Raw genomic sequence first — 57,671 nt, forward strand, 5'->3', positions numbered from 1 at the left:
AAAGAAAGACTCAGACCTATTCATTGCCATGCTGGAGAAGCTAAAGTGGCACTACCGCCGAGCCAAAAGTGTCACCTTGATACTGGATAACTACATCATCCACAAAAGTAAAAAAACGAAGGCTTGGCTCAAGAAGAACCCAAAGTTCAGGCTGCTGTTCCAGCCCGTTTATTGCCCTTGGGTCAACGTCATAGAACGATTGTGGAATGCTCTCCATGAGACAATTACTCGGAATCACAGGTGTAAACATATGTGGCAATTGCTCAGGAAGGTGAAGCACTTTATGGATAACGTATCGCCGTACCCGGGAGGTTGCCACGGCACGGCGAAAATGTAGCACTATTCGGATCAGTTATTTAGTATTAGCACCTATTAACTTAAAAACTTTGCGCGAAAAATGTTGCATGTTTTTGCCCGCTATATGGCCTGCAACTCCTATAATGCCAAAAACCCCACTTAGTAATGTAACCACAAACGAGTACATTGCAAAACCACCAATTAAGCCCAGATTGAGTGTGTACTTAGGCAGTGTTACACCTATACCGTAAGATGCTGGAGAGGTAAATTCCATCAACCCGAGGTCTCTTAGAGATTCAAAGCTGGCCATTGATAAATAAGTAATGAATGCGCTTAAGAAACAAATACCAAATGCCTGGAAGTCATTTTCATCCTTAAAAACCAAAGATATTGAGATACCGAAGAAAAGCCCCAATCCAGCGTATCCAATCAAATACATCCCTTTTACTTCTGTATGCGAGATATAGGCTAAAATAATTAATACAAATGGAACCATAAACAAAAAGGATCGAATGAACTCTTGTTTTGATGAAAATATGGAAACAGCAACACCTGCCCAAGCCCTAATTGCCAGCCCTCCAAGAAAAACCAAAATGGCTCCTGCAACAAAAAGAACAATTAGCAATATAAAGATGGTTCCCATTTTCTCTCCATATCAATTGTGTCTGAGCTTTGAAAGCTAACAGTGTATTGGACACTAAAGTGGTGTATTTACCCCCTTCCAAAAAAAAGGTGTACCTCGGTATTATGGTCAACACCATTCAACACTGTGTGCGAAAGCAGTGTCAATGTTGATAATTGCCCGCTTATTACCCATTCAGCATAGTGAAAACGATTCGTTTCCAGTCATAGAAAACCTAATCCGCAAACTTCGGCTTGATGCTTTCATCAATCACCATGCGCTTTCGGTCTGCTTCAACCGTTTTCATCGGCTCTACCTGCTGCATGGTCGCGAGACAGCGTTCGGTGAGTTCGATATAGCCATCCGTGCCTAGACTCTTCCAGGTCACTTCTTCCTCTCGAAGTTCACGAATGACTTTGGCTGGGCTGCCAAGGGCGAGCATTTTTGAGGGAATTTTCTGTTGAGAGGCAACAAGGGAGTGAGCGGCGACGATGCTATGGGCACCAACCACCGCACCATCCATCACCACGGTATTCATGCCAATTAGTGCGCCTTCTTCGATAATACAGCCGTGTAATATGGCGCTGTGTCCGATATGTCCGCGTTCATGAACTACGACATCGATACCAGGGAAGGCGTGAATCACACAGTTATCCTGCACATTGGCATTGGTTTTGATGTGTATCCTGCCAAAATCGCCCCGCAAGCTGGCAAAAGGCGCAATATAACTGCCCCGCTCTACAATAACATCACCGATTAAAACCGCTTCTGGGTGAACATATGCACCCTCTTCAACCACAGGCGAAATACCGTCCAATGCATAACAGGGCATGACTACTCCTTAGTCTGTTTAGTGTCAGTTCAGTGTGATGCCTCCGAAGCGTTCACAGAACTGTTTATCTGCTTTTGGAAGAGGCCCATCCGCCGCGCGGGCAACAGCATCAACGTGTTGCTCGGCCGGATACGCCACCAGATTGTAGATATTGTGTGTCAATGTCCGTGCCGCTTTACCTGGCCAGTTTCCCGGCAATAACTCTTCGGGTAATGGCGGGTATTTCAACAGTGCACGACGATAGATATGGATCAGCAGTATGCGCACCTGAAAAGCTTGTGCAGGCTCCAGTTGCTCACCGTTTTCCAGCAACGACAGAACTGGCCTGAACTGGCTTAGTAGGGTATGAAACCTGCCTTCCACTTCTTCCAGTTGCCACAGCTTTGCCACCAGCGATTTCAAGTTGGCTTCGTTACCTTCCGAAAGGTCACAAGAGGAGGCTTCGAACACCAGCGCTTTATCGTTCAGCTCATGTTTGCTCAACAGCTGCCGTGTCGCATCTTTGTCTGCGCGAGGATACAACATAACGGAGGTCGAAAGAATCGCGTAACCTGCCGACTCCAGTTGCTTTCTTGCCTCCATCAACTCACTGCCACTGAGTGAGGGCAAGGCGATCATCTGCCACTGGCGGTTCCACTCAGCATCATGTGCGCTGTATATCCGCTCTTCCGCTGCGGTGAATCGGTCCATCGCTTCTTCCGTGACGTGATAGAAACTGTATCGACCACTGCGTTCAGCCGTCAGCCAGCCATCTTTGACCAAACGAAACACCGAAGTTCTGACAAACCGGTCAGAGACATTGAACACACTTAACAGCTCAATCAGGCTGGAAAGACTGATTGAGCCACCACGACGGGCAAGGATGTCACCAAAGACCGTCATGATGAGCGAGGTGCCGCTGACCGAGTCAGCGGCGAGAATGTCAGAAAGCAGCTTCCCTAATTTTTGGTTCATACGTTGTTATCCATAAACATAGCGCTTTGTTATTTTGTACCTTAACGGCAATTGTCTTCATGTTACACAATCACAACAAAACAGCAAAAATATGAATCTGTTAATTAGGGTCTGTCGCGTTCTTGCATCGATTCTCTGTTACCGCTTCTATCGCTTATCGATCACTCGCTTGGCTTTACCTTCTGAACGCGGCAACACGCCGGCTGGCACGACTTCCACTTTGGATGAAATGCCAATAAAGGTTTTCACTTTGCCTGCCAGCTCATTCGCCAAACCATTTAGCTGAGAACCATGAACTTCAGGTTGCTGTTCCACCCTTATTGTCACGCAGTCCATATTGCCCTGCTTAAACAGCTCAATCAGGTAATGGGGCGCCAGGCCACGGGTATTACAAATTTGTTCTTCTATCTGGGTGGGGAAAACATTCACACCTCTAATAATCAGCATGTCGTCGCTGCGACCGGTGATTTTCCCCATTCGGCGCATGGTGCGCGATGTGCCGGGCAGAAGGCGGGTCAAATCACGGGTACGGTAGCGGATAATTGGCATCGCTTCTTTGGTGAGACTGGTAAAGACCAACTCCCCTTCCTCGCCATCTGGCAATACTTCCCCCGTTAGTGGGTCGATAATTTCCGGATAGAAATGGTCTTCCCAAATGGTTGGGCCATCTTTGGATTCCACGCATTCCTGAGCGACACCTGGGCCAATCACTTCAGATAAACCATAAATGTCTACCGCATCCATCGACAAGCGACGTTGCATCTCTTCGCGCATGGCTTCTGTCCAGGGCTCTGCACCAAAAATACCTACCCGCAGGGCAAGTTTTTCTGGGTCCATACCCTGCCTCGCCATTTCATCGGCGATGTTAAGCATGTACGAAGGCGTCACCATAATGATGTCTGGGTCAAAATCCCGAATCAGCTGAACTTGCTTCTGGGTTTGGCCGCCACTCATTGGAATCACAGTACAACCTAACCTTTCCGCGCCATAGTGGGCACCTAGACCACCCGTAAAAAGTCCATAGCCGTATGAAATATGCACTTTGTCTTTAGGTCTGCCACCCGCTGCGTATATAGAACGGGCTACCACGTCCGCCCACATATTTACGTCGTTTTGTGTGTATCCCACCACCGTCGGTTTGCCCGTCGTACCACTCGAAGCGTGAACGCGAACCACCTGCTCCATTGGCGTACAGAACATGCCGAATGGGTAGTTATCGCGAAGGTCAGCTTTTGTGGTCATAGGAAACTTACTGAGGTCAGACAGTGTTTTCAAATCGTCTGGATGGACACCATGGGCCTTGAATTTCTCGCGATAAACCGGCGAGTTTTCATAGACGTGATTCAACGTGTTTTTAAGACGTGATAGCTGAAGTCCGCGTAACTCATCAATGCTGGCATTTTCAATCGCGTGCATCCCTACCTTACTGCTCATCTTGCTCTCTCCTTTCAAGGCTTTACTTCCAGCTCCATCGCTTTTCAAGGTTCGCCTCTTAAAGCGTAGTCGCCAATTCGATTATTTATTCATGTTACACATAATTGATCATTTACATTTATTGTGTATCATAAAATTTAACCATTCATAAACATTTTTATTAAACCTCGACAACAATTGACCGCTTTCGCAGGGATTGATTTGGGTCGAACGCGAATGCGACCACGTAGAAGGACACGTGACATGAAGGCAAAAAGTTTTGTTTACGGCGCATGGCATGAAGGAGCTGCAGAAGGGGTTTCTGTTGCCAATGCCATCACGGGAGAACCGATTTGTTCTGTCAGCTCTGACGGCATTGATTTTGCGAAAGTAGTGCGATTTGGCCGTGAAGTAGGTGGCCCTGCGCTGCGCGCAATGACCATTCATGAACGCGCAGAAATGCTAAAGGCTTTGGGTTTGAAGCTACTGGATAACAAGAAGCGCTTTTACGATATCTCTCAATGGACGGGGGCGACCAAAGCGGATAGCTGGGTTGATATTGAAGGTGGTCTTGGCACCATGCTGAGCTACTCAAGTATTGCCCGCCGTGAACTGGGCAATGAGCCTTTCATCGTTGAGGACAAAGCCCAACCACTTTCTGCAGATGGTTCCTTTGTTGGCCGGCACATTCTCACGCCAAAGCCCGGCGTTTCAGTTCACATCAATGCCTTTAACTTCCCTTGCTGGGGCATGCTGGAAAAAATTGCTCCTAGCTTGATCGCAGGCGTGCCCGTGATTGTTAAACCCGCCACACAATCGGCTTACCTGACGCAAGCGATGGTCGAGGATATGGTCGAAAGCGGTCTCCTTCCTGACGGCTCTCTCCAGCTTATTTGCGGAAGCGTGGGCGATCTGTTGGATCAATTGGGCGAACAGGACAGCGTCACTTTTACTGGCTCGGCATCAACTGGTCAAAAACTCAAAGTACATCCCAACATCGTTGCCCATAGCATTCCATTCAACATGGAAGCAGACTCGCTGAACTGCAGCATTCTTGGTGAAACGGTGAGTGAAGACGATCCAGAGTTCGATCTTTTCATCAAAGAAGTCGCAAGGGAAATGACGGTCAAGGCGGGCCAGAAATGTACGGCCATCCGTCGCGCACTGGTGCCACGCACCAAAGTCAACGCAGTGAGTGAAGCGCTTAAAGCGCGCCTTGCCCGCGTGTCGATGGGCGACCCTTCTATTGAAGGCGTCAAAATGGGTCCTCTGATTGGTAAAGGCCAGCGGGATGATGTGGCGACTCAGGTCAGCAAGCTTTGCGAGCAAAGCGATGTGCTGTTGGGCGGGAACGACGCGGCAATGGAACTTGTCGGTGACCATTGTTCTCACGACGCTTTTTATCCGCCGACCGTGCTGCTCTCCAAAGCACCAACCGAAGAGGGCTCTGTACACAGCGTTGAAGCGTTTGGTCCGGTTTGTACGCTATTGCCTTATGACAACGTCTCCCAAGCAGTTGCCATTGCTTCACTGGGTAAAGGCAGTCTGGTGGGTTCAGTGGTTACCAACGATGCATCAGAAGCATCAGAGCTTGTGCTGAAAGCAGCCGCCTACCATGGCCGTATGCTGATCCTGAACCGTGACAATGCCAAATCCTCAACCGGACATGGTTCGCCGCTCGCGCCGCTTGTTCATGGTGGCCCCGGACGCGCCGGTGGCGGTGAAGAGTTGGGTGGCGTCCGTGCCATCAAACACTATATGCAGCGCACCGCGTTGCAGGGTTCACCCACCATGCTGACCGCAATTACCCGCGAGTACACCGCAGGCGCTGAGAAAACCCAAACGCCGGTACACCCTTTCCGTAAGTACTTTGATGAACTGCAAATTGGTGAAAGTCTGACCACGCACAGACGCACGGTCACTGAAGCTGACATCGTGAATTTTGGCTGTCTCTCGGGCGATCATTTCTATGCCCACTTCGATGAGATTGCCGCGAAAGATTCACTGTTTGGTCAGCGCGTGGCTCACGGTTACTTCGTGCTTTCAGCAGCCGCAGGCTTGTTTGTCCACCCCGCGCCAGGTCCGGTACTTGCCAACTACGGCCTAGAGAATCTGCGCTTTATTGCTCCGGTCGCGATTGGCGACACCATTCAGGCGGACATTACCGTGAAGCAGAAGATCAAGAAAAACCGCCGCCCGGATGAGGAACGCGCAACGGGTGTGGTGGTGTGGGACGTATTGGTACGCAACCAGAATGACGAGACCGTCGCGGTGTACGACATCATGACTCTGGTCGAGCGTCAGGAGGGTTAAATATGAAGAAGCCAATAAACTTCATCACCATACTTTTCACCGTCCACAATGGTGTCGCGACCTTGGTGCTGAACCGACCGGACTCGCTCAATAGCTTCAATGCGCAAATGCATGAAGAAGTAAAAGCCGCCATCCGAGAAGTGCGTGAAAACAGTGAGATCCGCTGTTTGCTCATTACGGGTAATGGTCGGGGCTTTTGTGCCGGACAAGATCTGAATGATCGCGCCGTGAATGACGCTAGCGCCCGCGTTGATTTGGGCGAATCTGTCGAGCGCAATTACAACCCATTGATTCGCGCCATCAGCACGCTCAATGTTCCCGTAATCTGCGCCGTTAACGGCGTAGCCGCTGGCGCTGGTGCCAATATCGCCATGGCTTGTGACATTGTCTTTGCTGCCCGCTCTGCAAGCTTTATTCAGTCTTTCGCCAAAATCGGACTGATCCCGGATTCCGGCGGCACCTGGAACCTTACCCGCGCACTTGGCTTGCCCAGAGCAAAAGCCTTGGCGTTGCTGGGTGAAAAGCTTCCGGCAGAGCAAGCCGAGGCTTGGGGAATGATTTGGCGCTGTGTTGACGATGAAGCCTTGATGGAAGAAGCCAATGCGGTAGCAGAAAAACTCGCCAGCCAGCCGACCCTTGCTCTCGCCAATATCAAACGTCTGTTGAATGCATCGTTTGCCAACACGCTCGACCACCAGCTTGAGCTGGAAAAAGAGACCATGCGTAACCTTGGCTATTCAAAGGATTACGCCGAAGGCGTGGCTTCATTTCTTGAAAAGCGTGCACCGCAGTTTAAGGGGGAATGAGCATGGATGCGGACCAAATAGCGCAAGCCTGCGCGCAGCAAATGTTCAGTCATGACAGTGTATCCCGCACCATGGGCATGGAAATCGTGCACATGGCCTGTCGGCAGAGTGAAGTCACCATGCGCGTCACCCAAGAGATGTTGAACGGTCACCAAACCTGTCATGGCGGCCAGATTTTTAGCTTGGCGGATTCAGCATTTGCTTTTGCCTGCAATTCAGAAAACGAATCTGCCGTGGCCTCTGCCTGCTCTATCGATTTTCTACGCCCCGCCAAAGAAAACGATGTGCTGACTGCAAGGGCGCATGTCATGCATCAAGGCAGAAGAGCTGGCATCTACATCGTCAATATTACTAACCAGAACCAGGAGCTTGTCGCCATTTTCAAGGGCAACTCAGCACGCCTGAACCAAGCCGTACTCCCACCAGATCAAAGGAGTGATTCATGAAGCATGCTTATATCTGCGATGGCATTCGCACCGCATTTGGCCGCTACGGCGGCACACTCTCCGCAGTGAGAGCCGATGACCTGGGCGCAGTACCTATTCGCGCTCTGATGGAGCGTAACCCGCAAATTGATTGGTCCCAGATCGAAGAAGTCTTCTATGGCTGTGCCAATCAGGCCGGTGAAGATAACCGCAATGTGGGCCGCATGAGTGCCCTTCTGGCAGGCATGCCAGATTCTGTCCCCGCCACCACCATCAACCGCCTTTGCGGTTCAGGTATGGACGCCGTCGGCACAGCAGCCCGCGCCATTGACTGTGGAGAGATTGAACTGGCGATTGCCGGCGGCGTGGAATCCATGTCCCGCGCTCCCTTTGTGATGGGCAAAGCGCAGACCGCTTTTTCCCGTCAGGCGGAAATCTTCGATACCACCATTGGCTGGCGTTTTATCAACGACAAAATGAAGAAGCAATACGGCGTCGATTCTATGCCTGAAACAGCAGAAAACGTCGCGGAAGATTTTAAGGTTAACCGCCAAGATCAAGATGCCTTTGCCCTTCGAAGCCAACAACGTGCCGCCAAAGCACAGGAAACGGGTGTATTCGACGCTGAAATCACACCCGTGATGATCCCACGCCGTAAGCAAGAACCGCTTTGTTTCGAGAAAGACGAACACCTTCGCGCTACCACTGCTGAAGCACTGGCGGGATTGCCCACGCCTTTTCGTGAATTTGGCAGCGTCACCGCTGGCAACGCATCAGGTGTGAACGATGGTGCGGTAGCCCTGCTGCTCGCATCAGAAAGTGCCATTGAGAAACATGGTCTCAAACCCCGAGCCCGCATTCTTGCTATGGCAACCGCTGGCGTACCACCTCGCATCATGGGTTTTGGCCCCTCTCCAGCAGCCAAGAAAGTGCTGAAACTGGCGGGTCTGACCCTCGATGATATCGACACCATCGAGCTCAACGAGGCGTTTGCCGCACAGGCGTTAGCGGTAACCCGCGACCTTGGCCTGCCGGATGATTCACAGAAAGTGAACCCCAATGGCGGTGCTATCGCGTTGGGTCATCCTTTGGGTGCCAGTGGTGCACGACTTGTGCTTACCGCCCTAAACCAACTTGAACGCACGCAAGGCAGATATGCCCTTTGCACCATGTGTATTGGTGTCGGTCAGGGCATCGCCCTCGTGATTGAACGTGTTTGACTTTCTGCACCTGAAAACGGAGCAATGACAATGAAAAAACTAAGACAGGAAGCCCAGGAAAAAGCACTGATGGAAGCCTTTCAGCAGAAGATTGATCGTGAAGAAAAGATCGAACCAAAGGATTGGATGCCGGAGGCCTATCGCCAGAACCTGATCCGCCAGATCTCGCAACATGCGCATTCTGAAGTGATTGGTGAGCAACCGGAAGGTAACTGGATCACCCGCGCGCCGTCGCTGCGTCGCAAAGCCGTGCTGCTCGCCAAGGTACAGGATGAAGCGGGCCATGGCTTGTATCTCTACAGCTCTGCCGAAACGCTCGGAATCAGCCGCGCAGAAATGATCGAAGCACTACAAACCGGAAAAGCGAAATACGCCTCTATCTTCAATTATCCCACCCAGACCTGGGGCGATATCGGGGCGATTGGCTGGCTGGTTGATGGCGCGGCTATCTGTAATCAGGTTTCCTTACAGCGCACCTCATACGGCCCTTACTCACGCGCCATGATCCGCATCTGTAAGGAAGAAAGTTTCCACCAGCGTCAGGGCTATCAAATCATGCTGGCACTCGCCAATGGAAGCGAAGAGCAGCGCCAGATGGCACAAGATTCACTCAATCGATTTTACTGGCCATCACTGATGATGTTCGGCCCGCATGATGCAGAGTCTGCGCACTCAGCACGTTCAATGCAATGGAAAATAAAACGCGAAACCAATGACAGTCTTCGTCAGAAGTTCATTGACCAGACCGTGCAGCAAATTGAGTTTCTTGGGTTGGAACACCCAGACAAAGCCATTAAATGGAACGAAGAACGCGGCCATTACGACAGCGGCGAAATCGATTGGGAAGAATTCTACAACGTGATTAATGGCAACGGACACTGTAATCGCCAGCGTATTCAGCACCATGTGAACGCTCACGAAGAAGGCGCCTGGGTGCGTGACGCGCAGAATGCGCATGCGGAGAAAGTCAAACAACGTCAACAACATGCTGTGGCTTAAGGAGAAGCGCTATGACTCTGGTAAATCTCGAACTGTTTGAAGTCTTTGTTCGCGGTAAGCGCGGCCTTGACCATAAGCACGTTGGTAGTCTTCACGCGGAAGATGCCGCCCACGCTCTGCAATATGCACGAGACTGTTACACGCGCCGAAGTGAAGGTGTGAGCATATGGGTGGTTCGCTCGGCCGATATTTCTGCTTCACAGGAAGATGATAACGAAGCTTTCTTCGACCCGTCAGACGACAAACCTTACCGCCATGCCACCTATTACCCACTTCCGAAAGAAGTCGGCAACATGTAAGGAGGCATGAAAATGGAACAACAACAAGATTTGCTCCGCTACGTGTTGAGCCTTGGCGATGACGCATTAACGCTCGGACACCGTTTGTCCGAGTGGGCGAGCAATGGGCCTTTTCTGGAAGAAGACATTGCACTGGGTAATGTTGCGCTCGACTACATTGGCCGTGCCCGCATGTTTTATGGCTATGCCTCAGAACTGACCAACGGTGAGAAAAGCGAAGATGATTTTGCCTTTCTTCGCGGAGAGCGTGATTACATCAATCACCTCATCAATGAGCTTCCCCGCGGGGATTTTGCGTTCACCATGGCAAGGCAACTTATCGTCGACATCTACAGCCAACTGTTTATGACCCAGTTGCTGGAATCGAACGATCCTGTGTTATCAGCCATTGCCCATAAGTCGATTAAAGAAACCCGTTACCACCTGATGCGCAGCAAAGATTGGGTCATCAAACTCGGGGACGGCACTGAAGAAAGCCACCAGCGCATGCAGACCGCCTTCAACGATTTGTGGGGTTATATCCCAGAGATATTTGAGCCGGATGACACAGAACAGCGATTGGTTGCCGCCGGCATAGCCGTGGATACTTCTGCTCTTAAAGCCAGTTTTGACGCCCAGTTAAGCCGCGTTTTGGAAGAAGCCACGCTTGAGGTTCCAGCTGATGAATGGGCAGTGCGTGGAGGCCGAAAAGGCTATCACACGGAACATCTCGGTCATTTGTTAGGCGTGATGCAAAGCGTACACCGCGCTTATCCCGGTTGTGAGTGGTGAGGTATGGAAACCATCCCAGTAACACCACATGCCCGGTTTGAGCGGGTGAAGATGCGGGCAGAGTCTACGCTGCCAGACGTTTGGCAGTTGCTGGACGAAATTGCTGACCCTGAGATCCCGGTGCTTTCTATTTGGGATATCGGGATCCTACGTAATGTCAGCGAACAGGACGGTAAGCTCCTTGTCACCATCACCCCCACGTATTCCGGCTGTCCGGCGGTGGAGACGATCAAGGAAGATATCCTGACTCTCCTGTCTGAAGCCGGTTATGGCAGCGTTGAAGTCAAAACCGTGCTTTTCCCTCCTTGGTCAACCGACGACATGTCCGAGTCTGGCCAACGAAAGCTGAGGGAATACGGTATTGCGCCGCCCTCAGATTCACCTGATAACTGCCTTCGACTGACGCCCGAGCAAGGAGTGCGCTGCCCTCACTGCGGTTCATCAAACACAACAAGGATCAGCGAGTTCGGCTCAACAGCCTGTAAAGCGCTATTCCGTTGCGAAAGCTGTCATGAGCCTTTCGATTTCTTTAAATGCTTGTAGTAAAGGGAATTGACCATGAGCGAAACCAATTTCTATTCATTAAAAATAAAACATACCCAGCCCCAGACTGACTCTGCTTTGTGCGTCACTTTCGATATTCCTGACACGCTGACTGAGACATTCCGCTTTGTTCAAGGGCAGTTTCTCACATTGCGCGCCAACATAGATGGGGAAGAAGTACGACGTGCTTACTCGATTTGTTCCGGCGCCGATGAAGGCCTGTTACAAGTCGCGATCAAACGCGTGGATGGCGGTAAGTTTTCCAACTTCGCCAATGACACGTTTGAGGCAGGTCTTACGGTTGATGTCATGCCGCCACAAGGCAGCTTCTATACAGAGCTGAATGCATCTAACCAGCATCATTACATGTGCATCGCCGTCGGAAGCGGGATCACGCCGATTTTGTCGATCATCAAAACCGTACTTTCTCAGGAGCCCAATAGCCGTATCACATTGATTTACGGCAATCGTCAGAGCAACACCATGATGTTCGCTGACACCCTGGGTTATCTGAAAAACCGCTACATGACCCGATTCAGTTGGATAAACATCATGAGCCAGGAAGATCAGGGCTCAGACCTGTTATCCGGCCACATTGACGTGAAGAAAGGTGCCGCACTGCAAAAACATCGCTTGATTGATATCAACAGCACCGACCATGCCTTTATCTGTGGCCCTGAATCCATGATGGCGGAAGTCTCCAGAGGGTTCCGTATTGAGGGGCTTTCTGATGATCAAATTCACTATGAGCTTTTCTCTTCATCGTCTGAAGATGCGCAAGTAGCGCTGGAAAAAGCCAAACAGCGTGTCGCCAACTATGGCGAAGAAAAGATGAGCAAAGTGACCGTCACCGCTGATGGGCGCTCTATCACCTTCAAGCTGGCGACTGTGGGTGAAAACATTCTCGATGCAGGCATCGAGAATGGCATGTCACTCCCCTATTCATGCAAAGGCGGTGTCTGCTCCACCTGCAAAGCCAAGCTGGTTAAAGGAGAAGTCGAGATGGATATCAGCCACGGGCTTGAACAACACGAAATCGATGCGGGCTACATCCTGACCTGTCAGGCGCACCCTCTTACTGATGATGTGACCGTTGACTTCGATCAGCGATGATTTCGACCAAGGATAGGAAAAATTATGCTTCTTTCTGACACCGTGAGTCTTCTCATTGAGGATGGGGTTGGGGTAATCCGGGTAAACAACCCACCGGTCAATGCCCTCTCCCATTCAGTACGGTCTGGCATTTTGGCCGGACTGGAACAGGCAAATGCCAATCCAGATATTTCCGCTATTGTGATTGGCTGTGACGGCAACACCTTTATTGCCGGCGCTGATATCAAAGAGTTCGGCCAAATGCCCAAAACACCTCACCTTCCTGATGTGTTGCAGGCGATTCGAAACAGTGTGAAACCCGTGACGGCTGCACTTCATGGCACCGTGCTTGGCGGCGGTTTCGAATTGGCGCTGTCCTGCCACTACCGGGTTGCCATGATAGGCACAAAGGTTGGCTTGCCCGAAGTGAACCTCGGTCTGATACCGGGTGCCAGCGGCACTCAGCTTTTACCCCGTTATGTAGGTGTGGAGAAGGCCCTTTCCATGATCACATCCGGTAAAATGGTATCGACAGATTCCCTAACGGGTCTTATCGATATGAAGGTTGATGACGGCAGTTTAGGACAAGCATCTTCACCGCTACCCGAGCACGCCTCTCTGGTTAACCAAGCATCGATTCTTTTCTCCCAAAGCACAGCTAACGATGTCTTTGTTGCTCCGGACAAGCGGGATATTCCGGATTCTTTCGAAGAGAATATCTTCGAAAGCTGGCGTAAAAAGCTCGCAAAAAAGGCCAAAGGTCAGCTCGCTCCTCAAAGAGCCATTGATGCCATTGAAGCCGCGACTAAGCTCCCCTTTGACGAAGCCTTGGCCCTGGAAAGAACCCTGTTTCTGGCCTGCCGGGATTCCGAACAATCCAGTGCCATGCGCTATGCCTTTTTTGCTGAAAAACAGGCAGCTTCCGGCTATGCCAAATCGACGTCTGACGACGATATTCAATCGGTCGCCGTCATTGGTGCAGGCACAATGGGCGCCGGTATTGCCATCGCTTTTGCAAATAGTGGTTACAGCGTCACTTTAGTGGAAACCAATGAAGATCTGTGCGTCTTGGGTTTAGAGCGAATTCGTCACCAATATCAGAAAATGTATGATCAAGGCCGGGTATCAGAAGCGCAAAAAGAACATGCCCTCTCGCTGATTTCTGGCACCAGTGATTATGGCAACCTTGCCAATATTGATTTGGTTGTCGAAGCAGCATTTGAAAAAATGTCGGTGAAGAAGATCATTTTCTCTTCTTTAGATGCAGTCTGTAAGCCGTCGACCATCTTCGCGACCAATACCTCTTATCTGGACATTGACGAGATAGCCACCTCTACCACCCGCCCCGAGCAAGTCATCGGCATGCACTTTTTCAGCCCCGCTAACGTGATGAAACTGGTTGAGGTGGTCAAAACCCGTTCGACATCCGAACAAGCTGTCAGTGCAGTCATGAAGACCGCTAAGCGACTGGGCAAAGTACCGGTTTGTGTTGGGGTAGGCTTTGGATTTGTTGGCAACCGGATGTATGCCGCTTACGGCCGGGAAGCCAATATGCTATTGCTGGAAGGTGCAAGCCCGGAACAAATAGATTCGGCGATGGAATCCTGGGGCATGGCGATGGGACCGTTGGCAGTGAACGATATGTCCGGTATCGATATCGCCTACAAAGCGCGCCGCGAGTACCCTCCGATTTACGATGATCCCGCCTACTTTCTCGCAGCCGACACCATGGTTGAACATGGACGACTCGGCCGAAAAACGGGTGTGGGCTTTTACCGTTATGAAAATGGTAAGAAAACCAATGACCCAACGACAATGGCACTGATTGCTATTGAAGCAGAACGTTTAGGCATTGAAGCCAGAAGAATCAGTGATGAGGAAATTCAGAACAGACTGGTGCTTGCATTGGTCAACGAAGGAGCAAATTTACTAGAAAAAGGAATTGCCAGAAACAGTGAAGATATAGATACCATTTGGTTAAATGGCTACGGATTCCCCCGTTTTCGAGGTGGTCCAATGTATTACGCCAAAGCAGCAGGAATAAGTAACACGATTGAAAGTATCAATTATCTTTACCGTGAAACAAATAAAGCATGGTGGCAACCTTCTGAGAAATTAGAAACTATTTAAATTCATCTTACGCACTAGCAACTCCATTTTTCCCGCATTAATTTGCGGGCTTTTTTATGCCTAAAAAAAGACCTTAACTAACGTTAAGGCCAAATACTAGGCGTGTACTAAATGGTAAGTACCAATTGCTAGGGATTAATCAGTAGAGCTTTCCTATATTTTTAAATGGAAGACTTAGAAATAAGCAACTGCATTGAGCAGTGCGATAAATTGATCGTCTGATGTACCACCAGCAAACAGCCCCGCACCATTGCCTTTATAGGTGTCATAGCGAAGTTCAGGACGGATCTTGAAGTGTTGATTCACACTCCAGTCGAGGTTAGTAGTAAGGGAGTAAACATCACCACCTGTTGCCCCTACTGAACTCCACAGCACATTCGCTGCATTCTCATCATCAAACCATTCGGCACGGGCTGCGAAGAAGAGGTTATCGTCCAGTTTATATCTCGCGCCCAGATTCAACCCCATCCAGTCACTGTCTTTAGTGATAAATACAGGTGCCGCTGCTACATCGCCACCTTCCTGAAAGCCATAAACAAACTCTGCGGCCAACTGCAGGTCTGGATTGACAGTTTGGATCAGCGTGGTAGATGAGTGAAAACGGTCGAGCTTCTCATCGGTAGAGCTAACAGCAATGTAGGGTGAACCGCCTTTGGCAGCACCAAATGCATCGCCTTCGCCATCACCGTAGATAAACTCGAAATCTAACCAGGTTGCTAAATCCGGGCTACGCCAGCGCGCTGCACCGATAAAGGTTGGACGCTTTTCATCCCAGTTATTCCAGCCCGCCACCAGACCGGCATCAAAGCTCAAAAGCCCAAAGTCTTCATCCGTCGGTACTTTGATGCTGGCAAGCGCACCAACGTGTTTTGAAGGGCCATGTTGCGTGGCGTAAGTGTGCGTGACAAACCAGTTAGGCGGCGTAAAAGGAGCACCGACTTCATTGCCGATGAAAGTGAAGAAGCTACCTACCATCAATGTCATACCATCTAATACTGGCAGGTACGCATCAATGTAAAACTGGGGTATGGCGAGTTTGTTGTCGTCATCGTCATCAAAGGTGTAGTCGTCAATGCCTGCAGTACGGAAAAACTGAATATCCTGGCCGTACATAGCTGTCACGTTGAAATCAATACGCGCTTCACCAACCGGACCTGGGAATGGTCCTACCCGACTCAAGACGTTCTGAGCCGGTGCAAAAGCACCAGTCGGCAAACAACCCATGCCCTTACACAACATTAAGCCGATTTGGTTTAGGCCTACGCCGTCTTTCTGGTTCAAAAAGGCACCGTTGCTGATATTGCCATCGCCAATCGTGTCTGAAGCATGAAGTGCCGTCGCTTCTGCCCAGCCCGCGACAGTGATTTCATATTCATCTAGCGCGTTGTTTGTCGCTGCACGAAACAGCGAGCCGCCAGCAGGTTCAGCATTCGCTAACCCCACTGTAGGTACCATTAATGCCAAAGAGACTGAAAGTCCCAATATATTCCTTGTTAATCTCATACTGCTTTCCTTTGATGGTTTAATTATCACATCTAGCGGTGATAACTTTCCTTGATTTTTAAATTCATTTATTAGCCAACTAAAAGAACAAATAGACGAAACCAGTCCCCGTAAAAACGGAGATTCATGGGATTTTTTGTTATTTAAATAGAGTGGACACTGGAGCCTAGTTGGACAATCCTCAAAATTAAGGAGAATTGTCCAACTTATACATCTATGACAATTTAACGCCTGCTAATAAACCCGTTCCTTCAGTACAATTAATATATTCCCCATACTGAGAGCCAGCTGGTAATACAGATACTTCGTGCCATAGTTGTAGCTGAAGGTCAGGTCCATACTTGGGGGCAATTTCAAGGAAAGTATTAAATATCGCCACATGAGTAGGATGGCTTTCAGACCATGCCTCTAAGTCTGACATCGTGCGGAAGAAGGCAAGGCCAAACGTGCACTCCTGCTTGCCTTTAAAGGGCAAAAACTGCGTCATATAACGGCAGCTATAACAATTGACCTCATCACCTTCATCACGCAGGAAATTCATGCCCGCTTTAAGCACTGGTTCAATTTGATTTAGGTACTCTTCCCTTTGGGTTCCTGTAGTGTGACTCCAATCCTGACCAGATCGGATAATGCAAAGGTTCTCATGTGCACGAACCACAACACGATTTCCCTGTTGCTCAATCACTTCCAAAGTCTGATGCGCTTCAAAAGGGTTTTCAGCCGAGAGCGGAATACGATCCCGCATCCCTCCCCAATAGCCATGACGTTGAATAGGGCCTTCGATGTCCTTGCGTATCTGACTAAAGCCATGATTGTGTACCGGGCCAGAGAACAGGGTCTCAAGACGTTCAAAAGGTACATTGAACACCTCCCTGAAAATCCCAAACCCCCACTTGTCATCCGAATATAACTCCCAGAATAAGGTAACAACATCGCTGTGCAGCCAATCTGCGCAGGCTTGCGCATCCATCCAATAGATAATCGCAATGGTTTGGCTGAGCCCATCTTTGTCTTCGCAGGTTGCAAAATCGCAAACATCCGCGTTTTTAGCGAGGCCATTCAGTGCACCAACAAACTCGCTGATGTAAGCATCAGATTTGTGCTGACACCCTATTATGCACATGCTGACGTCTTGTTGGTTTTCGGCAAATACCGAACTCCATGCTGGTACGGGTGGCTCCCAATCCGGTGGCATCTTCAGAGGCAGTTTTCTGTTGGTTGTATTATTCGCCATGGTGAGTACTCCTTGTGCTTATGGCTTCAAATTGGTGACATCGGTTTTCTAGGCCTTACCAAGGTTTAAGTCGGTGCAACAATGAAGAACGTTCACTCACAACTTCAACCGCTTCCTCCTGCCCCGTTGTTGCCAGCTCTGACATTGCCGTTTTTGACGCATTAAGGTCTGTTACTTCTACAACTGCACGTCGTTTTTCACGATCTATCAGTAAACGTGTAGCATCTTTCTTCGCATAGTGGCCCGCAGGGTCAGCGACAGCTTTGGCATAAGGGATCATGCTGAGGTCAATATCTGCAATCACTAAGCCCTCTTCCGTCTCTCCAATTTCAGAACCAATAGACTGCCCATCCGGCGCGTAGATTTTGGTGTAACCACCCCCGATCTGGCACATAGCCTCTTTTTCGGGATCACCCTGACAAAGCATTTCCTGCTGCGCTTTGCTCACCGTGGCACATGGCGCAATAACGTAACAGCCACCTTCCACGGCATATATCATGCTGGCTGCGTTGTTCACTACGTCGCCAAGGGCATAGGCCATTCCACGATAGAGGGAAAAATTCGGCCATGCCGCGCAATGGATCTGTTCATTCTGAGCGTACATCGCATACTTAGAGAGTGGCTGAAGATGCTCCCAACAGGAAAGCTGTCCAATGCGGCCAATTGACGTTTCCTTTACTGCCAGGTCACTGCCATCACCTTCACCAAACACTGTGCGTTCTACATGGGTAGGTTTGAGTTTTCTTCTACGGCTGATAATTTCGCCATCTTCGCCATAGTGCCACTGCGAGATATACAGGCTGCCGCCGTCACGCTCACTCACACCGATCGAAACCTGAATATTGTTTCGACGAGCCGCTTCAGCAATGGCTTTGTCTTCCTCACTGCCCACTTCAATGCTGCTGTCAAAATAGCGCCCTACAAATTGCATCTGCCATGCAACTGGGCCTAACCAGATATGATTGGGATAACCTGGAAGCCAGGTTTCCGGGAAGACCACCAACTTGCACCCTTTGGAAGCGGCTTCATCGATATACGCTTCGGCTCGCTGTATCCCTTCTGCGAGATTTAAAAAAGATGGTGCTGCCTGTACCGCAGCCACTTTAAATACTTCCGACATCGCGCGTTCTCCTTCTTCGCGTGTAGTAATGTGGTTTTAGCCACCCACTCATAAGTGATGTCTGGCAAATGATGAAAACCAGAGCCTTACGGCGGGCTTCTAAAACACTAAGAGGCGAACGGGAGGATTGCTTGCGTAAGAAGGCGGCCTTAGTTGTCGTAAAAGGCAGCGGCCAAACCGACTCACATTTGAGACAGTGTCAATTTTGCATTTGGTGTTACAACATAAAGGTAGGGTTTAAAAGAGAGCACACGGATGAGTAGTACCGTCAAAAGGTTTACCTATGACACAAGCCATTGCCAACCTAGCGAAAAGTTCGCTTTTTGGCGGGAGTCGGTGTGCGATGCTTATGTCAACTTAGGGTGTGAAGCTCTCTCTCGAAAAGACTTTAAAGGAAGAATTGAACTCTCCAAACATGGCGTTATTGACCTTTCCTTTGTGTCTGGGTCGAAACACAAGGTCATCAGGCGTGCGGAAGACATTGGGCGCACATCAGAAGCCGAATTCCTGTTAAGTATTCAACTTAATAACCGTTCTGTTATCGAACAATGTGGCCGTGCGGCTCCACTATCCCGCTACGATTTTACTCTGTATAGCAGTACAGAAACTTACTCCATTGACCTCGAAGAAGACTTCAAACAGTTAGTCATCAAGTTTCCAAAGAAGGCGCTATTAAGCCGGCTCCCTGACGCCAATATGCTCACGGCAATTCCCGTCAACGGGACATCTCAACTAGGCAGTTTAGTGGCGACGACGGCGTTAAATATTTCTTCGCTTATCGACAGCCAAACCACGGACTGTAAACTCCTGTTGCAAGAGACATTGATAGATTTGATTGCCACGTCATTAGCACCACTCCGAGGCTCTCGTCTCGAGTTGTCTCAGCCAGAGCAGCAACTGCTGATTCGCGCCAAGTCTTTTATTCTCGCAAATCTGCAAGATGCCAGCCTTAACCGTGAAGACATTGCGAAAAGCCTTGGGTTGTCAGTACGTCGCCTTAGCGAAGTGTTTACGAAAAATGGAGAAACGGTATGTGGCTTTATCCGAGAGAGCAGAATGCAGAAAATCGCCAGTGATCTAGTGGATGAGCGCTTTCAAAAAACGGGGATCAGTGAAATCGCATTCAAGTGGGGGCAGAACAACCTTCAACATTTCTCTCGCACCTTCCGAGACCAATTCGGTTGTTCACCCAGAGATTACAGACAAAGCAAATTATAACTAGGCGCAACAGCATTCGTGCCTCATTCCCACTTAAAAAATGTATGCCGCACCCGCGTTACTTGCTCCCTCATCAGGTGTGCTTCCAACGCCAGTGGTACTTGAATCCTCAAGAAATGCGCCCACTGCAAGCATGCCTCCGTCTTTTCCAAGACTCACCGACACGCCAAAATTATCTCCAGCCCCAGTATTAGGTGATTTTAAATACGCGTGATGGGCCCAAATAGCGTTCTCGTAACGGTATATGTAGGCTGCACCGGAATCTACAGCCCCATCATCAGGCGTGCTGTTAATACTCAAGGTACCAGAGTCTTCTTCCCGAGCTCCTACTGCAAGTGTGTTACCGCTAGAAGATAAATCAACAGACCAACCGAAATAGTCACCTGCACCGGTATTCGATGCTTTAATGTAGGCATCTTGACCCCAGTTTCCGCCCGAATAGCGGAAGATATAGACCGCGCCTGCGTCTGTCGCACCTTCGTCGGGTACGCTGTCAACACCGATTGTACTCGAGTCTTCATATCTTGAGGACACTGCCATTACATTGCCATCGCCTGACAAGGAGACCGACCAACCGAATCGATCACCAATCCCTGTGTTGGATGCTTTCACATAGGCTTGCTGCGACCAGACACCGCCAGAGTAGCGAAAAACATAGGCAGCCCCAGCGGCACTCAGCAAATCGTTGGGGGTACTGTTAATCCCTGTTGTATCTGAATCCTCCCAAGTAGCCCCCACTGCAAGGGTGTTGCCATCCCCTGACAAAGATACCGAATAGCCAAAATAGTCAGACGCGTCAGGGTTTGAGGCTTTGATGTAAGCTTCCTGCGCCCAGCTGCCTCCGGTAAAACGATAGACATACGTAGCCCCTGAATTATATAACGAATTGTTTTCTGCGTTGTTAACGCCAGTGGCTGACGAGTCTTCCGCATATGCCCCCACCGCAAGGGTGTTGCCATCAGATGAAAGGGTCACAAACCAGCCGAAGTAGTCGCTAGCACCCGGGTTAGAAGCCTTTATGTATGCCTCTTCACTCCAGCTCCCCCCAGCATTACGGAAAATGTAAGCAGCGCCCGATAATGTTGCTGCCTCATTCGGAATACTGTTAACACCACTGGAGGAAGAGTCCTCTGCGTAGGCGCCAACTGCAATTGTATTACCATCTGCTGACAATGCGAGAGCCCAACCAAATCTGTCCCCCTCCTGACTGTTTGACGCTTTCAAATAGGCTTGCTCTGCCCAGTGCCCATCCAAATATCGGAAAACATATACCGCTCCTGCTATTGCTGCCAGATTGTCAGGTGGGCTGTTTATGCCTGACGAGCTAGAGGCTTCTGAATACGCACCCACTGCCAGTGTCGACCCATCAGATGATAGGGACACAGGCCTACCAAAACTGTCGTCAATATCCGTATTAGATGCTTTGATGTAAGTGATTAACGCGGTAATGTCTGAAGGTGACAAAGATAACTCGTTAGACAGTGTACTCCCAACTTCATTACTGGCTTTTACGAAAAATTCAGAGAGGTGATCTTTGAGAGCGCCAGTGACATTGATAGTTGCCGTTGTTCCGGATACAACCCCCATCGATTCGCAGTTATCAGGTTGCGTTTCGTCTTTTCGACAAACCGTATATCTCGAAGCACCTTCAGCAGCATCCCAAGAGAAAGTAATCGGGCAAGAACCTCCCCCCGAGGAAACAGAAGCAGACAATGACTGAAGGTTAAATGCTGATGGCGGTGACATTGTCGGCGACGTTATCGACTCCGAAGCTCCACTTCCTGAATCAAATACATAGTCTATATTGCACCCGTTCAGAAAGACTAATGTACTCCACAGAAAAATACCTTTTAAATACTTCATCTCCGCCTCCAAACTTACTACCCATACAAGTATTCAGAGGAACCAATAATCAATGCAAATAAAACCATACAAGAAAAAAGAATACTCATACAACAAATAATTAACTGACAGAAAAATATCCAACACCTTTATACTAGACTAAATAAAATTAATTTTTTCATTGAAATAAAATAAATAAATAGTTATGACTAATATTCTCTACAAAAAATGAAAAACAGATTCAAAACAAAAAAATGAAGAACGAAGTACCATTTACAGAAAAAACATAACAAATAAAATAAAAATAACAACTTAGATAAAACGATAGATAAAAGACTATTCGTACTTAATCTCACATTGATATTACGGAACGAAAGACTGTATAAAATAAAGACAAATTAAAATGATCAGTGAAAAGGTAAGAACGACGGATGGGTATACTTAGGCGACCTAAGGATACGCGAATTCAGAGGTCATCAATGCGTTCAATTCGAGGCAAATTTCACGAGGAAAAGTCGTTCTATTTCCGTGGGATTTAACGATTAAGTGGGCGCATTGAAGGCCTACCTTCGGGCGAGTTGACTGACGCCGTGCTCTTTGTTGTTCCTTTTTGATGGAAATGACTACATCTGCAAAGGAACGCCGCAATCACAACGCCAGTCAACCTTGCGATTCCTTCACCCCAAAGTTGTTTGGGTATATACACAAATAGCAGGCTCAGGAAACGCCACCAACACGGTTAGAACGGCTTAATGTATGCAACTCACTTGAGTCCTCTGAAGATTTTGCGAGTGGCTCCATTTTTACCTGAACATTGTGTGTCTTAATTCCAGCTGCTTGGAAACGTATAGCAATCCCCGTGCGAATATCACTGGCAAGGTTCCAAGCCCTTGTCGCGGAATTTGTCCAACCTGCAACCCAACATTGGTAGGCATCTTTATCAAGGTTCATCACCCAAAAATCTGGCGGGTCTTCAGAGATAAAATGCTTGCTGCTCTGAACGGACTCAATGGCCATTTGCCGCACAAGCTCTAAATCATTTTCGTAAGAAGTGTAAAACTCCACATGCACCCAGATGTAAGTGTCGTTATAGGTGAGACTCTCCAGCTCCAAAGACAGCATTTTGCTGCTCGGAATAATTAGTCGCTTCCAGTTCCAGAGCTTAATAATCGTGTGGTTAAGGCTAATGTCTTCCACCGTTCCATATTGATCTTCAATCACGACCGTATCTCCGACACGGATCGCTTTGGAAAGCGAAAGTACGACGCCCGCGATGATATTTTCAATCACAGGTTTTGCGGCAAAGCCCAGAACGGTGGTAGAAACAGCAACCATAAGCGAAACCATTGCTGCTGGCATCGAATTCAGAAATGGCAGCGATAATGCGAGACCTAACACGATAAAGATGAAGAAAAAGGTGATCTTGCGGATAATTGAAAAACGGTTTTCGATTTTTTCAACTGCCGCATCAATCTCCCCAATCTGACCTTCTGCTTTGGGTAAAGATGTCTGAACACTGTTAAAGTTCTTCAGGCGTCTTAGTCGTTTTTCTCTGTTAGACTTTGACTTCAATAAGGCCGATGTCGCCCACCAGACAACAGCAACCCCTACCACACCGACTGTGCCGAGGTAGATATAAAGATTATCTAACACCATGTCACTCCAATCCCTTTTTACCGTTAATTTAAACTAGCCGCATGTATTGCTTCGCTGTCTATCTAATACTGCCAACCCTGTTTTTGAAAAAGCACATCCCATCTACCATTGCTATCATTTTCGCAGCTTTCTTCCGTATCAAAATGTACGTGCTTGCCAATATCTTTCAGCTTGATATCGATGGAAGCCAGCACATCTTTGATGAGACGGCGAATGTGTTCCTGGTTGGCTTGGGCCAAGCTAGATTGAGTGTCAAAAATACATACAATAGAAAGCGAACTCGGGAATCGATCATAGTTAACAAAATGGGTCAGCCACTCGAATCCTTGATGTTCCGATTGGGCAATATCACAGACTTGTGTTAGCGCATGTCTAAGCGAATCATCTATTTTTTTGTCCGTCTTTCTCACTTTCCTCACCTTTCAAATCTTGAACTGCACTTGTTGATTTACTGCATGTTAGGCGTGAAGAAAGGCTAACACCAGTGCAGTGTCGGACTGCACTAGTTAGATATCGATATCGCGACATTTTATATACCCAAACAACCTGAAGATGCAGGAAGCAGCGAGATTGACTAGCGTTGTGATCGCAGCGTTTTTTTGTAGGTGTAGCCATCTCCATCAATAAGGAACAACAATGAGCACTGCGTCAGCCAACTCATCCGAAGGGAGGGCCTCAATGCGCCCGCTTCTTGGTTAAATCATGGGTAAATAGAACCACTATTCCACGTGAAATTTGCCTCGAATTGAAATACATTGATGATCTCTGAATACAAGCTTTTTCAGGTTGTTTGGATATAAAGATGGCTGCCTCTAGCCCTGGACTGTCATCAGCGACTAGAGGGTTATTCTGAGGAGAGAAAACGAGACTGAAGTCTTTCAGTCGAAATCAAAATCAGACACGTACTTTTTCTTAAATTGCTGCAAATTCTCAGCTGCCTCGCCCTGCATCTCAGCGCCAGCGAAACGGTTATCCATAGGCATCCAACCGTATGGGTTGTTGTCGTACATTAAGTTCACATGGCGACACAGACCGAACAGGTTGTTGTATATAGAGTGTTCATTGACCCCAAACTCATTAAGCTCTTGAATAATTTTAACTTTGAGATCTGGCATGATCGGAAGCTCAGTCAACGCAGCATGCATTCCTTCTTCCTCCTCCAACGCCGTGAATTGAGGACGGCCCTGAATAAGGGTGGAAGCATGCACAGTTAGCCGTTTGTTTTTGTCTGCGGCTTTTCCGTAAACAGGCATGATGTGTGTTTGTGTAATCGCAAAGGGATCATCGTCCATACCCAGTTGTGGAATACTCTCCGTGTTCAGTACATAAACAAGAGGCTGAGATCCTGAACTATGACAGGCGTACCATAGCGCCTCGTAAGGATTAATCGTCCAGTCCAACAAACGGGTTTCCAAGCCTGCGTTGTGCGCTTTCATCAGTAAGTGGCATATCGAAGGGTTATCAACATCGATATAGTCCCGGCCGTACTCCGCGATATGCGCGAGCATCTTGGCTTCCGTTTCTGAGGCTTTGGTATGACCGCGAGCCACTTGGGGAAGCAATTTACAGCGGATATTTGGCTGACCTCGAAACAGCATGGTTTTGTTAGTTTCGGTGATATTTTCAACCGCTGCCGTAAAGGCAGACAGTGAGTCTATATAGTTAATATGATTCATAATTCCCTCGCATTGGAGTAGCCAACTGAGCTGTTTATCTCTTTTTGCACGACCGTCACCGCGATAACGTTAACAATGTCATCCACGCTGCAACCCCTCGATAAGTCATTCGCTGGTTTTGCTAAGCCTTGCAACAAAGGACCAATCGCAACCGCTCCTCCAACACGCTCTGCCAGCTTGTAGCAAATGTTGCCCGCCTCCAGGTTAGGGAAAATAAGGACATTCGATTTCCCTTTTACGTTGGAATTAGGCAGTTTCTTCTTCGCGATATCCGCGACAATCGCCGCATCCAATTGGATATCTTCATCGATAGCAATGTCCGGCAACTGCTGCTTTACCCGTTGAGATGCCCTGACGACCTTGCTAACCGATTCGTGCTGTGCACTGCCGCTGGTTGAAAAAGACAACATCGCGACTTTCGGTTCTTCCATGAGTAAGGTTTCTGCATTCTTCGCTGCTGCAATAGCAATGCTCGCCAGCTCTTCGTCGGAGGGATCAATCACCAGCCCACAGTCTGAAAAAATCAGCCCTCCTTTGAGGGTGTGGAAGGGCTGGCACAGCATCATCAGAAAGAAGCTGGACACAATCGTGCTGGTGCCATCCAATCCAATGATTTGTATTGCGCTGCGAACGACATCTTTCGTCGTGTGCACTGCCCCAGCGACTGAGCCGTCAGCGAGTCCCTTGGCCACCATAAGGTTGGCAAAATTGAGTGGTTTCAGCGTTTCCTGTAACGCTTGCTGTGGCGTCACGCCTTTCTTTGCACGAAGAGTAAGATACAGCTCAGACAAAGAGGCGGTAAGCGGACTGGAATGGGGGTCAATGACCTCAAAGTCATCAATTTGAACATTGGCCTCTCCAGCGGCTAACTGCAGTTTCTCTCTCTCACCAACCAAAACAACCTTTGCAATTCCACTTTGTTGAGCCTTAGCAGCGGCGATGAGAATCCGTTTGTCATCGCCTTCACAAAGCACAATTTTTGAATCCAACTTCTTCGCTTTCTCAATAATGTTGTTTAACGCCTTCATCGCTTACTGCTCTCTTAACGTCAATTTTCAAACCCCAATATCCTCATGGGAATACGCGCTGACATCTCTATACAATGCTTCTGTGTGCCCCTTCTTTATGGGCCCACTAGCGAAGGAAGCCATAGGGTAAGTTGTGGGAAGAAGGCAATAACAAACACACCGAGCACCGAGGCGAAAACGAAGGGATGGATCCGTGAAGTAATCTGCTCGACACTCGAGCCGCCAATACCGGACGCAACAAAAATGTTCTCTCCCAGTGGCGGTGTCGCAAATCCTATCGACAACGTACATATCACGACTATGCCAACGTGTGTGGGATCTGCACCCAGCATGTACATGATGGGCAATAGAACGGGCACAATGATCATGATGGCCGCCAGGGTTTCCATAAACATGCCAATAAAAAGCAGTAGCATGATAGTCAGGGCCCAAACCAGATACATGTTGTCCGTGACACTCAATAGCGCGTCAGCCACATGAACCGGAATTCGCTGCTCGATAAGAAGACGCCCGAAAACCGTGGCAGCGAAGAGAATCAGCAGAACCCGGCCAGTTATCCATGTTGTGGTGGTCAAAGACTTAAGCACATTCTTAAATTTCAGTTCTTTATGTAAAAAGAACCCCACAAACAGCGAGTAGAAAATCGCGACCACAGCCGACTCAGTTGGCGTAAAAATGCCACTATAGATGCCGCCCAATATCAAAAAGGGCGCGAGAATCGACCATACACCCCGGCGTAACGAGTGGTTGATGTCAGGAAGAGACCAGGACTCCATCAAGCCTTTGTAGCCACGACGTTTTGAGATGTAGTAGTTGGTCAATATCAGGGTTGTCGCCATGATCAGTCCGGGAACAACACCTGCAATAAACAGTTTGGGGATGGAGACAGTATCGAACTCGCCATGCAGGGATATTGCTTCTGGCGGTGCCATCAACCCCATCGCAGAGATTCCGAAAATGACAATTGGAATGGACGGAGGAATGATTATTCCTAAGCCGCCGCTTGCAGCTGTCACCGCTGACGCGTAGCTCGCTTCATATTCGCGTTTTACCATGGCAGGTATCATCAACATCCCCACTGCTGCCGTGGTGGCTGGACCTGAACCGGATATCGCGCCAAAAAAAAGACAGGCAAAAACCGTTGCCGCTCCCAGTCCGCCTGTCACTGGTCCTGCCATGTTCTCAGCGATATCGACCAATCGGCGTGATATACCGGACGCTTCCATCAAGGCTCCCGCCAAGACAAAAGATGGCAGAGCCATCAGTGGAAAGTTCCCTACAGACGTAAATGCGATTTGCACCAGTGCAATAGGGTTTTTATCCAAAATCAGGTAGGCCGCCATCGATGCGCCAGCCAATGAAACGGTGATAGGCGCCCCAAGCACCAGCAGAACTAAAAAACCACCAAATAAAATGAGTGTTAAATAGGCTTCCATAAGGTTGAATCCCTTCTCGCTATCTCGTTACCGCCGACCTATGGCAGCTTTGGAATGTCCATCTTTTTTTCGCTGAGCTTGCGGATCTCTTCTGCCTCTGGGTCATCGTGTTCAATACCTTTCAACCGGTCGATGACATTCCATAGAATCCGTATCGACATCAGCAAAAACGCGATGGGCAGAATCATGTAGATGTACTTCATTGGGATACCGGTGGTTTGAGACTTCCAAAATAAGTTCATCTTGTTGAAAACAAAGTCATAACTCAGGTAAACAAAATACAGATTGAAAGCAATCCAGAGCAGATCGGCGATCGTCTCGCAGACGGTTTTTACGATGGGTGGAAAGTAGTTAAAGTGGAAAGAGACTCGGTTATGAGCAGACATTTTTGCTGCGACAACAGCACCTAAATAGGTAAACCAAACGAATAAATAGGTCGCGACTTCGTCTCCCCACGGAATGGAGTATTGGAAAAACTGTCTTACTAGGATCTGCGTAAACAACAGCGTGACAAACACCGCCAGAAACAAGCAGCAGATGTATTCTTCAATCCTGTTTAGGTGACGACGCACTGTTAACATTATCGACATGCTCTTACTCTCAACGTTCAGGCTTCAAGGGTGAGTTCAATAGTTAACCCATCGGACACACTTTGTGCCCGACGGGTATTTCGATTATCGACCGAGCTGTTTCAGTACGTTATCCAGTTTTTCTTTACCACCGATGCTGCTATAGAACTTCGGCCAAACAACGGTTGTTACGCTCTCAATCCATTCTTTTTCGTTATCAGCAGGCTCAGTGATTTCCATGCCTTTTGCTACCAGCTCTTTCTTGATGCGATCTTCCGTATTTTTAAGAAACTCAAAGCTATTTACCGTGGCTTCCTGACCAGCCTCTAAAATAGCCTTTTGCATTTCGGGTGATTGGTCCTGGAAGACCGACTCACTGATGATGAGTGGCTCCATCGAGAAGATATAACGAATATTGGTCACGTACTTCTGTACCTCATTGAATTTCATGGCAGAAATAGTGATGTAAGGATTGTCCTGACCGTCAACTACACCTTGCTGGAGGCCGGTAAAGGTTTCCGACCACGCCATGGGTGTAGGGTTAATACCCAGCGCTTGATAGGAAGCAATCATGATTTCATTGCGGGGAACGCGGATCACCAAACCTTTGAGATCTTCAGGCGTTTTGACAGGGCGTTTAGAGTTAGTAAGAACGCGGAAACCCGAATACGCCCAACCAACAATTCTGACCCCTGCATCACGTATGGTGTTCTCCACAAGCTCTTTGCCGATATCGCCTTGCGTCAGCAGTCTCGCTTCTTCTGCTGACTGAATCACGTACGGCATCGTCAACAAGCCAACAGTGGGAGAAAAAGGCGTCACGTTGTTGATAGCTAATACAGAGAAATCAAGCAAGCCGATGGCTGCATTGTTGACTGTGTCTTGCTCGGTACCTAGCTGGCCATTGGGAAAGAGGTCAACCTTAGCTTTACCACCCGTTTTATCACTGAGTTTTTCAGCAAACGTTTTACCCAGTTCCCATTGTGTACCACCAGCAGCATCACCCAGCGCCATTTTGAATGTTTGAGCGTATAACTGCGGAGTGGTCAGCGCCATGCTGAAAGCGGTGAAAATAGCGAGGACGTTACTACGAATTAATTTCATGATCTTAACCTCTTTAATTAATGTATTGGTTCTGACTTTCCTCGGGTGCTAGCCACCCAATACAGGTGGCAAAACGTTATGCTAGATATCTGTGTTATTGCCCCAAACCACCTGAATCATCTATTTGCGGCAAGTTTGGTATCATGCTTGGTTCCATCAAACAGGTGCGCTGCAGCGAGCGCCTATCAATTTCTGATTCGAATTCATGCGCCTATATCTCTAGAGCACTTCGTCTTTTAAGTGATACCAACGATATAGGAACCGCTGCCCAAGCCGCCGAAATGGCGCAAAGTGTTCTGACTCAACAAGCTCCCTTACATTTGGATAAGGTAACTTTGACTGGAAAATCGGAAGATTGAGGTCTTTTGTGTCACCCGCAATCCACTGCGCTAACCGTTTGCCAGCCTGCGCGGAGTACATCACGCCATTGCCTCCATAACCCAATGCGTAATAAAGGGTCTCAGATTCGTTTGGTTGGAAAATCCTCGGCATCATGTCATGGCTCACATCAACCCAGCCCCACCACGAGTAGTCGATACTGATACCTTTTAACGCAGGGAATTTTCGAACCATGTCCGCGTACAGCTTGTCCTCGTACTTCTGCTTTGGTGCATCGAAACCGGTAATGGCGCTACGCGAGCCAATTTGTAGCCGATTATCCGGAAGTAACCGGTAGTAATGCCGAAGAACACGGGTGTCTGTGATAATCTGCGTTGTTCTGAAATTGCACGCCTCAATTTCTGAGGGTGTTAAAGGCCGCGTTACCATGGAATTAGACAGTATCGGCAACAAGCGGTTTTTCAGCTGAGGATGCAGCGATTGGGAGGTATAGCCCCCTGTTGCAATCCCTACGCTTTGTGCTTTTACCGTGCCATGTGGTGTTTGCAGGTAGTGGATGCCTTTTCGCGTCTCCCACCCAGTCACAGGGCTGGCAGGGTGTACTTTCACGCCTAAAGCACGTGCTTTTTTCAAATAACCAAAGGCCAATTTACCCGCATGTATGCCAATACCCTCAGGCTCGTGCAACGCCCCTGCCGCTTCCACATCGTTGACGTATTGTTCTTTGACAGTCTGGGCATCAAAGATTTGAGCATCATAATTAAACGTTTTACGAAGCAGTTGCGCCTCTTTGACTAGCCCTGGCATCACCTTCGCTCGGTGAGCAATATAGAGATGTCCGCCCGGCTGGGGATCACAATCGATGTCTTTGATCAGCGATTTGAACGTTTCCATGCCATCTACACACTCTTGATGCATGCGAAGCGCCGTATCTAGTCCCCATCGCTCAATCCACTGTGAACGCTTTAACCGGCCAGAAGCGCATTGAGCCTGACCACCATTTCTGGTGCTGCATCCCCAACTGGTGCGGTTCGCCTCTAGAACAGTCGCTTTAATGCCATAGTTTTCTGCCAGAAAAATAGCAGCGGTCAGTCCGGTAAACCCCGAGCCGACGATCACCACATCAGCATCAGTATCACCGGGCAGTGGTCCATCGTCTTCCGGTGGCGTACCCGCCGTACCAATCCAATATGAAGGAGAATAATCCCTACCCTTGCCCGGCGTCGCATCCACAAGGGGATCGTAGGCGGGGTCATAAGCATCAACTGCTGGCGTCGGGGAGCGGGAGAGCTCCTTTTCGACACCAGATATCTCTTGACTGGCTGATTCCATTGCTTGCTCCGATATCAATTGCTACAAGAATCCCAACAACAATCAAACCACTAAGGCAGGTCTGTCTTTGCGGAAGGCATTTTTCACTGCAATCTTGCCGTCACGGAGCGTAAACACATCCACCATGCGCGCTTCTATCCGGCTGCCATCAGGCTTTGTTGCACAGAAAGTAGACTCAGTGATGGCTTTGCTCCCGGATAAAATCGTGTGCTCTGCATCTTTCCAACACACATCAGGAAAGGTTTTCCAGACTTGCTCAAATGCATCGCGGACGGCATCAAACCCTGAAATAGTGGTGCCTTGCAGTTCACTACCGGCTGCCGTAAGAAAAACGCAGTCATCCGTCATAAATGTCATCAGTGCTTCAACATCATGGTCATTCCACGCTTTCGAAAACGCGTCCAAAAAGTCAGTAGTGATGGAATCCGGTTTTGCCTGAGTCGTAGGGTTGTTCACGTTAAAACTCCTTTTCATCCGCGGTCAGCGCTTTAAGCTGATCCTTGTTATTTTTGAAATCTGTCTCGGGTTAATTTTTTAGAGAGGTCTGGCCGAGAGCACTCAGCCAAACACTCACTCTTTATTTAAAGAATTTTCCTTCTCGGTGCTGTCGACTTCGCGACACGCGGTTAAACGTAATCCTGATACTTTTCTAGGAAGCGAACAGGTGTAGAAAGCGCATCACGACGGAATGGGTCTCCCAACTCTTGGGTACACATGATTTCAATCACGGTGGTTTTCCCTTCGTTCATTTGTTTGTCGATGGCTGCTTTGAGTGCTGGGCCAACATCTTCCAAACGATCTACAGTGATACCTTCCGCACCCATCGCACGTGCAATTTCTGCGAAGCTTTGGTTATCCAATTCGCCCGCCACAAATCGACGGTTGTAAAAATCAACCTGGTTCTTCTTCTCTGCGCCCCATTGACGGTTATGGAATACCACTGCGGTGACTGGAATGTTGTGTCGTACACAGGTCATGGTTTCAACCAGGCTCATTCCCCACGCACCGTCACCAGCGTAAGAAATAGCGGGTCTGTCTGGTGCTGCCATTTTGGCGCCAATAATGGTTGGGAAAGCGTAACCACAGTTACCGAAGCTCATTGCCGCGAAGAAGCTGCGGGGCTTTTCGAATCTTAGGTAGCTGTTAGCAATGGAGTTGATGTTGCCAATGTCAGTAGAGACCATGACATCCTCAGGCATGGCTTTTTCAAGCTCGCGCAGGACTTGGCGCGGATGGAGGTATTCGCCACCGGAAAATGGAGTTTCATTCGCGTTGTGCTCAATCATATCGAGGCTGAAAGCGTCTTTTTCATGCGTCCACTCATCCAGCTCTTTTTCCCAGGCATCTTTTTCCTGTTTCATGATGCCGAGACGCTCTTCTTTATTGCTGTCACAAGCCAGCTCTCGGCTACTTAACCGTTCAGTCAGTGCCACCGCTGCTGCTTTCGCATCACCACAGATACCAACTGAAATTTTCTTCACCAATCCCAGCATTTTGTTGTCAGCGTCAATCTGGATGATTTTGGCGTTCTGCGGCCAATAATCGAGACCATGTTGTGGCAAGGTGCCAAATGGACCCAGACGGGAACCCAAAGCAATGACAACGTCTGCTTGCGCGATCAATTTCATCGCCGCTTTTGAGCCTTGGTAGCCCAGTGGACCACACCATTGTGGGTGTGAAGCCGGGAAAGAGTCATTGTGCAGATAGCTGTTTACCACTGGCGCACCTAAACGCTCAGCCAGCGCTTTACACTCTTCTACAGCGTCAGCCATTACCACGCCGCCACCGGAAATGATCACAGGGAACTTGGCTTCTGCGAGAATATCAGCAGCCTCATTCAAGCTTTTCTCACCGCCAGGACCACGGTCTAAACGGGCAGGTTTTGGAATTTCACAAGTGATTTCACCATAGAAATAGTCGCGCGGAATATTCAGTTGCGTTGGGCCCATTTCGCTCATGGCTCTGTCAAAGCAGCGTCCTGTGTACTCCGCCATTCTTGCTGGGTGAGTGACATGTCCTTGGTATTTAGTAAATTCCTGAAACATTGGCAGCTGATTACACTCTTGGAATCCGCCCAACCCCATGGTCATGGTTCCTGTTTCCGGTGTAATCATCACCACTGGGCTGTGTGCCCAATAAGCCGCTGCTATCGCAGTCACACAATTACTGATCCCTGGGCCATTCTGTCCAATCACCACCCCATGATTCCCTGATACACGTGAGTAACCATCTGCCATGTGCGCTGCACCTTGCTCATGAACGACCGGGATCATTTGAATACCCGCAGGCGCGAAGATATCCATCGCATCCATGAATGCAGAGCCCATGATGCCAAACATCGTTGTGACGTTGTTTGCGACCAGTGTTTCCACGAATGCTTCTGATGGCGTCATCTTGGTTGGACCTTCAACAACAGTGCGCATCGATGATTCACTCATAATGTTCTCCTTGCTAAATTTCATATTATGGAATTTAATGTTTCGTTATACGGAATTTAAAATTTAGTTAATGACATGTTTCGGGATTGGTCAACCAAAAATTCATATAACGGAACTTTTGATATCGAAAGTCTCACCAGCGAGAAATCGCCTCGTTGGTAAAAACAAGACATAAGAAGGCTCGCTAAAGGCTTAATAACGGAGGAAAAATGGAGAGGACGATGATGCAAGGACCCGATATCCAGGTGTCGGCCAAAGAAACATTCGGTATCGATACAGGGTTAGTTGTACCCGCTTTTTCCAGCACCAGCGAGTTAGTGCCCAAAATCGACCCTGACTATGTCTTCAATCCAGAAGTGACCAGTGCGATTCTCGCGGGCTTCGCTCACAACCGGAGAACACTGATTCAAGGGCTACATGGCACGGGTAAATCCACCCACATTGAGCAAGTTGCAGCCCGGCTTAACTGGCCTTGCATGAGGATTAACCTTGATGGGCATATCAGTCGATTGGATTTGGTAGGAAAAGATACCTTGGTGATCCGAGACGAAAAGCAGGTCACCGAATTCCAGGACGGTATTCTGCCCTGGTCTGCGGCACAACCGATTGCGCTGATCCTCGACGAATATGACGCCGGCAGACCTGATGTCATGTTTGTTATTCAGCGCTTACTTGAGAAAGACGGAAAGCTTGTCCTGACTGACAAAAACCGGGTGATAGAGCCTCACCCTTCATTCCGCCTGTTTGCCACAGCCAACACTGTCGGTTTAGGCAATTTGCAGGGCCTGTATCATGGTACTCAGGTATTAAACCAAGCCCAGATCGACCGATGGAATCTGGTTGTCACTCTGAACTACCTCAAGCCAGAAACAGAAGCCAAGATTGTTCTTGCGCGTGTTCCATCAAAAAACACAGAACGCGGACGAAAGCTGGTGGCTCAAATGGTTGAGATTGCCAACCTGACACGCAAAGCGTTTTCAACCGGTGACATATCAACCTTAATGTCGCCACGAACCGTGATCACGTGGGCAGAGAATTGTGAAATATTCAGTGACCCTAGAACTGCCTTCCGCCTCACCTTCCTCAATAAATGTGATGAAGCTGAATGGCCAATCATCAACGAGCTTTATCAACGTTGTTTTAATGAGGAAGTCATCAAGGAAGACTCCGCTTTAACGGGTGCTGAAAGATGAGTCGCGCTCACCACCCCGAGCCCGCACCTTTTACCCGAGCCCAGCAGCGCAGACGGGAACTGACTCTGGCAACCATCCGATCGGAAACGGGCAACCCGGAGCTCAAACTTCGTGGTGAGCGTTTTTACAATGGAGCGGTGTATGTGCCGATCTCGGCCGCTCACTTACAGGCTCATGACCTTTACCATGATGCGCAAGCACAGCGCGGGCGGGCTGATTCAATTTCAGCGCGTCTATTATTCAGCGATCCTGATGTTCACCGCTCAACCATGCCTGCAGACCCTGTCGCTGGCATGCTGTATGACCTCCTGGAACAATTTCGCACAGAAGCTCTTCTCAGCAGAAACCACCAGCCAGGCACACAACAAAATATTCGCCATCGGTTTGACGCTTGGAGCAGGCTCGCATTGCACGCGAATCTGATGGAATCAAAGCTCGGTATCTTAATTTTCACTGTGATACAGATTGTCCGTTCACGCCTGTTTTCAACGCCCATCGACCCAGAAATTGAAGATTTAATAGAGGCGACCCGCGCCGGTATCACACCCAGTCTGGGTTCAGAACTGGCAGGTCTTCGTCGCAATAAAGACCATCAAACTTTTTACGGCCGATACGCTCTATCACTGGCTGAGAAAGTGTCCAACATGGTGAGTGAGTGTGAGAACAATGAAGATGGCAGTGAAAGGAGTGAGCAGATCCTCAGTGCTTTTCCCCTGTTACTCAACACGGATATAGAAGCCGACAATACCTACTCTTCAGTCACAGGGGGAAACAGCAAATCATTTGAAATGCACCGTCTTCAATATCGGGTTTTTAACCGTGAATTCGATACCGAGATCGACGCATGCAGTTTGGTGAGAAAAGCACAGCTTACAGAATTTCGCTCACATCTTGATAAACGCTTTCTTCATCTGGGACTGAACCTTCGGGAAATATCCAGACGCCTACTGCTTTGTTTGAACCAAAAAACGCGCGACGGCTGGCAATTTGAGGAGGAGGAAGGTTACATCGATGGAAGCCGCCTTCCACAGGCTGTCTCATCGCCTACGGAAAGGCGCGTATTTATCAAAGAACACTTCGTTGAACGTCCTGATAGCGCTGTCACCCTACTGATTGACTGCTCCGGCTCCATGAGACAGCACATGGAAAACATTATCCATCTCGTTGATGGGCTGGTCAGGGCACTTGGCATTGGTGGCGTGCCTACTGAAGTTCTGGGATACACAACCTGTGCTTGGAATGGCGGGCGGCCTTACAAAAAATGGCTAATGACAGGTAGGCAAGCCATGCCAGGCAGAATGAATGAAGTGTGCCATTTGATTTTCAAAGATGCTGGAACACATTGGCGCCAAGGCTCTAAAAACCTGGCGGCATTGATGAAGGGAGATATTTTCCGTGAAGGTATTGATGGCGAAGCGATTGAATGGGCATGTGCAAGGTCGCGTCAGATAGATGCCTCAAGACATCTATTGCTGGTGATATCTGATGGAAGTCCGATGGATACCGCCACCAACCTGATCAATGACGACTTCTATTTGGATAACCACCTCAAGCAAGTCATAGCAAGCCGAGAAAAACAGGGCGATATCATCACTGCTCTGGGTGTGGGTGTGGACCTTAGCCGCTTTTACCCACTCAATTTAACCTTAGACATCGACTTCCAACCTGATAGTGCGACTTTCAACGATGTCATCACACTGATTGCAGAATCAGTACGAAGATCTGATGGCAAAAGGAGGTCATGAAAACCGTGATTTAGTCGTCAACGCCGAAGCGGGATAAATGGCAGAGGATTTCATTTTTCAAGATGGTTTGTTGTCATTTTCCAGAATTTTGATATATATGGCGGGTATGGAATAAGGGAGAACCATGAAAACGAAGAACAAATCTGATCTGGCTGTTGTGGACGGCGACACGCCAACATTACGTCTATTTTCATTGCTGGAACTTATCGCTAAAAAAGACGAATTTTTCTCGCTACAAGATCTCACCGAAGAAACCAACATCCCTAAGCCTTCACTGCATAGAATGCTTCAACAGCTGGAAAGTGCGGGTATCATCCAGCGCGACGGTGACGACAGACACTATGGTAAAGGCGCAAGACTGCGTCATATGGCAGAGAATGTCTTGCTCAACTCCACCACGCACAGCGCACGACACAACCTGTTGAGCCAATTAAGAGATGAAGTGGGTGAAAGCTGTAACCTGACATCCCTGTCCGGCGGTGAGGTCATTTACGTAGACCGCGTTGAAACGGAAGCTCCATTGCGTTTCCATTTACACCCTGGTTCCCGAGTCCCCGTTCACTGCTCAGCAACAGGTAAACTGTTTCTGGCCAATATGACCCCTTCTCAGCGCCGCAGACTGCTTGGTAACTCTGAAATGACCGCCTTCACCGAGAAAACGATCACTGACCTGGCTTCGTTGGAGGAAGAACTGGAAAACGTTCGTGCCTGCGGTTACGCCATCGACAACGAAGAGTTCCTACCCGGATTGTTGTGTGTCGCGGTTCTTGTGCCATCCAAGCGCGGAAAATCCAATCTCGCTGTCGCCATTCAGGCACCTATCATGCGACTCAAAGCCGACCAAGCCTTACATTTCCTCCCTGCACTGCAAAGGGCATCTCTCGCGTTTGCGAAGATAGAAGAAGAAAGCTGGGGTGAAGATTCTTGATGCTACCGGTACACACCAAAAATACGAATATTCCAACTACTTGCCGATCCTAACGATTCCCCGTTGAGGAGTCTGAGGTTGGCCATTCGATGTCTTCCATTGACGTGATATAGAAAGCTCTTGAAAAGAACTCTCTTCTCAAAATAATAAGAATAACAATCAGGAAAACAGCATAGAAAACATAAGGATGGATAATCCAAGCCAGTGAGGATATTCCAAAGTAATAAGCTCGCACACCATATTGAAAGTGGTATGAGGCCAGCACGCTCATTTCGGAGAGTTTGTTGACAACGAGGCTCGTCGCTTTTGAATCCTTTTCACTCGGCTCTGGCGCTGACCCCAGCATAAGCAAAGAGTTCGCGTGTAAACCCATAGACCACGCAAATTCAAAAAACGCAATCACCATGATAATCAACAAACTCGTTATTTTTAAAACCACTGCCTCCTCTGTCGTGCCATTCAAGTAAGAAAATGAGTTTAACTTTTCGGTGATTGAGTGGCTTGCACCTAATAGCGCAACTAAGCCGCTAATAACAAAAACGGTCGTTGTAGCGAAGAAAGACACATTGTGAATCAATCCTCGCACCAAGCTGACATCCGTAATTCTCTCATGGCGCCAGAGCATCTGGGTTGCCCACGCTTTTCTCCACAACATCATTTGGCTGGAAATATTCTTCCCAAATATCGCCTTACTTATAGGCTCATAAAGAAATAGAGACAAAAAGAGAACAACAAGTGCAACCAAATCTCCGTCGTTTAGCTTTAGTAAGAATTCACTCATCCTCTGCCACCCATCACGCCTTTCATTCTTTGATCGCATCTGACCAGGCTGACATCACCTCTGTGATACCAGCATTCTCAAGTTGGCCACCGACAACCTGACTCGAAATGATGCTTGGGCAAGCGAAGTTGAACGGATATATCGTCCTCGGGGCTAATTTGACCTGTTGTATTGTTCCCCTTAAATCTTCAATGAGGTTTTCATCCATTGTGTCATCCACAATCGTGAGCTCACTGAGGCTGGTATCTATCCTTGGCATACACATCGCTTTCTCTATATCCATCTTGTAATCCAAGATAAACGAGGAAAGTTGCGCTTCAGCAGGCATGATCTTGCGTCCACCCGATGCACCTAACGCGAAACAAAGACCATCGTTGCGTTTGAGAATGGTGGGACACATATTCGCCAAGCATTTTTTGTCCGCAGCGAGCGAGTTTGGCTTATTAGGTTCCGGATCAAACCACATGATCCCATTGTTCATAAGAATGCCACTGTCTCCCAACATCAACTTGGAGCCAAAAATGGAAAACAGTGTCTGGGTCACCGATACGCAATTTCCCTCAGAATCAACAACGTTAAAATGTGTCGTGCAACTAGGTGCTACTTCCTTACGTTCATCTCCCATAAAGCGGTAGCGCTCTTCGTTCGCTAACCTAATTGCAGTGTCGTAGACCTTGTAGGCTTTTGAGTCAGGAGAATTGCCCTCTGGCTGCCAATTCTCCATCAGTGAAAAAGTGCGTTTTAAGGTTGGACCGGCAGTCATTGACGGCGTACCAAATATGGTATGGTCGCGATAACTGTATTTGTCCGCAGTCTGCAGAGTGGCTGTGTAACTTTCGAAGTCTTCCAAACTATGCCTGCCCCCTGCTTTAGCGAGTTCATTGACCATAGTTCTTGCTAACTCCCCGCGGTAAAAACTTTGATGGCCTTCTTCCGCTATGGTTTCCAGCGTTTTAGCCAGACGTGACTGATCGCAGACGTTCGATGAATGAGACGTCCACGCTGAAGATTTAGGGAAAAGACCAGAATCCAAAAACGTCTCCGCAGACGCTTTAAACGGCACCAGATCTTTGGCGACGGAAGAAATAACTAACTGTGCATACCAGTCAACGACCAGCCCTTTCTTAGCAAGGTCTATGGAAGGCTCAATGAGTGCTTTCCAGGGAAGAGATGAAAAATGCTCAGCAGCCAACCCCATTCCAGCCACTTGGCCAGGAATAGCAACCGCGAGCGCTCCCGTCACATTCCTGTCTTCATGGACGCGAGTCCAAGGAAACAAATCTGTCGCTGAACCTTCAACCAGCGGATAATCTTCGACGTTAAGATTCTTAGGGGACTTCATACCGAAGTTGATCACCTTAACTTCGTCAGTTTTAGCTAAACGAATCACCATAAAGCCGCCACCACCGATACCGCTCATCCAGGGCTCCGCGACGCCTAAGGCGAACGATGTTGCTATTGCCGCATCCACTGCGTTTCCGCCTTTTCTTAGAACCTCAGCACCAATTTCTGACGCAATACGGCTTTGTGACGTCACCACACCTCGGTGCGTACGAACAACTTTCTTCTTGATATTCCACGAGGATGATTGAGACAAACTCACTGTTAAACTCCATTTTTATTCGTATTACGACGGAAAATCACCACCGCAGATATGACTGATAAAGCTAAAAACAACACAGAAAGTGGTGTAGAGACGAAGTTTAAGCAAAATGGATATTGCATAACCAATCAAGAGATAAGCCACGGAAAGATAAACATTTCTGTACCCATACTGAATTACGACAAAGAAATAATAGCCTGCATTGTCGCCATATTTAAAACGAGCGAATGGGATGAAAATCGCTTAATTAAAGAGGTTTTCCCTAAGATCCAGGAGGTAGCTTCATTCATCAGGGTTCCCTCAAGATAGAGTAGTAATAGCCAAATGATATGGAAAAGCTGTTCTATAATGCTGCAAGTTTAGCTTCAACGAATTAGGCTCAGTATCTCTTTAAATTCAGGCTCCCGACAATCTTTCACCAGTTCATAAAGACACATTTCCAAACCTGTGATTTCAACACCACTTTTCTTTAAACGATCGATACCTAGCTGCACATTGGAAGAAAGACGAGAAGAAACACAATCACTGACGAGCTCCACCTTGAACCCTAAATCAGCCAGCCCTTTTGCCGTTTGATAGACACAAATGTGTGCCTCGATACCACAAACTAACCAAGAATCCACATTCAACGAGTTAATAGCTTCTAGAAAGTCCGGGGCATCACACGCATTGAAAGTAAACTTTGGTATTGGATGGATTCCATCTAGGTGAACGCTTAGCTCTTCTACCGTGCGACCTAACTTTTCCGGGTTTTGTTCAAGTAGAACAATGGGTAAGTCGAGAGCTCTGGCCCCTGCAATCAATTTTCCACAATTGGAAATTAGCATCTGACTGTGATGTACTGTACGAGCGAGCTTCCCCTGAATATCAACAATAATCAGTCCCGTTTTCTTCCGTGATAACATGTCAACGCCTCTAGTGTGATGATGCTGAGTCTATGCTATTGGATTAGGTATTCCAGTAACGCCATCCCCGCTGATAAACGCCATCCAGACCCGCGAGCAGGGCGTTTGACTTTCAACAGCACTCAATCAAAACTGAACATGCTTTCAAGATCATGTCGAGAGTAGGCTTTAAACGCCAGCATAGTATCCGTTTTTACGATCCCATCAATCTTAGCCATTTGCTCTGTAACAAGCCGCGATAGATCATCGGCTTGCTTCACTCTGACAATCGCTATCAAATCATAAGCACCGCTGACAGAAAAGACTTCGGACATTTCCTTTAGGTCCGCCAACTGTTCAGCCACAGTATTGATTTTATCGCGTTCAACATTGAAAAAGATGATTGACGTAAGCATGAGACTATCTCCTGTTTATTACCGCCACTTGCTGACGGCGTTGTGGTGTATCGTGACGACTCCTCAAGAGAGTAGCTTTCCACAACCTGGAACCTTCGCTTCCAAACCCAAGTTAGTAAGAATTTGATGTGTTGTCGCCACTGCTGCTGAAATAACGGGTATCCCACATTCATCTTCCACGATTTGTATGGCAGCCAACGATGGCATTTGGACACACGCCGACAAAACCAATACATCAATCCCTGTCAGGTCAAGTCGTTTATATATATCGACCAGATTAAAGGGGTCTTGTGCAGCAACTTCAAGATTATTGGGGATTTCAAGTGAGATGGCATCGTGCACTTCGATCCCTTCATATTCAATGTAGTCGCAAACCAATTTCGTCAAAGGTTTCATGTAGGGCGTAATCAATGAAATTCTTTTTGCGTCCATCAGCTTTAAGCAATCTATCAGTGCGCCAGCAGAGCTTACAATGGGAGTTGGATAGCCGTTAGCTAGGGTGACTTCATGCAGCCTTTTCTGGCTTTCACGATGATAACCATTGCCTTGCGCCATAATGGCAACAAGGCATGCATATCCCATGACATCAACATCGGCATCTGACAACTCCAATGCACACCGGTCGCTGTCACTGTCCATTGACTTGAGCTCCTCCGGCGTGACGTGCTTCATTCTCATTCGACTGGAATGGAAAGAAAATGTCTCCGGGTAAAATTTCTCCCTTACCCTCAACATTGCAGGAATTTCACGTTCCATCGTGAGGTTAGAGCTGGGGACAATTTGCCCAATTTTATACGTCCTGGTCATTATACCGCTCCAATGTTGATCACTGGGTTCCTAATTACCCCTATGCCTTCGACGCCGCACTCAATAACGTCCCCCGGCCACATCCATTCTTGTGGGTCGCGCCCTGCACCCACTCCAGAAGGTGTCCCTGTAGCAATGATGTCACCTGGCTCCAAGGTGATACCTGTTGAAATATCAGAAATCAGGGTGGGGATATCGAACAGCAAATGCCGTGTATTCGAGCGCTGCTTTTCCACACCATTTTTAGTCAGCCATAATTCGAGATTGTGCGGGTTTTCGATAGCGTCTGCCGTCACAATACAGGGCCCCATTGGCGCGTAAGAGTCCTGACCTTTGGAAAAAATCCATTGTCCGGCTCTGCGGTTATCACGGGCAGAAACATCGTTGATCACGGTGTAACCAAACACGTAGCTCATCGCATCTTCTTTCTTGATGCGCGTTGCCCGCTTGCCGATAACAACCGCTAATTCTACTTCCCAATCCAGTTGCTGGGTCATCGCGGCGTTATGTTGGATGGGTTCACCTGTCGCGATAACACTGGTGGGTGGTTTTGAAAATACAACCGGTTTTTCCGGCAAATCTTTAGACGTATCCAGCGATTTTGCCGACTCAGCGACATGCTCCACGTAATTTAGACCGATGCCAAAGATGTTCTTTCTCGGCTTAGGGATCGGTGCCAATACAGTGACATTTTCTATCGCAGTGGCGATACCTGGCGGCCGAATTGATTCTGTATGCTCTAACGCCCGGCGAATTGCCGCCACGGCGTCCTGACCTTGATCGATCAATCCAAGCATATCCTTGGAAAAGGTCTGCCCGAATGCATCTCCCAATCTTTCAACATCCACGACCATATGGTCTACGACAACACCCAAGCGAGCTTCAGCGTGTGGCCCGTTTCGATAAGTGATAAGTTTCATTTACACATCCTTCGTGATTTGAATATATACAAACTGAGCTATCAGATTCTGAAAACAACTCTCTGGCTTTACGCCTCAACAAGTTGATGCCCATTGTTATCAACCAAGGCTTGCTCCACATAAAAGCCCAGTTTTTTGATGGTTGGTAAATCATTAAAAGAAAACAGACAGGCATCTTCCGATGATGACGTATTGACGTGCTCGTGCCACATCCATGTCGGTACGCAGAAAATGTCTTTCTCTTTCCAATCAAACCGCTGCCCATTGATAATCGAATATCCAGAGCCTTTGGCTACTTGATAAATAATGTTACCCGTATGGCGATGCGCTTTGGTGTGCTCAGACGGTCTCAAGAGTTGTAAACTGGCCCCCATGGTCAGCATAGGATCGCCCCCAGTTTGAGGATTGACATAGCGCATAATAACCCCGTCATAGGGTGAGCCATCTGTGACTTTTGAGTAGTTCAACAGCGCTTCGTAGCTTTGATCCCACGAATATTTCATTAACGGGGAATAAGGTTTATCCCACTTATCTAACTCTGGTCGTAAACCCGGTGCGCCATAGGTCAGTGGGCTGTCATTTTCTGGCAGGGTAACCGTTTGGTATCCCTCTGGGTGAACAGCATAGAAGTTGGATTCCAGCACGTTGGTTAAAGGAATATCTAGTCCGTCTTGCCATATACTGGTTTCCCCATCTTCGGAGACACCATGCTCATGCCATGTCCCATTTGGGGTAATGACAAAGTCACGCGCACCAAGGTCGATTTTATGACCATCCACAATGGTATAAGCGCCTTTGCCTTCCATGATGAACCTTAACGCCGAGGCCGCATGTTTGTGTGCGCCTGCCCTTTCTCCGGGTTGCATCACTTGCAAACCGGAAAACAGCCAACCACAGGCAGCACTGACGTCTGTCCGTTTGGGATTTTTCAAATACACCACACGTCTACCAGCATCTTCAGGGCTCACTAAATCCAGTGATTTCAATACCAGCTTTCGGAGTACTTCATTTCGCCAAACCACAGGCTCTGATAATGCTTTAGGCTCCCAGGGCTCAATCGCATTGGCGACTTTCCAAAATGCCCCAGTGTGTACTCCTTCAAGTTCGGAGTAGTAATCCTCCAGAACCTGGTTATCTTTCACTCTTGACCGGCCAAGTTGGTCATCAGAGCGATTCTGGTTGCTGCCAACGCTATCCTTTACATTGTTCATACTGCTCACCCTCTGTATGCGTACTGCCCTGTGCCGACTAACGTTCTTGAGAAGCCTGAGCGTCGGAAGGCTCATCTTTCGCGATCTCTTGATTGTCTGATTGACGGATCGGGTGTTGCTTGGTGCGATTGACCGTCAGTTGAAAAATATCGAACCGGTTGTAATGCCCAACAATGTCATGCATTTGCTTTGGCTGAATGCAGCGTGTCAGGTCAATATCGGCATATGCAATACCTTCCTCATCAATCAACTCATCGCCGACTGATCGACCATCAGGACCTATGACGCCCGAGTAACAACTGGATTTTCTCTCCATCAGCTGGCGAGCATCAGGTCTGATTTTCTCCATCTCTTCGATGATTTCTTCGGATATGGTTGAGGTGGAGACAACGGTGAACACCTTGCCTTCGAAGGAATGCGACATTGCCCTGAGCTTGATGGCTTCGGCCATGTCATAGTCAGCAGGCGCGACAGGCAGAGAGATGTAACTTGCGGTGTGAACCAGTTCACCCTGCGCCAATAAACTGTAACGCGCCAATGTGTTGGTGTTCTCTCCGCATGCCAGGCCACCGAGTGGGCCAATGTCGGTGTCGTATACCGTCAAGCTAGCGCCGTCACCGCCCGTCCATGTGAGTTTTTCGGCCCATGTGGGAACCAACTTGCGATGTTTCCCCATGATCTGACCGAGCGGGTCAATAAAAACCAGTGTGTTATATAAGGTACCCAAGGATGTTTTGGAGCGTTCGTTAACACCAATCACTACATACACATTGCAAGCGGCAGCTGCTGCGCACACTACATCAATCTCAGGGCCAGGCACAAAGATGGAGGCTTTCACCAGCTTTTCGAACCATTCACTGCCAGTAACAGGGTCCGTGATCCAGTTCCAATAGGGATAACCGGGCACGAATGATTCAGGAAACACCACCAGCTTTGCACCATTTTCCGAGGCTTTTGAGATGAGTTGTGCCGCTTTTTCTACTGTGCCATCTGCGTCAAGAAATACGGGGCTCGTTTGCACGGCAGCAGCTTTGAATGTTGGAAATTCTTTCATTGCATCTTCTCCATGCCAGGCGACAACATCGATGTGATTTTTTCGCGAATCGCGTCATCCCACTTACAGGATTTTCCCCCTGAATCGACGTTCACCAGCGTGAGAGATGACGTAAAACGTTCTTCGCTATTGCACATGGCGATAACAACAACGCCCATACTCGAGTGACCAAGATGCCTGGGCTCAAGCAAAATCTGTAAACAATCCCCGTGCCTGCTGGGAGAATGAAAACGGGTACTGATCTCCGCTGTTGGTAAGCCACCGTTTTTTAGCAGCTCTTCAAATGGCCGCTGCAACACATCGGAGAAAAACATCTCCACAACGTCATTTATCATTTCAAAATACCGGGGATAAAAGACAATTCCAGCCGGATCACAGTGCTTAAAAAGCACTTTCTGTTTGATTATAAAAGCCATCTTTAGACCCCTAAGCGCTCATTTAACGTTTCGTCATCAAGCGTATTTAAACACCCTTCCCACACGCTCATTCCTCGCTCTAGGATCACCGCGCGGTCCGCCACACTCGATAGCTCTTTTATCGATTTATCAATGAGTAAAATGGCCATGTCTGACGTTGCTTTTAGTGCTTTGATCGCACTCCATATTTCCTGACGTACAATGGGCGCAAGACCTTCCGTTGCCTCGTCTAATATCAATAACTTAGGATTAGTCATTAGGGCTCTTCCTATCGCAACCATTTGCTGCTCGCCACCCGACAGGGTTTTACACGACTGGTGCGCCCGCTCTATCAGGCGCGGAAATAATTCGCCGACTTTTTCAATATCCCAATGGCCGGTTTGGGAACCGACAATCAGGTTTTCTTGAACCGTTAAGTTCGGGAAACAGCGTCGCCCTTCAGGCACCAGCCCAATCCCTAAACGCACCGCTTCATAAGACGCCATCGAGTGTAAGGAGCGATCCAGAAAACGTATCTCTCCTTGGGTGTTGGTCAGCATTCGGCATATCGACTTTATGGTCGTGCTTTTCCCCATGCCATTGCGCCCCATCAAGGCAACAACTTCACCTTGATCAACCGTTAAGTTCACATCAAAAAGGGCTTTTGATGCGCCATAAGAGGCTTCTAATCCAGCGACCGTGAGTAGATTCATATCAAACACCTTCCTCTTCGGACTCTTCACCTAAATAGGCTCTTCGAACATCCGGATGTGACCGAATTTCATCAACTGTGCCGTTAGCAATGACCTCGCCGTACACCAAGACACTGATGGAGTCTGCTAGCGCAAATACGGCATCCATGTCGTGCTCAACAAGCAGAATCGGTGCGTCGAACTTCAATTGCGACAACAGCTCTGTCATTTCCAACGCCCCCTCGCTTCCCAGTCCCGCCATGGGTTCGTCAAGTAGAAACACTTTGGGCTTCAAAGCAAGCGCCATAGAAAGTTCAAGTCGTCGGCGCTCTCCGTGGGCAAGTTCTGATGCGACGGCTGTGAGGCGATGCTGAAGCTTGGTCTTAGCCGCAAACTCTTCCGCTTGTTCGTTCAGACAGGGATCAGACATCCAATGTTTAAAGAAGTGAAAACAGCCTCGCTCTCGCCCTTTGATAGCCAGAAGGATGTTTTCCATCACAGTAAATTCCGGCACGACAGAGGAGATTTGAAAGCTCCTACCTAAGCCCATTCTCGCTCTTTCCACCACCCCAAACTCTGTGATGTCTTTATTCAAAAATTGAATTTTCCCTGCATCCGGCAGAAGCTCACCCGCAATTTGTTTAATCAAGGTCGACTTCCCGGCACCATTGGGACCAATCAGGGCATGTATCTCATTTGGGGCCAACTCAAATGAGACGTTCTGCGTCGCTTTTAGCGCGCCAAAGGATTTTGACAATCCACTTACAGCCAAAACAGGATCACTCATGCCCCTCCCCCTTCTTCGATAGCATTGAGACAATGCCGCCTTTGCCGTAGAGCACAACGAACAGCAGAATCAGGCCTAGGTAGATATGCCAAAAATCACTTAATCCGCCCAGCAGGTACTCCAGAAACACAAACACACCTGCACCCGCCACCGGCCCAAACAACCGCCCCACACCACCTAGAATCACGAAGATCATGATTTCACCGCTCAATTGCCAACCAAACATTTCAGGGCTGACGAAGCGATTTAAGTCGGCATATAAAGCCCCAGCTAACCCAGTGATCATCCCTGAAATCACAAACGCAATGAGTCGAACTTTCATTGGATGAACACCAATGGCTTCTACGCGCCCAGGGGCTTGTCGCACTGCTTTTAGCACCATGCCAAATGGCGAAAAACGAAGTCGAGCAGTGAAATAGAGCACCACCGACAGCAATACAAACGTGATCAGGAAAAATTGGAGAGGGTCTAGGGTATCCAAACCAGGAAAGGTGTTTCTGGAATAGATAACCAGCCCGTCTTCACCGCCATAGCGTGACCAGCTAATGGCAAAGTGATACAACATTTGACCAAAGGCCAAGGTCGCCATAATGAAGTAGACGCCCGACGTTCTAAGGGACAAAAGCCCAATAATGAACGCCGCGATACCACTCGAAATCAGTGCCACCAACCAAATAATCGGCATAGATTGCGTACCTGGAAGGGTAAAGATGCCTTCATACAGCGGAACATAGTCTTGCGCGTGGCTGGCAAGAATACCCATAGAGTAGCCACCCAGCCCGAAAAAAGCGGCGTGACCCAAGCTCACTAAGCCGCCATAACCTAGCGCAATGTTTAAACCAATTCCTGCCAGAGCAAAGATGGCAACACGGGTGGAAAGCGTAATCAGAAATGTTTCTTCCACTTGGTATGCGATAAATGCAATACAAGGCAGAATAAGGTAGAGCAGCACATTGAGTGAGTTCGAAGACAATGGGCTTGCCAATTTAAGTGAATGGGAACGGATCATTGCGATGCTCCATACAGACCTGCCGGTTTAAACAGCAATACCAAAGCCATAAGGATGTACACCAGCATCGAAGCGATGGTAGCCCCTGTTTCGTGCGCTTCAGGACCAAACAGCGAGATGAAGCTGATGGGCAGCAAGTACCCTCCTAAGGTGTCCACGAGACCCACTAAAATTGCGGCATAAAATGTCCCTTTAATGGAGCCGATACCACCAATCACCACCACCACAAACGCGATGATCAGAACCGGTTCACCCATGCCAACCTGCACCGACTGGATTGCACCGACCAAGGCGCCGGAAAGCCCTGCTAATGCCGCACCAATAGCGAATATCACTGTGTACAATTTAGAGATATTCACACCCAAAGCGGCGATCATTTCCCTGTCGCTTTCCCCTGCCCGGATTTGAATCCCCAGCCGGGTTTTACTGATCAAAAGGTGCAGTGCGACGGCAATACACAAGCCAACAACAATTAACACCAAACGATACAGTGAATAGTTGATTCCACCGGGAAGCGTCACTGGGCCTGATAGGTAATCAGGTATGGACAGGTACAGGGGAAACGAACCAAATATCAGCCTTGTCCCTTCGGAGAAAATGAGGATGAGCGCAAATGTAGCCAGTACTTGATCGAGGTGGTCACGCGCATACAGCTTTCGCATGACCGTGCATTCCACCAACACCCCAACAAGCCCCGCAACCACCACACTCGCTGCAATACCAGCGAGAAATGAGCCGGTGATGCTTGCCACATAAGCCGCCGCAAACGCACCTACCATGTAAAGGGAACCGTGAGCCAAGTTAATCAGTCCCATCACGCCGAACACCAAAGTCAGCCCCGATGAGACGAGAAACAGCATGACACCTAGCTGTATCCCGTTTAATAACTGCTCTACTATGAGGAGTAACGACATCTTCTCACCTACACCCTTGGCTAAAACTTACACTCGGGCGAATAAGCGTCTGCATGTGCTGACAGTACCGTGGAGACCACTTTATTGGTGTAGATGCCGTCTTCTTTCACGACTTCTCGAACATAGTAATCTTGAATCGGGTGATGGTTAGGCCCGAACTCGAAACCGCCACGTACTGATGAGAAATCCGCTTTTTCCAGCTCAGCCCGGAATTGGTCAGGGTTTGAAATTGACACCTTCGAATTAACATTGGCAAGAAGGACTGCCGCGTCAAAGCCTTGACTCGCATAAAGAGATGGTAGGCGACCGTACTTTTCCTTAAATGACGCTACAAATGCTTTATTCGCTTCATTATCAAGGTCCTTGTTCCACTGAGAGGTATTACTCACACCCTCTGCTGCCTCTCCAACCGCTGCTAGAATGGTTTGATCAAAACTAAAAGCAGGGCCAATTAAAGGAATTCCGACGCCGCTGTCAGCATATTGCTTGAGGAAAGAAACACCCATGCCACCAGGCAAAAAGAAATACACGCTATCTGCACCCGATGCGCGAATCTGGGCAATTTCAGACGCGTAATCGGTTTGTCCTAGCTTAGTTTTTATTTCTCCTGCCAACTCACCACGGTACAACCGCTTATACCCATTCAGTGCATCTCTTCCCGCTGGGTAATTCGGTGCCATAATGAAGCTATTTTTATATTGCTTAGCGTTGGCAAATTCACCGGCCGCCTCATGTAAATTGTCATTTTGCCAAGCTACATTGAAATAATTTTTGTGACAACGCTTGCCCGCCAATAAAGATGGCCCCGCATTTGGAGAAATATAAAATTTACCCTGTGACAGACTGCTTGGGACAACCGCCATCGCAATATTTGAGAAAACAATCCCTGTTAACACATCTACATCTTCGGATTGAATCATTTTGTCAGCGACTTTTATTGCAATATCAGGTTTACGCTGATCATCCTCTACAACCACAGAGATATTCCCGCCCCCTGCTTGTTCAACACCTAGTAGAAAACCATCTCGAATATCAATACCCAACGCAGCCCCGCCACCAGAAAGTGTCGTAATTAAGCCTACTTTGAGTTCATTGGCATACGATGTTGACACCAAAAAAAATAACGATATAGCTATTGATAGGTTTATCTTTAACTTCATAACATTATCCTTAACCACCACACAAGATGGTATTTCCATAGTTAATTAAATCAAAAAGTGACTTAATTCATCTTTAGTTTGTATCTTTGTACTTTCCCTGTTTTTGTTTTGGGCAACTCATTAATAAACTTTATAGACCTTGGATATTTAAAGGGAGCAATTTTATTTTTAACATAGTCTTGCAGTTCGTTGATTGTTTGTTCAGACGGGTCTGCAATATCTGTCAATACAATATGTGCCTCAACAATCATGCCTCGCGCATCGTCTTTTTTTCCTATCACGGCGCATTCTTTAACATAAGCATGACTGAGCAGCGCGGATTCCACTTCCGGTCCGGCAATGTTGTAGCCAGAAGACACAATCATTTCGTCATTACGGGAAACAAAATGGAAGAAGCCTTGGTCGTCTTTGTAGAATGCATCTCCTGTAATGTTCCAACCGGAGGAGACATAGTCACTTTGCCGAGGATCATTTAAGTAGCGGCAGCCTGTCGGCCCCCGTACAAGTAACCGTCCCACTTCCCCCACTCCGGCTTCTTCGCCATTTGCATCAACAATTTTGGCTTCATAGCCTGAAATTGGCTTCCCGGTAGAGCCGGGAGCATGGTCATTCAGACGATTGGAAATAAAGATGTGCAGCATTTCAGTTGCACCTATGCCATCGAGAAGCGGTTTGTTTGTTTTTTCAAGCCACTCCCTGTAAATAGGTGCTGGCAGCGTTTCACCTGCAGACACAGCAACCCTCAGCGACGACAAATCAGCGTCTTCCTCCATACCTTTTAGCATCACGCGATAGGCAGTTGGCGCAGTAAAGCAGATGGTTGCTTTATATTTATCAATAATTTCAATGATATTGGTAGGTGACGCATTTTCCAGAAGGATACTTGATGCGCCAAAGCGTAACGGGAAGATCGCTAAGCCACCCAATCCAAAAGTGAACGCTAACGGAGGGGAGCCTACTACTATGTCATCGGAAGAGATCTGCAGCACTTCCTTCGCATAGCCATCGGCTATCTGCAATAAGTCCCTGTGGAAATGCATTGTGGCTTTGGGTTTTCCGGTAGTACCCGACGTAAAAGCCAGCAAGGCAACGTCATCACGTCCTGTTTTTACTGGACTGAATTTCACCGACTTTTCTAATGCCATTCTGTCGAGTTGAGCATCAAAATTTGAGCTGCCATCAAAGCCGATGACATGCTCCAACCAGACACTGGACTGCTGGCATTCTTCAAGCTCATCCATAATCCGGGTGTCACATAACGCAAATTTGATTTCCGCTTTATCAACAATTTGACCTAATTCAGCCGCCCTTAGCATCGGCATGGTATTGACTGCTACGCCTCCCGCTTTCGTAACGGCCAACCAACATGCAACGAAAGCGGGGTTATTTGTGGAACGAATAAGCACTCGATTCCCCGGCACCAGATCGAAATCATCGACAAGAACGTTCGCGATCCGGTTACTCCAATCCAATAACTCTTTATAGGTTCGTCTTCGCCCATTCCCGATTAGCGCAGTATGATCGCCAAAACCGGTGGCAACCATTTTATCGGTCAATTCTTCAGCAACGTTTAGGTATTCTGGATATTGATTTTCCTTAACCAGAAACTCTGGCCAAGTGCCGACAGGCGGCAAATTGCTTCGTGTAAACGAATCGATATGTGCAGTTGGTCCTAACATCTTTTTCCCTCACTACGTACTACTTTCAGCGACTGCATCTCATGCCTTGTCGGCAGATCGACAGACCGTAGGGCTGGTTAGCTTAGTCTTTCACAACATGATGAATAATGGCGTCCAATTGGTGACTCAAAATATGGAGCGAATCATCGTCCAAAGAGATAAGAAGTTCATTGACCCATGCTTCGTGGGCTTTCGCTTGCACTTCAAATTCTTTGCGACCCAATGCCGTGAGCGATACACAAGATGCTCTTCGATCATTTGGCATCACCGTTCTTTCAACGAATTCGTCATCTATCAGCCTATCAATAATGCCCGTGACATTACCGCCAGAAACACGCAAAGCCGTTGATAATTCACTCATTTTCATGCCTTCTTCATAGCGTGCCAGTGTTGCCAGCACATCAAACCGTGGGAGTGTTGAATTAAATTCAACCCGAAATTTCTGTCTCAGATCTGACTGTATGTATTGGCTGACACCAAGGATTTTCAGCCATAACCTAAGTCGTGATTTAGAGTGTTTTTCATCGACATTCACGGGTAATTTTTCCATTTCAATCATCAATTCAGGACTCTCTATTGTGAGGAGTTCTTGTTGGCTAATTCTCTGTTTACTAACCCTTGTAATTGTTCTTTTCCTGTTTGGTAGGGTCGCGGCCAAACTTGCTCGCTGTCTTGTATGAGAGCCGCTTGCCTATTCGTCCAATAAGGGTCGGATAAATGAGGGCGACCAATCGCGACCAAATCCGCGCGACCCGCCAATAAGATGGAATTCACATGGTCAGCGTCGTAAATATTCCCGACCGCCATGGTGCTGATGTTGGCTTCGTTACGAATCTGATCGGCAAAAGGCGTTTGATAAAGACGGCCGTACCTTGGTTTTACCGATGACGTTGTTTCACCTGATGAAACCACAATGATATCGATACCCACATTCTTCAACATTGCAGAAATATCGACGGCTTCACGGGGTGTGACGCCGCTTTCACCCGCCCAATCACTGGCCGAAATACGGACGGACATTGGCTTGTGAACCGGCCAAACTTGCCGAACAGCTGTCACTACCTTCAATGGAAATCTCATGCGATTTTCAAGTGATTGGCTACCGAACTGATCATCACGCAAGTTAGTCAGAGGCGAGATGAAAGAGGCCAATAACCCACCCTGTGCTGCATGAATTTCCAGCATGTCAAAACCCGCACGGTCAGCCCGTTGCGCCGCTTGAACAAATTGCTCACACACCTTATCCATTTCTTGTTCGGAAATCGGTTCAGGTACATGGCTGCTAGGCGACCATGGCACGTGAGAGGCGGACTTTAGCGGCCACCCACCCGTTTCCAAGGGTTGATTCTCCGCCTCCCAGGGTAATTGAGTCGCTGCGCGGGCACCGGCATGGCCAAGCTGGCAACATGTCGCAGCCTGCGTTTCGTTATGCACAAACTCATTCACCCTGCTCCAGCCCGAGACTTGAGTGTCGTGATACAGCCCTGCACACCCCAATGTAGCTCGTCCATCTTCGGCCACTGACACCATCTCCGTGCACACTAAGCCCGCTCCACCTTTGGCTCTCTCGCCATAATGAATAAGGTGCCAATCGGTTATGTGCCCATCCGTACTTTTGTATTGGGCAATCGGGGAAACCACAACGCGATTGATGAGTTTTAAGTCACGCAGAGTAAAGGGAGTGAACATGGGAGACCGAACCTGGCCAGACTCGTCGCTACCGGCTTGATTGCTGAACCAGGCTTCAGCTTCAGCGAGCCATTTGGGGTCTCTCACGCGCAAGTTTTCATGTCCAATTCGTTGGGAGCGCGTCAACATGGCGTAGTTCAATTGCTTCAGGTCAAACCCTAAATAGCGGTGCACATGCTCAAACCACTCTAAAGAGTTGATTGCGGCGGACTGAATGCGCAGCACCTGTTCGCGGCGTTCGCTTTCATACAGACGAAAAGCATCTTGTATTGAGTCTTCTTGATTCAAATATGTCGCCAACGCAATCGCACTTTCCATCGCTAATTTGGTGCCGGATCCTATGGAAAAATGCGCAGATGCGGCTGCATCTCCTAACAAGACAATGTTGTTAAAGCTCCACTTTTCGCACAATAAACGTGGGAAGTTGATCCACGCTGAACCTCGGATGTGGTTCGCATTCGTAATGAGGGGATGACCTGATAAGTGGTCTTTGAATATTTCCTGACAGACTTCAATGGATTCCTGCTGGCTCATGTCACCAAAGCCATACTTCGCCCATGTTTCTTCATCACATTCGACAATGAAGGTCGCCATTTTGTCGTCAAACTGATAAGCGTGTGCCCAAACCCAACCTTTATCGGTTTCCACAAAAATAAACGTGAAGGCGTCATCAAACTTCTGAGGAGTACCCAACCAAACAAATTTGCATGGCCTCATTTCGACGTTGGGTTTGAATTCTTTCTCGTGAGCTTGCCTTGTTTTGGAATTCAATCCATCGGCGGCAACCACAAGGTCATACGCTTTCGCTAACTCTTCAGCAGGCTGGGACTCGGTGGCATAACGAATTTCAATGCCCAATTCTTCCGCCCGTTTTTGCAAAATATTGAGGAGTTTTAATCGCCCGATACCGCAAAATCCATGACCTGTCGAAACTATTTTTTCGTCATTTCTCACTAAGGCAATGTCATCCCAATAGGCGAAGTTTTCCCTTATAGCGTCTGCTGTTACCGGGTCATTTTGTGCAAAGTTGTCTAAGGTTTCTGCTGAAAAAACAACGCCCCAACCAAAGGTATCATCCGCACGGTGCCGCTCAATAATGCACACTTCAACGTCAGGGTTGCGCAGTTTCATTGATATGCCGAAATACAGCCCTCCGGGGCCTCCTCCGATACAAGCGACTCTCATTTCCGTGCTCCTGCATTAATGATTTGATCAAATCGTAGGCACCGAATAAATATATTTCAAGCTTAAAATATCTATACTTAAAATATATATTAACTGTATTATCAATTATGTTTCTCGCGGACCAAAAGAAATGTATTTCTAATCAAAGACTTTGGTATGAGCGTCCAAATAATGAGAAATACTTAATAAATCTTTGCTTATATGAAAATAATTTGCATTTATTGCTCAAGTAATTCTTTTTGACTGTAGGATGAAGGTCTTCCTGTCTCTAATCTTGGTTGTGCGCGTTAATATTTTGTCAGGAGATAAACAATGAAAATCGAATCAATAAATAAGAAAATACCCATTCAAAATATTGATAATAGAGAGATATTTATTGAACACGTGGAGGATGAAAACCCAGAAAATACCGTGGACTCCCTTGCTGCTCTAGCGGCAAAAATTAGCGAACGCTTTCTCGCATACGGTGTAAATAGATCATCAATAAGAACATTAACGATATATGTAGTATCACTTGATGATTTCTTTAAAAATCAAGATGAAATAGACAAAGTGCTCAGGTTCAGGCTAGCAGGTAATATTGGTGAGATTGCACTCATTGAGCACGAAACGGTTGCGCTCGAAGCGACCATCGAGCGGGAGCCGCCATCAAATGACATTGTCTTCAGAGACTACTCGAAAGCCGAGCTGTTTGATCAATACTACACCTTTTTGACTGCCCCCGATGCACCACAGATCATTCGTAATTGGGTGGAGACTCGCCCTTCTCCTCACTGCGACATGACGGAAATCGTGTTTGGTTCATCTTCCTACCACCATTCGCTCGACCTTTATCTCCCGAAGCGTAGAGACAAAAAAATGCCTTTGCTTATCCACATTCACGGTGGCTATTGGCAATACACTGACAAAGAAATCTACGCCAAGGTGGCTAACGCTTACACGCAGTGTGGCGTTGCCGTAGCAAACCTGAATTACCCACAAGCCCCAGACGTCACAATGAGTGAAATCATTGATTCATGCCGGAGTGGTATTCGCACTTTATTTGTCACCGCAGAGGAACATGGCATTGACCCCAATGCGATTACCGTTGCGGGCCACTCAGCGGGAGCTCACCTAGCCGCCATGATGGGATTAACCAACTGGTCGGCATTTGATGCATCGCTTCCGCGCAATCTATTCCAAACCGTTATCGGCTTTTCAGGCCTTTACGATCTGGAACCCTTCACTATCATCATGCGCGAGCGGTTAAACCTCGACTCAACACAATTAACAAAAACGAGTCCTGTTCATTTTGATGCTTCTGAACCCGTCAATTTCAGCCTGTATGTAGGAGGTAATGAAAGTGACGAGTTTCAAAGACAGACCAGTGTTTTTGCGGAGTATCTTCAGTCTCGCGATATGAATAGCAATACCGTGGTTTTAGAGAATAAAAATCACTTTTCTACAGTTGATGAATTTTACTCTGAATCTACATCAACCTTTTGTGCCTGTTTAGATTTAATACTTAAAAAACCACCAAAACCTCTAATTGGGTAAATATCGCTTGGGTGAAGTAAGACAAGAGGCAAGCAATGATTTGTTAGGAATTTCGGACAAATCAGTTCAATGTTGACTATCCACGGATAAGTTCCGAAGAAAAACTCATCACGCAGACTTATCTTTTCTTTATTGAAAATCACGCATCACGCATAATAAGTCCTTGTCAAAATACTCAATATTGAGTTTTCATTTTACGTTGATGGCTCTAGAATAAAGATTATTACTCTTTGTTGTATCAGTAAACCCAATCCACTAATACTTACTAAGGCACATAGTTGGATTTGAAGGAGGAGTTCACAATGGAGCAGTTTCAGTTTCTCCTGCAACGCTTTGACCCGGGTGTTATTTGGTTAAATGCTAGGAATCAAATAGTTGCAATGAATCACGTTGCTTTCGAGGTGCTAGAGTGTCAAGATGGTTTTCCACTCGGAAAGGAAATCGTGAAATTTCACCCTCCAGAAGTTAGGAAAAAAGTTTCCAAACTTATCTCTAAACAAAACTGTCCCGTGGATTCACCGAAACCCATTTCCATGATAATCGCGGCTATTAACAAGTTATTGCTACTTAAGATAAGTAAAACAATCGGAGAGAGAGGAATATATGGAACAAACGTGATTTTTTATGATTTAACCAGCATTGCAACTGATTTAGAAAACGATACGATAACCATTAAAAAATATCCGGTTTATAAAAACAAAAAAATAATTTTGATTAACATCTCGGATATACTCTACTTTAAAGCCGACGGACACTATTCATCTATCATAACTGCGGACGATACTTACCTGTGTAATTTATCTATTGGCGAGATAGAACAAAATTCCCCAGTTGGCTACTTCAGTCGCACTCACAGAAGTTACCTTGTAAATTTACAATCAATTACAGCTGTTGAGAAAAGAACTCGCACCCTGACATTGACGTTTGACAGCACGCATTCTGAACCCGTGCCCGTCAGCAAAAAGTATAGAAAAGACATAATGACGCTACTCAACATCCCCTAAATCATGTTTTCCATCCATGTCCTTGGCATTATTAATGTGTGTATTCAATACATCCCAAGGCAGAAGTGCACATTTCTTTCTTGACGGAGAAACCGTATCAACGATGGACAGAATAAGAGGCTCGGTTTTCTCCAAAGAATGATGGTTCAGGCCTGAACGTATCTCAGTATAATAATCTTCAAATATACCAATCGGTTTATCACAGCAAAGCGTCGTCATGATAGATGCTGATGCAATACAAATTGAACAGGCACGAGCACTGTATTCAATATTTGAAACCTTTCCGCCTTGAATATCTGCCGCCAAAGAAATTTGGTCACCACAAACCGGGTTAATGGCTTGAATCACTACGCGTTCAGACGAGGGCGTCTTATGGCCCTTCGGATGGCGGTAATGTGCCATCAACAAACTGCGTTGGTCGGCGATCTTATCCATTTTTTCGTCCATATAACGCAATGGCCTCAGACACTGCAGCCTGTAAACCATCAATCACGCTCTCATGATTGTAAATCGCAAAACTCACCCGGATGACAGCATGTTGTTCGAACTTCTCCAGCAAAAGATGAGCACAATGGGCCCCCGTCCTCACTGAAATTTGTTCATTTCTGTCTGCAACATCCGCAAAGTCGTGAGGATGAACCCCATCAATGGTAAAGGACAGAATGCTGGAGCCCGAAGCATTTCCTCCCCGAGGTAACACCTTAACTTCCTTTATTTCCAGTAAACGTTGGCGAGTTTTGGCTTCCAAATCATAAAGGTACTTTTTGATCTGCGCTTTTCCTACACCTTGTATAAAAGTAAGCGCCAGGTCTAAGCCGATCGCCCCCGCCAAATTGGGGCTTCCTGCTTCAAAAGCGGTGCTTCCTTC

Annotated in this window: 54 protein-coding genes (1 of these 54 running past the window's edge); 17 read left to right on the forward strand and 37 right to left on the reverse strand. The window is 47.8% G+C overall.

Annotated features, from left to right (window positions below):
* The coding region (locus GMA8713_RS05890) for an IS630 family transposase (protein ID WP_157515497.1) at positions 1-337 on the forward strand (337 nt) is incomplete at its 5' end.
* A 15-nt stretch (positions 338-352) separates the two neighbouring features.
* On the opposite strand, the gene GMA8713_RS05895 is transcribed toward GMA8713_RS05890, so the two are convergent.
* The 4 genes from GMA8713_RS05895 to paaK form a co-directional block, all read right to left on the reverse strand.
* Positions 353-940 (reverse strand): hypothetical protein, encoded by a 588-nt coding sequence (locus GMA8713_RS05895; RefSeq protein ID WP_062706779.1) that lies wholly within the window; start codon positions 938-940, stop codon positions 353-355.
* Between the two features lie 214 nt (positions 941-1,154).
* Complete coding sequence (locus GMA8713_RS05900; protein WP_062706781.1) at positions 1,155-1,751, reverse strand: phenylacetic acid degradation protein PaaY; 597 nt, start codon at positions 1,749-1,751, stop codon at positions 1,155-1,157.
* A 24-nt stretch (positions 1,752-1,775) separates the two neighbouring features.
* Positions 1,776-2,705 carry a phenylacetic acid degradation operon negative regulatory protein PaaX gene (gene paaX, locus GMA8713_RS05905; protein ID WP_062706783.1) on the reverse strand — a complete coding sequence of 310 codons (930 nt, stop codon included), beginning with the start codon at positions 2,703-2,705 and terminating at the stop codon, positions 1,776-1,778.
* 147 nt (positions 2,706-2,852) lie between these two features.
* Complete coding sequence (gene paaK, locus GMA8713_RS05910; protein ID WP_062706784.1) at positions 2,853-4,139, reverse strand: phenylacetate--CoA ligase PaaK; 1,287 nt, start codon at positions 4,137-4,139, stop codon at positions 2,853-2,855.
* 243 nt (positions 4,140-4,382) lie between these two features.
* On the opposite strand from paaK, the gene paaZ reads away from it, so the two are divergent.
* Genes paaZ through GMA8713_RS05960 form a run of 10 tightly spaced genes read left to right on the forward strand, consistent with a single transcriptional unit; the run spans position 4,383 to position 14,716 of the window.
* Entirely contained in the window at positions 4,383-6,431 is a 2,049-nt protein-coding gene (gene paaZ / locus GMA8713_RS05915; RefSeq protein ID WP_062706786.1) for a phenylacetic acid degradation bifunctional protein PaaZ, read from the forward strand.
* A 2-nt stretch (positions 6,432-6,433) separates the two neighbouring features.
* Positions 6,434-7,237, forward strand: coding sequence for a 2-(1,2-epoxy-1,2-dihydrophenyl)acetyl-CoA isomerase PaaG (paaG, locus tag GMA8713_RS05920; protein WP_082111349.1), 804 nt, complete (start codon positions 6,434-6,436; stop codon positions 7,235-7,237).
* A 2-nt stretch (positions 7,238-7,239) separates the two neighbouring features.
* Complete coding sequence (paaI, locus tag GMA8713_RS05925) at positions 7,240-7,683, forward strand: hydroxyphenylacetyl-CoA thioesterase PaaI (RefSeq protein ID WP_062706788.1); 444 nt, start codon at positions 7,240-7,242, stop codon at positions 7,681-7,683.
* The gene (gene pcaF / locus GMA8713_RS05930; RefSeq protein ID WP_062706790.1) at positions 7,680-8,882 is read left to right on the forward strand and encodes a 3-oxoadipyl-CoA thiolase; all 1,203 of its coding nucleotides are present in this window, start codon (positions 7,680-7,682) and stop codon (positions 8,880-8,882) included. The genes paaI and pcaF overlap by 4 nt, the downstream gene beginning before the upstream one ends.
* A 30-nt stretch (positions 8,883-8,912) precedes the next feature.
* Positions 8,913-9,881 (forward strand): 1,2-phenylacetyl-CoA epoxidase subunit PaaA, encoded by a 969-nt coding sequence (gene paaA, locus GMA8713_RS05935; protein ID WP_062706792.1) that lies wholly within the window; start codon positions 8,913-8,915, stop codon positions 9,879-9,881.
* A gap of 11 nt (positions 9,882-9,892) precedes the next feature.
* On the forward strand, positions 9,893-10,180 hold the full coding sequence (paaB, locus tag GMA8713_RS05940) for a 1,2-phenylacetyl-CoA epoxidase subunit PaaB (protein WP_062706794.1): 288 nt from the start codon (positions 9,893-9,895) through the stop codon (positions 10,178-10,180).
* A gap of 12 nt (positions 10,181-10,192) precedes the next feature.
* Positions 10,193-10,951 (forward strand): 1,2-phenylacetyl-CoA epoxidase subunit PaaC, encoded by a 759-nt coding sequence (paaC, locus tag GMA8713_RS05945; protein WP_157515506.1) that lies wholly within the window; start codon positions 10,193-10,195, stop codon positions 10,949-10,951.
* Between the two features lie 3 nt (positions 10,952-10,954).
* Complete coding sequence (gene paaD / locus GMA8713_RS05950; protein WP_062706799.1) at positions 10,955-11,494, forward strand: 1,2-phenylacetyl-CoA epoxidase subunit PaaD; 540 nt, start codon at positions 10,955-10,957, stop codon at positions 11,492-11,494.
* Positions 11,495-11,509: 15 nt separating this feature from the next.
* Positions 11,510-12,607 carry a 1,2-phenylacetyl-CoA epoxidase subunit PaaE gene (gene paaE, locus GMA8713_RS05955; protein WP_062706800.1) on the forward strand — a complete coding sequence of 366 codons (1,098 nt, stop codon included), beginning with the start codon at positions 11,510-11,512 and terminating at the stop codon, positions 12,605-12,607.
* 24 nt (positions 12,608-12,631) lie between these two features.
* Positions 12,632-14,716, forward strand: coding sequence for a 3-hydroxyacyl-CoA dehydrogenase NAD-binding domain-containing protein (locus GMA8713_RS05960; RefSeq protein WP_062706802.1), 2,085 nt, complete (start codon positions 12,632-12,634; stop codon positions 14,714-14,716).
* 174 nt (positions 14,717-14,890) lie between these two features.
* Here GMA8713_RS05960 and GMA8713_RS05965 read toward each other — a convergent pair whose 3' ends face one another.
* From GMA8713_RS05965 to GMA8713_RS05975, 3 genes are all read right to left on the reverse strand, one after another.
* Entirely contained in the window at positions 14,891-16,219 is a 1,329-nt protein-coding gene (locus tag GMA8713_RS05965; protein WP_232314373.1) for an outer membrane beta-barrel protein, read from the reverse strand.
* A 214-nt stretch (positions 16,220-16,433) separates the two neighbouring features.
* Positions 16,434-17,453: a phenylacetaldoxime dehydratase family protein gene (locus tag GMA8713_RS05970; protein WP_002538717.1), complete on the reverse strand. Its 1,020-nt coding sequence runs from the start codon at positions 17,451-17,453 to the stop codon at positions 16,434-16,436.
* 55 nt (positions 17,454-17,508) lie between these two features.
* Positions 17,509-18,573 (reverse strand): carbon-nitrogen hydrolase family protein, encoded by a 1,065-nt coding sequence (locus GMA8713_RS05975; RefSeq protein WP_062706807.1) that lies wholly within the window; start codon positions 18,571-18,573, stop codon positions 17,509-17,511.
* A 255-nt stretch (positions 18,574-18,828) separates the two neighbouring features.
* Here GMA8713_RS05975 and GMA8713_RS05980 point away from each other — a divergent pair, with 255 nt between their 5' ends.
* Positions 18,829-19,791, forward strand: a complete 963-nt coding sequence (locus tag GMA8713_RS05980; protein WP_062706809.1) for an AraC-like ligand-binding domain-containing protein — start codon at positions 18,829-18,831, stop codon at positions 19,789-19,791.
* Between the two features lie 33 nt (positions 19,792-19,824).
* On the opposite strand, the gene GMA8713_RS05985 is transcribed toward GMA8713_RS05980, so the two are convergent.
* The 11 genes from GMA8713_RS05985 to xsc form a co-directional block, all read right to left on the reverse strand.
* Positions 19,825-21,654, reverse strand: coding sequence for an FG-GAP repeat protein (locus GMA8713_RS05985; protein WP_084387662.1), 1,830 nt, complete (start codon positions 21,652-21,654; stop codon positions 19,825-19,827).
* A gap of 696 nt (positions 21,655-22,350) precedes the next feature.
* Positions 22,351-23,289: a mechanosensitive ion channel family protein gene (locus GMA8713_RS05990; protein WP_062706814.1), complete on the reverse strand. Its 939-nt coding sequence runs from the start codon at positions 23,287-23,289 to the stop codon at positions 22,351-22,353.
* Positions 23,290-23,351: 62 nt separating this feature from the next.
* Positions 23,352-23,699, reverse strand: a complete 348-nt coding sequence (locus tag GMA8713_RS05995; RefSeq protein ID WP_062706816.1) for a hypothetical protein — start codon at positions 23,697-23,699, stop codon at positions 23,352-23,354.
* 468 nt (positions 23,700-24,167) lie between these two features.
* Positions 24,168-24,965: an FRG domain-containing protein gene (locus GMA8713_RS06000; RefSeq protein WP_062706818.1), complete on the reverse strand. Its 798-nt coding sequence runs from the start codon at positions 24,963-24,965 to the stop codon at positions 24,168-24,170.
* Entirely contained in the window at positions 24,962-25,993 is a 1,032-nt protein-coding gene (gene pta, locus GMA8713_RS06005; protein WP_062706827.1) for a phosphate acetyltransferase, read from the reverse strand. The genes GMA8713_RS06000 and pta overlap by 4 nt, the downstream gene beginning before the upstream one ends.
* 95 nt (positions 25,994-26,088) lie before the next feature.
* Positions 26,089-27,429: a TRAP transporter large permease gene (locus tag GMA8713_RS06010; RefSeq protein ID WP_046303199.1), complete on the reverse strand. Its 1,341-nt coding sequence runs from the start codon at positions 27,427-27,429 to the stop codon at positions 26,089-26,091.
* 38 nt (positions 27,430-27,467) lie between these two features.
* Complete coding sequence (locus tag GMA8713_RS06015) at positions 27,468-28,019, reverse strand: TRAP transporter small permease (RefSeq protein ID WP_046303200.1); 552 nt, start codon at positions 28,017-28,019, stop codon at positions 27,468-27,470.
* 84 nt (positions 28,020-28,103) lie between these two features.
* Positions 28,104-29,054, reverse strand: a complete 951-nt coding sequence (locus GMA8713_RS06020; RefSeq protein WP_422615191.1) for a TRAP transporter substrate-binding protein — start codon at positions 29,052-29,054, stop codon at positions 28,104-28,106.
* Positions 29,055-29,321: 267 nt separating this feature from the next.
* A complete protein-coding gene (locus tag GMA8713_RS06025) occupies positions 29,322-30,773 on the reverse strand; it encodes an FAD-dependent oxidoreductase (protein WP_062706831.1) in 1,452 nt (483 codons plus the stop codon).
* A 42-nt stretch (positions 30,774-30,815) separates the two neighbouring features.
* Entirely contained in the window at positions 30,816-31,247 is a 432-nt protein-coding gene (locus GMA8713_RS06030) for a nuclear transport factor 2 family protein (protein ID WP_198159458.1), read from the reverse strand.
* 152 nt (positions 31,248-31,399) lie between these two features.
* Positions 31,400-33,211, reverse strand: coding sequence for a sulfoacetaldehyde acetyltransferase (xsc, locus tag GMA8713_RS06035; protein WP_062706835.1), 1,812 nt, complete (start codon positions 33,209-33,211; stop codon positions 31,400-31,402).
* 209 nt (positions 33,212-33,420) lie between these two features.
* On the opposite strand from xsc, the gene GMA8713_RS06040 reads away from it, so the two are divergent.
* The 3 genes from GMA8713_RS06040 (at position 33,421) to GMA8713_RS06050 (ending at position 37,077) form a co-directional block, all read left to right on the forward strand.
* Complete coding sequence (locus GMA8713_RS06040) at positions 33,421-34,404, forward strand: AAA family ATPase (RefSeq protein WP_062706837.1); 984 nt, start codon at positions 33,421-33,423, stop codon at positions 34,402-34,404.
* Positions 34,401-36,149: a cobaltochelatase CobT-related protein gene (locus GMA8713_RS06045; RefSeq protein ID WP_062706839.1), complete on the forward strand. Its 1,749-nt coding sequence runs from the start codon at positions 34,401-34,403 to the stop codon at positions 36,147-36,149. Before GMA8713_RS06040 ends, GMA8713_RS06045 begins: the two co-directional genes overlap by 4 nt.
* Before the next feature lie 124 nt (positions 36,150-36,273).
* Positions 36,274-37,077, forward strand: a complete 804-nt coding sequence (locus GMA8713_RS06050; RefSeq protein WP_002538697.1) for an IclR family transcriptional regulator — start codon at positions 36,274-36,276, stop codon at positions 37,075-37,077.
* A gap of 49 nt (positions 37,078-37,126) precedes the next feature.
* Here the strand turns inward: GMA8713_RS06050 and GMA8713_RS06055 are convergent, their stop codons facing one another.
* The 17 genes from GMA8713_RS06055 to GMA8713_RS06140 form a co-directional block, all read right to left on the reverse strand.
* Positions 37,127-37,858, reverse strand: coding sequence for a DUF599 domain-containing protein (locus tag GMA8713_RS06055; protein ID WP_062706955.1), 732 nt, complete (start codon positions 37,856-37,858; stop codon positions 37,127-37,129).
* Positions 37,859-37,880: 22 nt separating this feature from the next.
* The gene (locus tag GMA8713_RS06060; protein ID WP_062706841.1) at positions 37,881-39,461 is read right to left on the reverse strand and encodes a gamma-glutamyltransferase family protein; all 1,581 of its coding nucleotides are present in this window, start codon (positions 39,459-39,461) and stop codon (positions 37,881-37,883) included.
* A gap of 365 nt (positions 39,462-39,826) precedes the next feature.
* On the reverse strand, positions 39,827-40,366 hold the full coding sequence (locus GMA8713_RS06070; RefSeq protein ID WP_062706846.1) for an isochorismatase family protein: 540 nt from the start codon (positions 40,364-40,366) through the stop codon (positions 39,827-39,829).
* Between the two features lie 122 nt (positions 40,367-40,488).
* Complete coding sequence (locus tag GMA8713_RS06075) at positions 40,489-40,761, reverse strand: Lrp/AsnC family transcriptional regulator (protein WP_062706848.1); 273 nt, start codon at positions 40,759-40,761, stop codon at positions 40,489-40,491.
* A gap of 63 nt (positions 40,762-40,824) precedes the next feature.
* A complete protein-coding gene (locus GMA8713_RS06080) occupies positions 40,825-41,568 on the reverse strand; it encodes a maleate cis-trans isomerase family protein (RefSeq protein ID WP_062706850.1) in 744 nt (247 codons plus the stop codon).
* Positions 41,568-42,488 carry a fumarylacetoacetate hydrolase family protein gene (locus GMA8713_RS06085; protein WP_062706852.1) on the reverse strand — a complete coding sequence of 307 codons (921 nt, stop codon included), beginning with the start codon at positions 42,486-42,488 and terminating at the stop codon, positions 41,568-41,570. The genes GMA8713_RS06080 and GMA8713_RS06085 overlap by 1 nt, the downstream gene beginning before the upstream one ends.
* A gap of 68 nt (positions 42,489-42,556) precedes the next feature.
* Positions 42,557-43,699: a cupin domain-containing protein gene (locus GMA8713_RS06090; RefSeq protein ID WP_062706854.1), complete on the reverse strand. Its 1,143-nt coding sequence runs from the start codon at positions 43,697-43,699 to the stop codon at positions 42,557-42,559.
* Positions 43,700-43,736: 37 nt separating this feature from the next.
* On the reverse strand, positions 43,737-44,753 hold the full coding sequence (locus tag GMA8713_RS06095; protein WP_062706856.1) for a carbon-nitrogen hydrolase family protein: 1,017 nt from the start codon (positions 44,751-44,753) through the stop codon (positions 43,737-43,739).
* A complete protein-coding gene (locus tag GMA8713_RS06100) occupies positions 44,750-45,169 on the reverse strand; it encodes an acyl-CoA thioesterase (protein WP_062706858.1) in 420 nt (139 codons plus the stop codon). The genes GMA8713_RS06095 and GMA8713_RS06100 overlap by 4 nt, the downstream gene beginning before the upstream one ends.
* A 2-nt stretch (positions 45,170-45,171) precedes the next feature.
* Positions 45,172-45,861, reverse strand: coding sequence for an ABC transporter ATP-binding protein (locus tag GMA8713_RS06105; protein ID WP_062706860.1), 690 nt, complete (start codon positions 45,859-45,861; stop codon positions 45,172-45,174).
* A 1-nt stretch (position 45,862) separates the two neighbouring features.
* Positions 45,863-46,627 (reverse strand): ABC transporter ATP-binding protein, encoded by a 765-nt coding sequence (locus tag GMA8713_RS06110; RefSeq protein ID WP_062706863.1) that lies wholly within the window; start codon positions 46,625-46,627, stop codon positions 45,863-45,865.
* On the reverse strand, positions 46,620-47,636 hold the full coding sequence (locus GMA8713_RS06115; protein WP_062706865.1) for a branched-chain amino acid ABC transporter permease: 1,017 nt from the start codon (positions 47,634-47,636) through the stop codon (positions 46,620-46,622). The genes GMA8713_RS06110 and GMA8713_RS06115 overlap by 8 nt, the downstream gene beginning before the upstream one ends.
* Positions 47,633-48,550: a branched-chain amino acid ABC transporter permease gene (locus GMA8713_RS06120; protein WP_062706867.1), complete on the reverse strand. Its 918-nt coding sequence runs from the start codon at positions 48,548-48,550 to the stop codon at positions 47,633-47,635. Before GMA8713_RS06120 ends, GMA8713_RS06115 begins: the two co-directional genes overlap by 4 nt.
* 20 nt (positions 48,551-48,570) lie before the next feature.
* Positions 48,571-49,710, reverse strand: a complete 1,140-nt coding sequence (locus GMA8713_RS06125; RefSeq protein ID WP_062706869.1) for an ABC transporter substrate-binding protein — start codon at positions 49,708-49,710, stop codon at positions 48,571-48,573.
* Between the two features lie 62 nt (positions 49,711-49,772).
* Positions 49,773-51,389 carry an AMP-binding protein gene (locus tag GMA8713_RS06130; RefSeq protein WP_062706872.1) on the reverse strand — a complete coding sequence of 539 codons (1,617 nt, stop codon included), beginning with the start codon at positions 51,387-51,389 and terminating at the stop codon, positions 49,773-49,775.
* A gap of 82 nt (positions 51,390-51,471) precedes the next feature.
* Complete coding sequence (locus GMA8713_RS06135) at positions 51,472-51,939, reverse strand: MarR family winged helix-turn-helix transcriptional regulator (protein ID WP_062706957.1); 468 nt, start codon at positions 51,937-51,939, stop codon at positions 51,472-51,474.
* A gap of 23 nt (positions 51,940-51,962) precedes the next feature.
* A complete protein-coding gene (locus GMA8713_RS06140) occupies positions 51,963-54,263 on the reverse strand; it encodes a bifunctional salicylyl-CoA 5-hydroxylase/oxidoreductase (protein WP_062706880.1) in 2,301 nt (766 codons plus the stop codon).
* A gap of 312 nt (positions 54,264-54,575) precedes the next feature.
* Here GMA8713_RS06140 and GMA8713_RS06145 point away from each other — a divergent pair, with 312 nt between their 5' ends.
* Positions 54,576-55,799: an alpha/beta hydrolase gene (locus tag GMA8713_RS06145; protein ID WP_062706882.1), complete on the forward strand. Its 1,224-nt coding sequence runs from the start codon at positions 54,576-54,578 to the stop codon at positions 55,797-55,799.
* Between the two features lie 302 nt (positions 55,800-56,101).
* Entirely contained in the window at positions 56,102-56,803 is a 702-nt protein-coding gene (locus tag GMA8713_RS06150) for a LytR/AlgR family response regulator transcription factor (protein ID WP_062706884.1), read from the forward strand.
* On the opposite strand, the gene GMA8713_RS06155 is transcribed toward GMA8713_RS06150, so the two are convergent.
* Together GMA8713_RS06155 and GMA8713_RS06160 are read right to left on the reverse strand one after the other, a co-directional pair.
* The gene (locus GMA8713_RS06155) at positions 56,786-57,238 is read right to left on the reverse strand and encodes an iron-sulfur cluster assembly scaffold protein (RefSeq protein WP_062706886.1); all 453 of its coding nucleotides are present in this window, start codon (positions 57,236-57,238) and stop codon (positions 56,786-56,788) included. The two genes, GMA8713_RS06150 and GMA8713_RS06155, sit on opposite strands and share 18 nt — an antisense overlap.
* Positions 57,231-57,671: the 3' end of an aminotransferase class V-fold PLP-dependent enzyme gene (locus GMA8713_RS06160; protein WP_062706888.1), read on the reverse strand. The gene runs 789 nt beyond the window's last position; only the last 441 of its 1,230 coding nucleotides appear in the window; its start codon lies beyond the right edge, outside the window — the gene reads right to left on this strand; the stop codon is at positions 57,231-57,233. The genes GMA8713_RS06155 and GMA8713_RS06160 overlap by 8 nt, the downstream gene beginning before the upstream one ends.

It is taken from the genome of Grimontia marina, assembly GCF_900060185.1.
Taxonomy (GTDB): Bacteria; Pseudomonadota; Gammaproteobacteria; order Enterobacterales; family Vibrionaceae; genus Enterovibrio; species Enterovibrio marinus.

Coding starts and splice junctions, on each gene's coding strand:
- GMA8713_RS06070 (WP_062706846.1), bottom strand. CDS start 40,366: ATGTTATCACGGAAGAAAACGGGACTGATTATTGTTGATATTCAGGGG.
- GMA8713_RS05975 (WP_062706807.1), bottom strand. CDS start 18,573: ATGTCGGAAGTATTTAAAGTGGCTGCGGTACAGGCAGCACCATCTTTT.
- GMA8713_RS06135 (WP_062706957.1), bottom strand. CDS start 51,939: ATGGAAAAATTACCCGTGAATGTCGATGAAAAACACTCTAAATCACGA.
- GMA8713_RS06095 (WP_062706856.1), bottom strand. CDS start 44,753: ATGAAAGAATTTCCAACATTCAAAGCTGCTGCCGTGCAAACGAGCCCC.
- GMA8713_RS06015 (WP_046303200.1), bottom strand. CDS start 28,019: ATGTCGATAATGTTAACAGTGCGTCGTCACCTAAACAGGATTGAAGAA.
- paaE (WP_062706800.1), top strand. CDS start 11,510: ATGAGCGAAACCAATTTCTATTCATTAAAAATAAAACATACCCAGCCC.
- GMA8713_RS05895 (WP_062706779.1), bottom strand. CDS start 940: ATGGGAACCATCTTTATATTGCTAATTGTTCTTTTTGTTGCAGGAGCC.
- pta (WP_062706827.1), bottom strand. CDS start 25,993: ATGAAGGCGTTAAACAACATTATTGAGAAAGCGAAGAAGTTGGATTCA.
- GMA8713_RS06150 (WP_062706884.1), top strand. CDS start 56,102: ATGGAGCAGTTTCAGTTTCTCCTGCAACGCTTTGACCCGGGTGTTATT.
- GMA8713_RS05900 (WP_062706781.1), bottom strand. CDS start 1,751: ATGCCCTGTTATGCATTGGACGGTATTTCGCCTGTGGTTGAAGAGGGT.
- GMA8713_RS06120 (WP_062706867.1), bottom strand. CDS start 48,550: ATGTCGTTACTCCTCATAGTAGAGCAGTTATTAAACGGGATACAGCTA.
- paaZ (WP_062706786.1), top strand. CDS start 4,383: ATGAAGGCAAAAAGTTTTGTTTACGGCGCATGGCATGAAGGAGCTGCA.
- GMA8713_RS06025 (WP_062706831.1), bottom strand. CDS start 30,773: ATGGAATCAGCCAGTCAAGAGATATCTGGTGTCGAAAAGGAGCTCTCC.
- pcaF (WP_062706790.1), top strand. CDS start 7,680: ATGAAGCATGCTTATATCTGCGATGGCATTCGCACCGCATTTGGCCGC.
- GMA8713_RS06105 (WP_062706860.1), bottom strand. CDS start 45,861: ATGAATCTACTCACGGTCGCTGGATTAGAAGCCTCTTATGGCGCATCA.
- GMA8713_RS06085 (WP_062706852.1), bottom strand. CDS start 42,488: ATGAAACTTATCACTTATCGAAACGGGCCACACGCTGAAGCTCGCTTG.
- GMA8713_RS06045 (WP_062706839.1), top strand. CDS start 34,401: ATGAGTCGCGCTCACCACCCCGAGCCCGCACCTTTTACCCGAGCCCAG.
- GMA8713_RS05965 (WP_232314373.1), bottom strand. CDS start 16,219: ATGAGATTAACAAGGAATATATTGGGACTTTCAGTCTCTTTGGCATTA.
- paaA (WP_062706792.1), top strand. CDS start 8,913: ATGAAAAAACTAAGACAGGAAGCCCAGGAAAAAGCACTGATGGAAGCC.
- GMA8713_RS06140 (WP_062706880.1), bottom strand. CDS start 54,263: ATGAGAGTCGCTTGTATCGGAGGAGGCCCCGGAGGGCTGTATTTCGGC.
- GMA8713_RS06000 (WP_062706818.1), bottom strand. CDS start 24,965: ATGAATCATATTAACTATATAGACTCACTGTCTGCCTTTACGGCAGCG.
- GMA8713_RS06155 (WP_062706886.1), bottom strand. CDS start 57,238: ATGGATAAGATCGCCGACCAACGCAGTTTGTTGATGGCACATTACCGC.
- GMA8713_RS06125 (WP_062706869.1), bottom strand. CDS start 49,710: ATGAAGTTAAAGATAAACCTATCAATAGCTATATCGTTATTTTTTTTG.
- GMA8713_RS06030 (WP_198159458.1), bottom strand. CDS start 31,247: ATGAAAAGGAGTTTTAACGTGAACAACCCTACGACTCAGGCAAAACCG.
- paaB (WP_062706794.1), top strand. CDS start 9,893: ATGACTCTGGTAAATCTCGAACTGTTTGAAGTCTTTGTTCGCGGTAAG.
- xsc (WP_062706835.1), bottom strand. CDS start 33,211: ATGAGTGAATCATCGATGCGCACTGTTGTTGAAGGTCCAACCAAGATG.
- GMA8713_RS05970 (WP_002538717.1), bottom strand. CDS start 17,453: ATGGCGAATAATACAACCAACAGAAAACTGCCTCTGAAGATGCCACCG.
- GMA8713_RS05980 (WP_062706809.1), top strand. CDS start 18,829: ATGAGTAGTACCGTCAAAAGGTTTACCTATGACACAAGCCATTGCCAA.
- paaG (WP_082111349.1), top strand. CDS start 6,434: ATGAAGAAGCCAATAAACTTCATCACCATACTTTTCACCGTCCACAAT.
- GMA8713_RS06080 (WP_062706850.1), bottom strand. CDS start 41,568: ATGACCAGGACGTATAAAATTGGGCAAATTGTCCCCAGCTCTAACCTC.
- GMA8713_RS06100 (WP_062706858.1), bottom strand. CDS start 45,169: ATGGCTTTTATAATCAAACAGAAAGTGCTTTTTAAGCACTGTGATCCG.
- GMA8713_RS06115 (WP_062706865.1), bottom strand. CDS start 47,636: ATGATCCGTTCCCATTCACTTAAATTGGCAAGCCCATTGTCTTCGAAC.
- paaD (WP_062706799.1), top strand. CDS start 10,955: ATGGAAACCATCCCAGTAACACCACATGCCCGGTTTGAGCGGGTGAAG.
- GMA8713_RS06055 (WP_062706955.1), bottom strand. CDS start 37,858: ATGAGTGAATTCTTACTAAAGCTAAACGACGGAGATTTGGTTGCACTT.
- GMA8713_RS06110 (WP_062706863.1), bottom strand. CDS start 46,627: ATGAGTGATCCTGTTTTGGCTGTAAGTGGATTGTCAAAATCCTTTGGC.
- GMA8713_RS06075 (WP_062706848.1), bottom strand. CDS start 40,761: ATGCTTACGTCAATCATCTTTTTCAATGTTGAACGCGATAAAATCAAT.
- GMA8713_RS06130 (WP_062706872.1), bottom strand. CDS start 51,389: ATGTTAGGACCAACTGCACATATCGATTCGTTTACACGAAGCAATTTG.
- paaX (WP_062706783.1), bottom strand. CDS start 2,705: ATGAACCAAAAATTAGGGAAGCTGCTTTCTGACATTCTCGCCGCTGAC.
- GMA8713_RS06090 (WP_062706854.1), bottom strand. CDS start 43,699: ATGAACAATGTAAAGGATAGCGTTGGCAGCAACCAGAATCGCTCTGAT.
- paaI (WP_062706788.1), top strand. CDS start 7,240: ATGGATGCGGACCAAATAGCGCAAGCCTGCGCGCAGCAAATGTTCAGT.
- GMA8713_RS06020 (WP_422615191.1), bottom strand. CDS start 29,054: ATGGCGCTGACCACTCCGCAGTTATACGCTCAAACATTCAAAATGGCG.
- GMA8713_RS05990 (WP_062706814.1), bottom strand. CDS start 23,289: ATGGTGTTAGATAATCTTTATATCTACCTCGGCACAGTCGGTGTGGTA.
- GMA8713_RS06050 (WP_002538697.1), top strand. CDS start 36,274: ATGAAAACGAAGAACAAATCTGATCTGGCTGTTGTGGACGGCGACACG.
- GMA8713_RS05960 (WP_062706802.1), top strand. CDS start 12,632: ATGCTTCTTTCTGACACCGTGAGTCTTCTCATTGAGGATGGGGTTGGG.
- paaC (WP_157515506.1), top strand. CDS start 10,193: ATGGAACAACAACAAGATTTGCTCCGCTACGTGTTGAGCCTTGGCGAT.
- GMA8713_RS06145 (WP_062706882.1), top strand. CDS start 54,576: ATGAAAATCGAATCAATAAATAAGAAAATACCCATTCAAAATATTGAT.
- GMA8713_RS06010 (WP_046303199.1), bottom strand. CDS start 27,429: ATGGAAGCCTATTTAACACTCATTTTATTTGGTGGTTTTTTAGTTCTG.
- GMA8713_RS05985 (WP_084387662.1), bottom strand. CDS start 21,654: ATGAAGTATTTAAAAGGTATTTTTCTGTGGAGTACATTAGTCTTTCTG.
- GMA8713_RS06040 (WP_062706837.1), top strand. CDS start 33,421: ATGGAGAGGACGATGATGCAAGGACCCGATATCCAGGTGTCGGCCAAA.
- paaK (WP_062706784.1), bottom strand. CDS start 4,139: ATGAGCAGTAAGGTAGGGATGCACGCGATTGAAAATGCCAGCATTGAT.